Below are 43,298 nucleotides of genomic sequence, written 5' to 3'. Positions count from 1 at the left end.
ACGCCGGAGGGGCTGGAAATCAGCCCCTCCGGCGTTTGAGGAGCAGGGGTCCGGGGACAGCGTCCCCGGGACGGGTAAGGGCGGCGGGGGCGGAAAAAACCGTCGTCCCGGGTCAGCGGCGGTAGAAGATGCGGTCGGCGTACTCGTCGAAGATGCGGGCGTTCCACTCGTGGCCGCCGTCCACGTTGCCGGAGCGCAGGAGCGGGGGCTCGATGCCGCGGTCGGCGAGAACCGCCGCCGCCGTGGCCATGACGGACTGCAGAAGCGCCGTGGTGACCACCGTGGACGCGGGAGCGAAGGGCGCGGGCACGTTGTCGAGGGTGAGCTCCGCGTCACCGACCGCGATCCGGGAGTCCAGTACGAGATCGCAGTGGTCCTTCAGGAACGTCCCGGAGGAGTGCCGGGACGTCGTCTGCGCCGCGTACGCCACCGACGTCACGCCGATCACCCGCACGCCCCGTTCCCGGGCCTTCATGGCCATCTCCACGGGCAGCGCGTTGCGCCCGGACAGCGAGACGATGATCAGCGCGTCGTCCGCGCGGAGCGGCGAGGAGTCGAGCACGACGCCCGCGAGCCCGTCGACCCGCTCCAGGGCGGAGCCCAGCGTGGCCGGCATCACGTCGACGCCGACGGCCCCCGGCACGGCGAGCAGGTTCATCAGGGCGAGTCCGCCGGCCCGGTAGACGAGGTCCTGCGCGACCAGCGAGGAGTGCCCGGCGCCGAAGGCGAAGAGCCGACCGCCGCCCGCGACCGTGTCGGCGAGCAGCGTGCCCGCCGCCGTGACGGACTCGGCCTCCTCGTCGCGGATCCGCTGCAGCAGGTCGATCGCGGAGTCGAGGAACCGATCGGCCGGCGTGCGGTCGCTCATGCGGCATCCCTTCGGGCACTTCGGGCAGGAGTGTCGCGGATCACCGTGCGGTCTGGACCAGTGCCGTGTCAATACGGCGCCCGACGGCGGGGTTTCCCCTCCGCGCGGTCCTTCGTTTCCACTGCGCGGCCCGGTTGTCGGTCCTATGCGTCAGAATTGGTTCCTGGGCCAGCGCACGCGCCGGTGAGCCGTCCAGCCTCCGGCAGAGCCATCCGCAGATCTCATCGAGGGGCATATATGTCCGGACTGATCGACACCACGGAGATGTATCTCCGCACCATCCTCGAGCTGGAGGAGGAAGGTGTGGTCCCCATGCGCGCCCGGATCGCCGAGCGGCTCGACCAGAGCGGGCCGACGGTCAGCCAGACGGTGGCGCGGATGGAGCGCGACGGCCTGGTGTCCGTCGCCCCCGACCGGCACCTGGAGCTCACCGACGAGGGCCGCCGGCTGGCCACGCGAGTGATGCGCAAGCACCGCCTCGCCGAGTGTCTCCTGGTCGACGTGATCGGCCTGGAGTGGGAGCAGGTCCACGCCGAGGCCTGTCGCTGGGAGCACGTGATGAGCGAGGCCGTCGAGCGCCGTGTGCTGGAACTGCTGAGGCACCCCACCGAGTCGCCGTACGGCAACCCGATCCCGGGCCTGGAGGAGCTGGGCGAGAAGGACGGGGCCGACCCGTTCCTGGACGAGGGCATGGTGTCCCTGGCCGACCTCGACCCGGGCGCCGGGGGCAAGACGGTCGTGGTGCGCCGGATCGGCGAGCCGATCCAGACGGACGCGCAGCTCATGTACACGCTGCGCCGGGCGGGCGTGCAGCCCGGTTCGGTGGTCAGCGTGACGGAGTCGGCGGGCGGGGTGCTGGTGGGCAGCAGCGGAGAGGCGGCCGAGCTGGAGTCGGAGGTGGCCTCGCACGTGTTCGTCGCCAAGCCCTGACCGGTCGGCCGACGGGACGGGGCGGGACATCGGGCGGGCGGTTCGCGCCCGCCCGGTGTGAGGTGTGAACGCGCCGAATCCGAGATCCACTGCGGCGAATCGCAGCGCTCACCGGATTCGCGTGCGAGGCTGTCGCGTGAGGCATATGACCTGAGTGGCTCTGGCCGGGCCGGCAGCGGTGTCACCCCGGCAGGGGAGGGGCGGGACGATGTGCCGTGACCACGTGAGGAGCCCCGGCGCCGCACGGCGCCGGGGCCTGTCCTCCCCTGTGCTGACCCGGAGCCCCGAGCTCTCAGGGTCATTCCCCTCGGACCGTTTTCCCCGAGCGGTCCGCCTCCCGATGAAGATCTCCCCCGGGCCACGGCGATCAATCCCCGCGGGGTGTCACTCGAACGAGGGGTGTTGCCGGGCAAGAAGCCATTTTCGAATGCTCATTCGATAGCCTGCGGGCAAGTAGCAACGGGCAGGGCCAGTACACAGGCAGCGGGCAGGCAGCGAGCTTGGGGGGTGCCAGGACCATGGCGCGACGCATCGACGTGACCGGGGCGGACGGCGTACGGCTCGCCGCCTGGGAGTTCGGCGACCCGCCCAAGAACGGGGCCGACCCGGCGGAGAGCGCCGCGCAGAACGCCCCCGGTGTGCTGTTACTGCACGGCCTGATGGGCCGTGCCTCGCACTGGGCGTCCACCGCCCGCAGGCTCTCCGGGCGGTACCGCGCGGTCGCCCTCGACCAGCGCGGCCACGGCCGCAGTGACAAGCCCCCGGAGGCGTCCTTCACCCGTGACGCCTACGTCGACGACGCCGAGGCCGCCCTGGAACAGCTCGGCCTCGGCCCCACCGTCCTCATCGGCCACGCGATGGGTGCGCTCACCGCCTGGCAGCTCGCCGCCAAACGCCCCGACCTGGTGCGCGGGCTGGTCATCTGTGACATGCGGGCCTCCGCCCTCGGGGCCGCCTCGCAGCGCGAGTGGGCGGAGTGGTTCAAGGCCTGGCCGGTCCCGTTCGCCACACTCGCCGACGTACGCAAGTGGTTCGGCGAGGACGACCCCTGGGTGGAGCGGCCCAACCCGGCCCGCGGCGCGTTCTACGCCGAGGTGATGGCCGAGTCCCCGGACGGCTGGCGTCCGGTGTTCGACCCGGACCAGATGCTCCGCTCCCGCGAGACCTGGGTCTTCGACGCGCACTGGGAGGAACTGGCCCAGGTGCGCTGCCCCGCCCTGGTGGTCCGCGGCCTCGACGGTGAACTCGGCCGCGCGGAGGCCCAGGAAATGGTCCGCGTCATGCCCCACGGCCGGTACGCGGAGGTCGCCGACGCCGGCCACCTGGTCCACTACGACCAGCCGGAGACCTGGCTCACGGCGATCGGACCCTTCCTGGACTCACTGGACGACCGCTGACCCCACTCCGTGACGGGAACCCGGCGGCACCGCCCCCGCTCACCGGCGAGGAGGTCCGCCCAGGCGTCCCGCCGGGCGGTGCTGGGGACCGACGCACCGGGACCCGCGGGCCAGGAGTGGTGGCCACGCCGGGACAGAGGGCCTCCTCGCCTCAGCGGTGAGCCCTGCGGGCTGCCTCCCTCACGGCGACCACCGTGGGCCGCGCACCGGAATGCCACGTGCCCGATCCCCTCCACCACGTCGCGGGGCCCGACCTCCCGCTCCTCACCCCTTGCTCACCGCCGTCAGGATCTCCGGCAGCCGACGGGCCGTCTGCGGGGCCGCCAGTCGCAGGCCGAGGAACGTCAGGGCCGCGCCGTACGCCGTGCCCACCGGCAGCAGCAGCCACAGCCAGTCGTCGCCGCCCTCGGCGATGTTCAGCCAGATGGTGAGGGCGATGACCGGGACGCACAGCACCGCCGCCGCGACCATGCCGCCGAAGACGGATATCCAGGCCAGCCCGACCTGCCCCGGGGCGACGTTCTTGTGACCCTCCTGAGGGATGGAGTACGGGAAGCGGGCCGAGGTCCACGCGCCCGTCGAGAGCATCGCGCCGAGCAGCGCGAAGGACAGGCCCAGCGCCTCCGGCAGCCGCGCCCAGTCGCCCAGCACCGCCGTCGTCAGCACGGTGACGAGCGCGGCGTACGGCAGGGTGACCAGCAGCAGCGCCAGCGCGCGGGCGCGCAGCTCGACGTACGCCTCCCGGGTCGACGAGATCGTCATCGCGACCATCCAGAACGCCGAGGTGTCCTGCCCGAACTGGTTGTACATCTGGATACCGAGCATCCCGGCGGCGAAACAGGCGAAGTAGACCGAGCCGGTGCCCTGCCAGGCGTTGAACACCGGCACGATCAGCCCGATCGCCAGCGAGGTCACCCACGCGGCCTTCGTCTTCGGGTCGCGCCGGATGTAGCGCAGGCTGCGCTCCATGGCCGTACCCGTGCGGCCCGGCGGCAGCAGCCGGGACAGGCCCGTCGACGCGCGGTCGCGGACCGCCGTGTCCCCGGCCGCCTGGAGGGTGGAACCGTCCGGCGAGGTCATCAGCCGCGTCAGGGACCGCGACCACAGCGCGAGCAGCCCCGCCAACGCCGCCGCGCTCAGAGCCAGTTGCGCCAGCGCGATCCCGTACGCCCCCTCGCCCGCCGTATGCACCGCGGCGACCGCCGACGCCGGCGGGAACCACCGCAGCACGTCCGCCGCCGGGTCGAGCTGCTCCAGACCGGAGGAACCCAGCCGCTGAGCCCCGAAGTTGACCACCTGCGCCCCGACGGCGATCACCAGCCCGCTGAGCACCGCGAGGTCCCGGCCCTTGCGGCTGGTGAGCAGCCGTACGTTGGCGGCGGCCACCGCCCGCGCGAGCGCCACGCACACCAGCAGCGCCAGCGGCACGGCGAGGACACCCACGGCGAACGCCGCCCCGCCGTGCGCGACGGCGATCACGGAACCGGCGAGCAGGCACAGCGTGAACAGCGGCCCGACACCGACCAGCGAGGACACGAGCAGGGCCCGCACCAGCGGCCGCGGCCGCAGCGGCAGCATCACCAGCCGGGTCGGGTCGAGGGTCTCGTCGCCCCCGGGGAAGAACAGCGGCATCACCGCCCAGCCGAGGCCCAGCACCGCCACGAGCAGCACCACCAGCGACTCGACGTGGCCGGAGCCGCGCAGCGCGATCAGCCCGAGCAGTTGCAGCGCGGCGAACAGCAGGGTGACGACGGCGGAGGCGATGTACGCCGCCTTCCGCCCGCCGGACTGCCGCAGCCCGTTGCGCAGCAGGGACAGTTTCAGTCGGACGAAGACGGAGGTGAGGGCGGCGGGAGTGCTCACGGCGCTCACCGGGAACCCCCGCCCAGCCAGTCCAGGTCCGAACCGGCGTCGCGGCTGTCCGCCCCGACCAGCTCCAGGAACGCCCGCTGCAGCGAGGGCGCGTCACCGCGCACCTCGGCGAGCGGGCCGTGGGCGCGGATCCGGCCGGCGGCCATCACGGCCACCCAGTCGCACAGTGACTCGACGAGCTCCATGACGTGGGAAGAGAACACGACCGTGGCGCCGGACGCCGTGTACCGCTCCAGAACACCCCGGATGGTCTGTGCGGAGACCGGGTCGACACCCTCGAACGGCTCGTCCAGGAAGAGGACTTCGGGATTGTGCAGCAGGGCGGCGGCGAGCCCGGTCTTCTTGCGCATGCCGGTCGAGTAGTCGACGACGAGCTTGTGCTGGGCACCGGCCAGATCGAGGACGTCGAGCAGCTGCGTGGCCCGCTTGTCGACCTCGTCACCGGGCAGCCCCCGCAACCGCCCCGTGTACGCCAGCAGTTCACGCCCCGACAGTCGCTCGAACAGCCGCAGCCCCTCCGGCAGCACCCCGATCCGGGCCTTGACCTCCACCGGATCCCGCCACACGTCGTGCCCGACGATCTCGACGGTTCCCTGATCGGGCCGCAGCAGCCCGGTCACCATGGACAGGGTGGTGGTCTTCCCGGCCCCGTTGGGCCCGACCAGCCCGATGAACCGCCCCGCGGGCAGCTCCAGATCGATCCCCCCGACCGCGACCTGCTCCCCGAACCGCTTCCAGAGCCCTCGCACACGTACGGCCACAGTCCCCACCAGGTCTCCCTCCGTCGGCAAAGAAGCCTAGGGGAGTGAGCGCCCCAAAGGGGCGCGGGGAACTGCGCGACGAGCCACAACGGCCCCGCAGCCGCGACACAGCACAAGCCCCACAGGACAAGAGGCGCGCCTAGCGATCCCGACCGCACGCGTACGCCAACGGCGAGACCAGCTCCTCCACATCCGGCAACCACCGATTCGCAGCCGTGGGCCGGCAGGCCCACTGCACGGCCCCCCTGCACCCGACCCGCGTAGGCGGCGCAGCCACGTACGCCCCCTCCCCGAGGACCGTCAGGTCGAGCGACGACAACGACCACCCCAGCCTGCGCAGCGACTCCGGCACCTTCGCCGAAGCCCCCGGCAGCACGAAGAACTCCGTCCGCCGGTCCGGCGTCACCGTGACCGGCCCCAGCGTCAGCCCCATCCGCTCCATCCGCGCGAGTGCCAGGAACCCCGCCGTCTCCGGCACGGAGACCGCGTCGAACGTCCGCCCGGTGGGCAGCAGGATCGACGCGTCCGGCTGCTTCTGCCACATCCGGCGGGCGACGGTCGCGCTGCCGGTCGCCTGGGCCGCCCAGTCCGGGCGGGCCGGGTGCGCGCCGGGCGAGGGGCACGCGGCGTCACCGCACGAGCAGCGCTGCACCCCCTCGACGGCCTCCAGCCAGGTGCCCGGGAACACGTCCCAGTGCCGTTCCTCGGCGTAGCGAACTGCGGTGTCCAGCAGCGATTCCCCGCGCTGCGTCGGGATCTGTACGGCGTCGGTGCCCGCGATCGTCTCTTCCACGATGAACACAACTACGGCCGTCACCAGGGGTTACGCCCGCGCGGATGCGCGGGGGAGGAGCACCGGTTCCGGGTTCGGGGCGCATGGGTGCATCCATGGGGGCGCGCGGGAGGATCCGCGTCCCCGGTGGGTAACCAGGAGTGGGGCCGGCATCCGCCGTTACCCCGGCAATCCTCACATGTCCCGCATTGTCGTTACTTCGGTGGGGCATTGATCTTCCCGGCCGCTTTTCTCGCCGGGACGCGAGACGTACGGCCGCGGAAGACACGTCAACTCGGTGCGTGGGCAGGGCACCGCAGCCTCAGGGGGTACGCCATGGCCGCAAGGCCTCTCGTCGCGCGGCAGCCGAACGAACGGCTGCAGGCGCTCATCCAGGAAGCCGGATGCTCCAACGCCGGGCTGGCCCGCAGGGTCAACATGTGCGGCGCCGAGCACGGCCTCGACCTGCGCTACGACAAGACGTCGGTGGCGCGCTGGCTGCGCGGACAGCAGCCGCGGGGCCGGGCACCGGCGATCATCGCGGAGGCACTGGGCCGCAAACTGGGCCGTACGGTCACGATCGACGAGATCGGCATGGCCAACGGCAAGAACCTCGCCTCGGGTGTCGGCCTCCAGTTCTCGCCGACGGTACTGGGAGCCATCGAGCAGGTATGCGAGCTGTGGCGCAGCGACGTGGGGCGGCGGGACTTCCTGTCCGGTTCCTCCGTCGCCGCCTCCGCGCTGGTGGAGCCCAGCCGCGACTGGCTGATCTCCGCGCCCGACGGGCAGGTGGCGCGCTCCGCCGGGCCCCGCGTGGGACAGTCCGACGTGGCGGCCGTACGGTCCATGACGCAGGCGCTGGTGGACCTGGACCACCAGTACGGCAGCGGGCACGTGCGCCCGGTCGTGGTCCACTACCTCAACAGCGTCGTCTCGGGGCTGCTGGCGGGGTCGTACCGCGAGGCCGTGGGACGCGACCTGTTCGCGGCGGTCGCGCGGCTGACCGAACTCGCCGGGTACATGGCCGTCGACACCGGGCAGCCGGGCCTCGCCCAGCGCTACTACATCCAGGCGCTGCGGCTGGCGCAGGCGGCCGGGGACCGCGGATACGGCGGATACGTGCTCGCCGCCTCCATGAGCCACCTGGCCGCGCAGCTCGGAAACCCACGTGAGATCGCGCAGTTGGCGCGCGCGGCGCAGGAGGGCGCGCGGGGGCGCGTGACACCCCGCGCGGAGGCGATGTTCCACGCGGCGGAGGCGCGCGGGCACGCGCTGATGGGCGACGTGCACGCCGCGCAGACGGCGGCGGGGCGCGCGGTGAGCGCCATGGAGGCCGTCGATCCGGCCTCGGGCGACGACCCGGTGTGGATCGCGCACTTCGACGAGGCCTACCTGGCCGACGAGTTGGCGCACTGCCACCGGGACCTCGGTCAGGCGGAGGCCGCCGCGCGGTGCGCCCGCCAGGCGCTGGACGGGCATCCCGCGTCGCGGGCGCGGCGGCGGGCGATCGGCCTCGTGCTGCTGGCCACCGCGCAGGTGCAGCAGCGCGAGATCGAACAGGCATGCAGTACGGGCCTGAAGGCGGTGGAGCTGCTGGGCGGGCTCCGCTCCAACCGGGGCGCCGAGTACCTGGAGGACCTCCAGCAGCGCCTCGAGCCGTACCGGGAGGAGTCCGTGGTACGGGAGTTCGGGGCGCGGATGGAGCTCCAGACGGCGGCGTGACGTCCATGACGTGACGGGCAGGGGTGAAGGGAAGGGGGTGACGCAAGCGGCGTACGGTGTCCCGGTTTTGTTACCGCGCTCACAGGGCAGGAGGTCAGGTCCTGTGCTGCGTGGCACCGGGCTCAGGGGACCCGGTAGCGTGAGCCGACGATTCACAAGGTCCCCCATTGGTAGGAGTCCCGGTGACGCAGAGTGGACAGGGCGAGGAGCCCTCGGCGCGCCCCGCGCGCGAAGGCATCGTGCTGCCCTCCGACGGTGGTGAACCCCTGCTGCCGGGCATGACGGCCGGACCGGTCGCCCCCGGCGGCAGCGCGGACGGCCGGACCTCCGGCGGAGAGTTCCCCGCCTCGGCCCCGCCCGGCGGCCAGACCTGGGGCACGCCGTGGGGCCCCGGGCAGCAGAACCCGGCTTCACCGCCCGGCCAGGACTGGCAGTCCCCGTCCGACGGCCGGTGGGGCACCCCGGAGCCGTCCCCGTGGGGCGCGCAGAACCCGTCCGCCCCGGCCCACGGCGGCGGCCCCGGCCCGCTCCCGCCCGAGGGCGCGCAGACCCACGGCGGCCATTCCCCGTACGGCGCGAACGGCCCGCAGCCGGGCGCCGGATACGACGGGAACACCCCGTCCGGCCCGCACGGGAACGTTCCGCACGGCGGTGCCGGTCCGTACGCCGCCGGAGCCCCGCTGCCGCCCGCGAGCGCGGACCCCTACGGCGCCCCCGCCCAGAACGGCTACGGCGCCCCCCAGTACCCGCCGGCCGCCGCGCCGGACGGGGTGGAAGGGGTCACCCAGTACATGCCGCCGGTGCCCGCCGCCGACGAGGGGGCGACGCAGTTCATACCCCCGGTGAGCCCGGGCGCGCTGCCCCCCGAGATGCCCGCCCACGGCTCCGAGGCGGGCGGATACCCGGGGATGCCCCCGCAGCACGTACCCGGCGCGGGACACCTGCCGCCCGCCGGCGGCCCCGACGCCGAGGCCACCCAGTACATCGCCCCCGTCACCGACCAGCCCCCCGGGCAGTCCTACGGCACCCCGCCGCCCGGTGACGGCAACCGGCAGCCGCCCGCCGAGTTCGACAACCTCTTCCGCGACGACGCCGGCGGCCCGGCCGGAACCCAGCAGCTCCCGCGCGTCGAGTACGGGCAGCCCGCCCGGGCCGCCCACACCCCGCCCGGCGGCCCGGCCGGCCCCACCGCTCCGACCGGCGGCCGGGGCGGACGCGGCGGACGCGGCGGTGGCCGTACCGGCTCACGCGTGCCGCTCATCGCGGCGGTCGGCGTCGGTATCGCCGTCCTCGGCGTCGGCGCGGGCGCGCTGCTCGGCAGCCCGGGCGGCGACGACGACGGCGACAACCAGAACGTGTCCGCGACCGCGCCCGCGAGCGTGGAGGCCTCCGCCTCGCCGGCCGCCGACCCGGCCCGTGAGCAGGCCGTCGAGCTGGACAAGCTGCTGGCCGACAGCGGCAACAGCCGCACCACCGTGATCAACGCGGTCGCCGATGTGAAGGCCTGCCGCGACCTCGGCCAGGCGGCCGAGGACCTGCGGGAAGCGGCCGGGCAGCGCAACCAGCTGGTGACCGACCTCTCCGGCCTGTCGGTGGACAAGCTGCCGGACCACCAGGCGCTGACCACCGCGCTCACCAAGGCGTGGCAGGCGTCGGCGTCGGCCGACAACCACTACGCCGCCTGGGCCGACCAGACCGCCGGCAAGAAGGGCTGCAAGAAGGGCCAGGCCCGTTCCACCGGCCAGACCCAGGCGGGCAACCAGGCCAGCGGCACGGCGACCACCGAGAAGAAGAAGGCCGCCGATCTGTGGAACGCGATCGCCAAGCAGTACGGCCTGACCGAGCGCCAGCCGACCCAGTTGTGACCGGACGCCGCTGACCCGCGTCCCGCCCGGCCGGGCGGAACCGCGGGTCAGCCCAGATCCGCGTCCCGCAGTGTCTTCGTCACATCGGTGAAGCCCTTGCGGGCCGCGACCAGCCGGCCGTCCTCGACCACCTGCAGCGTCACGTTCGCGTTGACCAGCCGGGGGAAGCCGACGGCGGCGAGCTCGTCCTGGAAGTTCCACCGCAGGGTGGGGGTGAGCCCGCCCGTGGTGACCTTCAGCCCGCCGTCCAGCGCCCCGCTCACCGTGTCGGCGCTCACCTCGCCGTCGCCCAGGGACTCGACGACCTGCTTGAACACGGTGTAGGCGATCCAGGTGGTCTGCACCCCGGCGTCCGCGGCGTCGATCCGGTTGTCGCCGAACGCCTCCTCCTTGATCACCTTCTTCATCGGGTCCCAGCTCGCGTCGCTCGCCGCCGGGTACCAGCCGGTGACGTACGACCCCTCGTACGGCCCCGACGCCCCGCCGGACGCGTCGATCGTCGTCTGGTCGACGCTGCCCAGCACGGTCGCGGTGCGCACCTCGGGATAGTCGGCGCGGGCCCGCCGGAAGGAGTCCATGAAGGTGCCCGTGCGGTCGCCGAGGGCGGGCACCACACAGCCCCGCTCGGCCACGTCCGCGGTGGAGCGCTCCAGGGCCTGCCGCGCCTGGCTCTCGTACGAGGTGGCGTCCTCCGCGGCCCGCTGGTCACCGGAGCGCGCGTGCCCGCCCGCCGCCAGGCCCGAGTCGAGCAGCGGGGGCAGCTGGTCGCCCACGATGGTGTCGGGCCGGATCAGGGTGACCGGCCCGCAACTGCCGGCCAGGGTGCGGCCGAGACCGGCCAGCAGCGCCGGCTGGCCGCCGTTGACGGGATAGGACAGCGGGCTGGTGAACTCGTTGTTGGTGATGCCGTAGCCGCCGATGTACGGGATTCCGGCGCCCTCCAGGGTGGGCATGAAGGAGTCGGCGTACTGGCTGTAGGAGCCGACGACCGCGACGGCGTTCTCCTGCACCGCGCGCCGGGCGCACCGTGCGGCGGCCACGGTGTCGTTCTTGTCGTTGCAGGTCAGTACGGTGAGCCGGCGGCCGTTGATACCGCCCTGGGAGTTGATCCAGCGGGCGTACGCTTCGGCGAGCGCGGGCATCCCGGGCTTGTTGGTGGCCTCGGTGTCCTGGGGCGCCCACGTCATCACGGTGATGGGGCCGTCGTCCCCGGAGCCCCCCGTGGCACCGGGGACGACTCCGCACCCGGCGGCGAGCGACGCGCACGCCACCAGCGCGCCCGTGGTCAGGACGCGGGCCCTGACGGGCCGGTGGAGGAGGCGGGGGAGGAGAATGCTGCGGATGCGTCGCCTGCCGGTCATGCTCCCGCACGATTCCGTCACACGGCCAACCCCGGAGTGACCCTTGGTCAACGGACGGTGACACCGGGGTGAATTACGGGGTCCCGTATGACTCGTGTGGCGCGGAAACGTACGATCGACGATCGTGCAAGGTTCGGAGAACTCTTCCCGTCGCGGCCGTCGCTCCTTCACCATGGGCGGCATGCCACTCAACGACATGCCGTGGTGGCGCTGGCGCAGCAATGTGCGCTCCGCGCTGCACATGCTCTCCGACCCCGCCTTCCAGCGGGGCGTCTGGCTGGCCGGGGCCGACGGCTACGGCGACGTCACCGACGCCGTCTACCGGCTGGTCGAGGACACCTGGCTGGACAACTGGTCCGCCGAGAAGTACGTCGGCACGATCTTCCGCGACTCCCAGGAGGCGGCGCTCGTCGACACCGCGGTGCTGCGCGTGCTGCGGATCATGCACCAGGTCGGCCCGGACGCGCCGGTGGCCGCCTATCTCGAGCACGAGGGGTGGCCGGAGGCGGTACGGGCCGCGCGGGACGCGCACGTGCGGATGGCGGCGAGCGACGGTGACGACCCCGACGCCCCGCCGAGCACCCTCGAGGTGCTGCGGATCGTGACGCGGTCCGCGTAGCGGAACGGTCGGCCGGCCGTGACCGCGCGTGTGGGACCCTTTTCTGCATGAGCGAGCAGTCCACCCGAGCCGCGGCCCCCGCCGACCAGTACGTCCTCACCCTGTCCTGCCCCGACAAGCAGGGCATCGTGCACGCCGTGTCGAGCTACCTCTTCATGACCGGCTGCAACATCGAGGACAGTCAGCAGTTCGGCGACCACGACACGGGACTGTTCTTCATGCGCGTCCACTTCTCGGCGGACGCCCCGGTGACCGTGGAGAAGCTGCGGGCGAGCTTCGCGGCGATCGGTGACTCCTTCCACATGGACTGGCAGATCAACCGGGCCGACGAGAAGATGCGCATCCTGCTCATGGTCAGCCGGTTCGGGCACTGCCTGAACGACCTGCTGTTCCGCGCGCAGACCGGCGCGCTGCCGGTGGAGATCGCCGGGGTGGTGTCCAATCACACCGACTTCGCCGAACTGGTGGCTTCGTACAACATCCCCTTCCACCACATCCCGGTGCCGAAGGACGGCAAGGCGGAGGCCGAGGCCCGGCTGCTGGAGATCGTGCGCGAGGACGACGTCGAGCTCGTCGTCCTCGCCCGTTACATGCAGGTCCTCTCGGACGACCTGTGCAAGCAGCTCTCCGGGCGGATCATCAACATCCACCACTCCTTCCTGCCGAGCTTCAAGGGCGCGAAGCCCTACCACCAGGCGCACGCGCGGGGTGTGAAGCTGATCGGTGCGACCGCGCACTATGTCACCGCCGATCTCGACGAGGGGCCGATCATCGAGCAGGAGGTCGAGCGGGTGGGGCACGACGTCACGCCCGAGGGGCTCGTCGCGATCGGGCGGGACGTGGAGTGCCAGGCGCTGGCGCGGGCGGTGAAGTGGCATGCGGAGCGTCGCATTCTGCCCAATGGGCGGCGGACGGTGGTTTTCGCCTAGGAGCGCTCGGGTTCATCCGTTTCGTCGGTGGGTGCGGGTGAGTGGGGCCGTTTGCGCAGTTCCCCGCGCCCCTGGGGGCGTCCTGCCGTGGTCCCGTGCGGGTGCGTTGTGGCTTGTCGCGCAGTTCCCCGCGCCCCTAGGGGGTGTTTCGCCGTGGTTCGGTACGGGCCCGCGCCCCCAGAGGTGGGTCCACTGGACCGGCCTGAAAGGGGCGCGGGGAACTGCGCGACCAGCCACAGATCACCCGCACCTGCCGACGAGACAGGACCCGCCCCCTACATCCGGCTCATGCTCGCCGCCGCGAACAGCACGTCCTTGATGGCGTCGCGGTCGCCGACCTGCCCCACCGCGGCCTCTCGCGGCGGCACATGTCCCGCCGCGAGCCTGCAGAACTCCGCCCCGTCCAGCGCGACATGCGCCACCTCGTGCTCGGCCGACCCCTTCGCCGCCGGCGAGTCCAGCGGGATCAGCCACTCGCCTCCGCCGGACCCCTCGATCTCCAGCCGCAGGCTGCGTCCCGGCTCCCCGGCGGCGACCAGGTGCCGCTCCACGGGGGAGGCCAGCCCGTGCAGCCGGCGGTGTTCGAGGACGGCCGGCAGCATCCGTGCGGCCAGGTCGACGATGCGGTGCAGATGCCGCCCGGAGGGCGGGTCGTACGGGTAGTCCACCGCCTCGGCGATGTCCTCGGCGTGCACCCAGCACTCGAAGGCCCGGTCCAGCATCGCGTCGTGCAGCGGCAGTTCGTAGTCGCCGTACGACACGGGCAGCCGTCCGGTGCCGCCGCCCGTGAAGGACACCGTCCGTACGAGGTCGTGGCTCTGCTCCCGCCAGGGCGCCCGCACCGAGCGGGTGGGCGGGAAGCGGGCGGCCCGCCAGTACGCCTCGGTGCGGTCCGACGGGGTGGGCCGGGCGGCCGTGGTGTCGCCGAGCGGGTCGTCGAGGCCGAGGGCGACCGCGACCAGCCCGTCGACCGTCAGCAGGTGCGCGATGACCCCGGCGACGGTGGTACGGCGGCTGCTCGCCTCGTCGGACTCGTACCAGCGCAGCCGCACCGGCGCGTGCCACTCGGAGTCGCCGAAGTCCTGGAGCAGCGCGTCCAGCCGCGCGGTCTCGGCGTCGTACGCGGCGGCCCACTCCGGCACGGGGACGCGGGGCGGGCGCCGCTCCAGGCAGGCTTCCAGGACGCGGGTGCGCAGGCCGGGGTCCAGGTCCAGGCTCTCGGGCCGCTGGAGCAGGCCGACCGCCTCGCGCAGCCGCAGCGCCTCGTCCGCGCAGGGCCCGCAGGCGCCGAGGTGCTCCTCGACGGCGTCCGCCTCCGCCGGCGCGCAGGCGGCCAGCGCCCAGGCACCCAGCAGCGACTTCAGCACGTGGTGCTCCAGCACGAGCGGCTCGGCGTGGTGCTCATTCACGCGGCGCCCCCGATCCCGGGCGGGTCGCCCGGGGTCCCGGTGTCGTGCGCGGTGGCCAGCAGCTGCAGGCCGAGGCGGAGCCGGCGGCGGGCCTCGTCGTCGGTGACGCCCAGGTCGGCGGCGGTCTGGCGGTAGTCCCGGCGCTGGAAGTACGCCAGCTCCAGGGCGGCCCGCAGGGGTGCCGGCATGGACTGGACGATGTAGTCGGCGCGGGCCGCCACCGAGGCGTGCCGCACCGTGCGCTCCAGGTCCTCCGCGGTGCCGGGGCCGCCGCGGGCGAGTGCCGCGGTCTCCGTGGTGCGCAGCCGTCGTACGGCCAGCAGGCTGGTCAGCGTGGCGAGCCAGGTGCGCAGGGGTTCCTGCGCGGGGTCGTAGGAGTCCGGGTGTTCCCAGACGTGGGCGAAGACGTCACGGGTGACGGCGTCGGCGGCGTGTTCGTCGCCGACGACGCGGTGGGCGAGGCCGTGCACGAGCGAGGCGAACCGGTCGTAGAGCTCGCCGAGGGCCGCCGCCTCCCCGTGCGCGAGCCGTTGCTGCATCCTGCGGTCCCAGCGGGGCGGTACGTCCGTTTTCGGCATGCGGCCCCTCACCCCCTGTTCCTTCCCGGTCCCGGGTCGGTCGGTACCCGGGTCCGGTGTGGCCTGCGACCCCAGGAATGTAGTCGGCGCGCAGGAGGGCGCACGCCCCTTTATGGCAATGTGCGCCCCTGGAGGAGCCGCAGGTGGTAAGGGGCCGCCCGCCCACGTCGGACGCCGCTCGGGTCGCATCTGCCCACCTCCGCACCGATCGGAACCGATCGAATCAGATCGAAGACGATTAAAATAAGCCCTTTCTGTTCGGTATCCGTTTCTTGGCTCGCGTTTCAGGGAACGGCCGGTGGGCAGCCGCGCTGCAAGGAAGCGTAGGGACTGCTTCCGTTTCGGTGAGCGAGGGGCGTGGTGGTGACCTTCAAAGTGACCGACAAGGAGCACGGCGAGTGGGCCGTGCTCCGGGTCTCGGGCGAGCTGGACCTGGTGACGTCCCCGGTGCTGCGCCAGCGGGTGCACGACGTGGTGGCCGAGGGCAGGCACAGCCTCGTCCTCGACCTCTCCGAGGTGTGGTTCTGCGACTCCAGCGGGGTCGGCGTGCTCATAGCCTCCCGCCGGCTGCTCCGCTCCTGCCAGGGCAGCCTGCGGCTGATCCTTCCCGCGCGGGGGGCCGCCGACGGCAGTCACGTCAACAAGGTGCTCGGCGCCCTCGGGGTCCGCCGGCTCTTCGAGATCCACCCCGACGTCCCCTCCGCGGTCGACGAGGACTCCCGCCCGCTGTCGGCGTGACGCCGTGTGCGGGTGCTCACACGTGTCACACGCTTGTCCCGTTATTCCCCCGGTCTTGGTCCAGGCGTCGTTTTCCGGCTCCCCGGCGACCCTCCACCACGTACGCTCCCAGCGAGACGACCCACTGACCTAAGGCGGCCTGAGAGACATGGTCACCAGCGAGTACGAGCGCAGGATCGCGGCCCGCTTCGCGGGCTTCGACCAGGACGGCAACGGCTACATCGACCGCGAGGACTTCAGCGGAGCGGCCAAGGCGCTGCTCGCCGAGTTCGGCACCGCGGCCCGCTCCGACCGGGGCCAGGCCCTGTACATCGGTGCGGAGGCGTTCTGGCAGGGCATGGCGGGGATCGCGGACCGCGACGGCGACCAGCGCATCACGCGCGAGGAGTTCGTGAACGGCGCGGTCAAGCGGCTGCGGGACAACCCGGACCGGTTCGCCGAGATCGCCCGCCCCTTCCTGCACGCGGCGCTCGCCGTCGCCGACACCGACGGGGACGGCACGGCCGGCGTCGAGGACGCCGCGCGGGTCCTCAAGGTGCTCGGCGTCCCCGAGGACCTCGCCCGTACGGCCGCCGCCGCGCTGGACCCGGACGGCGACGGCAGGATCGGCGAGGAGGAGATCGTCCGCTCCTTCGCCCGCTACTTCACCGTCCCCGAGTAGCTCCGGCGACCCTGGTGGTCTTGGCGGCCCGGGTGGAACTCCTCCGCGCGGATGTCACGGATCGTGGCATTTTCATGATCACGGAGGGTTGATACCGGCTTGTGCCCTGTGCGGCACTCGTCACGGCCCGGAGTCGGACGTCCGCTCCGGTACCTTGTGTGGGATGCGAGTGGTCCCGCGTACGCACCGCGCCGGAGCCGCCCCCGAGGCGACTCCGTACCGGCCGGTGCCTGCGACTTCCCGCCGGGTGGCCAGGCGAAACGCCGGCGCCCGTTCGACTTCCCGCAGCGGGCGTCGCACAGTATGCCGTACGTGTACTCCTTCGCGCTGGAATATGCCCGAAGCGCTTGTTGGGGTGACTGTACGTCAACCATGCTGTCTCACAGGGGATTCACGTTCCGTGACCCCTGTCCCGGCCGTTGTTCCGGCCATGCAGAAAATGGCTACGATCGTGGCCCTCGTGAGGCGCGAGTCCAAGTTTCCGCCGGTTCGGATGGTGTGAGCGGTGCAGGTGCTTCAAGTGCAGCTGGAGATCCGGCCCGACCCCGCTGAGGTGGGACGGGCCCGGCGGTGGGCCCGTTCGCGGCTGGCCGGTTCGGGCATAGGGGCCGACGAACCGCTCGCCGAGACCCTGATCCTGCTCGTCTCGGAGCTCGTCACCAACGCCGTGGTGCACACAGGCCGTCCGGCCGTGCTGCGGCTCTCCCTGCCGGAGGAGGACGCCGAGGGGGCCACCGTCCGCCTGGAGGTGACCGACCGCAGCGAACGGGCGCCGGTGCCGCGCTGTGTGGACGGCGAGGCGACGGGCGGGCGCGGGCTCGCGCTCGTGGACGGGCTGGCGGATCGGTGGGGATGGAGCGCGGAGGGCGCCGGCAAGCGGATCTGGTGCGAGCTGGATCGCTGCGGGCGGGTCTCCGACGGGGCTTCGGCGTGTGGCGGGTTGGCTTACGAAGCGGTGTGAGTGTGTCGCGGCAGGGCTCGGGGCGCCGGGTTGTGCGGCGGGTGCGGGCCGGTCGTGGTTGATCGCGCAGTTCCCCGCGCCCCTTTTTCGCGCAGTTCCCCGCGCCCCTTCAGGGAGTTGTCCGCGCCCTCGTTCGCAGGTGCATGGGTGCACGGGAGGCCGGGGCGGAGGGCGGGGATGTGAGGTGGTGCGCCGGGTGTGCTTCCGTGCGCGGTGCCGGCGAACAGGTCATATGCCCCAAGCGGGTCATTGTCACCCGAATCGGTATTGACGTGCCGTGACCGTTTGATCACGCTGTTCGTCAGCGATTCGCCGCGAGGGGACGGCGAGGGCTCGACGACGGAGTCCTCGACGAGTGTGGGTCGTGATTCGGCGTCGGTTCCCTCAGGGCCGAGGGGAACCCGGGCGGGAGCGCCGAAGCCGAAGAGCGGTGCGGCGCTGCCGTGCTCGGGGCGGACAGCGCCGCACCGCCACCGCCGGCAGGGACCCGGGTTCTCCACAGCCTGTGGGCGATCTCCCGCTCGCCCTCAGGCCGACGCGGCCGTCCCCGCCCGGAAGGTCCGCCGGTACGCCGTCGGCGTCACCCCCAGCGCCGCCTGGAGGTGACGCCGCATCGACTGGGCCGTGCCGAAACCGGCGTCGCGGGCCACCTGGTCCACGGACAGACCGGTGGACTCCAGCAGATGCCGGGCCCGTTCCACCCGCTGCCGGGTCAGCCACTGCCCCGGACTGACACCGGACTCCTCCCGGAAACGGCGCGTGAAGGTGCGTACCGACATCGCCTCCCGCGCGGCCATGTCGCGCAACTGGATCGGCTCGTGCAGCCGGCCCAGCGCCCACGCGCGGGCGGCGCTCGTGGAGGACTGCTGCGGATCGGGCACCGGCCGCTCGATGTACTGCGCCTGCCCGCCGTCCCGGTGCGGCGGTACGACCGTACGGCGGGCCACCTCGTTGGCGACGACGGCGCCGTGGTCGCGTCGCACGATGTGCAGGCACAGGTCGATCCCGGCCGCGACGCCCGCCGAGGTGAGGATGTCCCCGTCGTCGACGAACAGCACGTCCGGATCGACCTCGATCCGCGGGAACAACCGCTGGAGGCGCTCGGAGTCGGCCCAGTGGGTGGTGGCGGGCCGGCCGTTGAGATATCCGGCGGCGGCGAGGACGTACACACCGGTGCAGATGGAGGCGAGCCGGGTGCCGGGGCGGATGCGGGCGAGGGCGGCGGCCAGTTCACCGGTCAGCTCGCCCCGCTCGAACACCGGGCCGAGCTCGTAGGACGCCGGGACGACCACCGTGTCGGCGGTGGCGAGGGCCTCGGGGCCGTGGGCGACGTGGACGGCGAAGTCGGCGTCGGTCTCCACCGGCCCGGGCGGCCGGACGGAGCAGGTGATCACCTCGTACAGGTGCCGCCCCCGCCCGTCCCTCGGGCGGCCGAAGATGCGGTGCGGGATGCCCAGCTCGAAGGGGAGCAGCCCGTCGAGGGCGAGGACGACGACGCGGTGGGGCCGGAAGTCGGCGGACGCTCGGGAGGGCTCGACCGGATCCATGGCCCGATCCTAGCGAATGCTGTCCTCCGGGCCACTCGTTGTGGCGGGCCCGTTCCCGGAAGCTCTATGGCGTGACCTGGACAAGCGAGACAGCCGCCGTCGTGGAGCCGCCCGCGAGCGGCCCGAAGCCGACCCGCACCCGTGTGCACCGCGCGTGGTTCGTCGCCGCCGTCACCTTCGTGACGATCATCGGTGCCGCCGCCTTCCGCTCCGTACCGGGCCTGTTCATCGACCCGCTGCACGACGAGTTCGGCTGGTCGCGCGGGACCATCGGCGCGGCGGTCTCCGTGAACCTCGCGCTGTACGGCCTCACCGCGCCGTTCGCGGCGGCGCTGATGGACCGCTACGGCATCCGGAAGGTGGTCGCGGTCGCCCTCGGCGTGATCGCGCTCGGCTCGGGCCTGACGGTGTGGATGACGGCGGCCTGGCAGCTGCTGCTGTGCTGGGGCCTGCTGGTGGGGCTCGGCTCCGGTTCCATGGCGCTGGCCTTCGCCGCGACCGTCACCAACCGCTGGTTCACCGAGCGCCGGGGGCTGGTCACCGGCATCCTCACCGCGGCGTCCGCCTCCGGGCAGCTGATCTTCCTGCCGCTGCTGTCCTGGATCGTCTCGCGGTACGAATGGCGGCCGGCGGCCGCCACCGTGGCGCTTGCCGCGCTGGCCGTCGTCCCGTTCGTCTGGCTGCTGCTGCACGACCACCCGGCCGACGTGGGTGCGAAGCCTTACGGGGCCAAGGAGTTCGTGCCGAAGCCGGAACCTGTTCCGGGGGCTGCCCGGCGTGCGCTGACCGTGCTGTTCTCCGCGGTGCGGACGGGGCCGTTCTGGCTGCTCGCCGGGACCTTCGCGATCTGCGGCGCCTCGACCAACGGGCTGATCCAGACCCACTTCGTGCCCGCGTCCCACGACCACGGCATGCCGATCACGACCGCGGCGTCCCTGCTGGCCGTCATCGGCGTCTTCGACGTCGTCGGGACGGTGGCGTCCGGATGGTTCACGGACCGCTTCGACGCGCGCCGGCTGCTCGCGGTGTACTACGCGCTGCGGGGGATCTCGCTGCTGTTCCTGCCGATCCTGCTGGCGCCGAGCGTGCATCCGCCGATGCTGTTCTTCATCGTCTTCTACGGGCTGGACTGGGTCGCCACCGTGCCGCCGACGCTCGCGCTGTGCCGTGAGCACTACGGGGAGGACAGCCCGATCGTGTTCGGGTGGGTGCTGGCCTCGCACCAGGTGGGCGCGGCCGTCGTCGCCTTCCTCGGGGGTGTCGCGCGGGACAGGTTCGGGTCGTACGACGTGGTCTGGATCGCGTCGGGGGCGTTGTGCGCGGCGGCGGCGCTGATGGCGCTGGTGATCCGGCGGCGGGCGGCTCCCCTCGCGACGGCGGTCGCCTAGCGTCCGCGTCACTGCGGGCAGTCGTGCCGCTGGGGCGGCACGGGTGGGCGCAGCGGCACCCCGCAAACGCCGGGCCGCGCAACACCCCCCGCCCAGCCCCGGCCCCAGTCACTCGGGGAGCCGGGAGGCTCCCCCCGCGCGGGCCACCGCCCTCGCTATCCGCTGCGCGTCCAGCGCCAGTTCACGGAGATTGCCGCTGATCGGATTGGTGAACCCCGTGAAGTAGAGGCCGGGCGCGCCGGCCGGGGTGCGGGCGCCGTGGACGACCGGCCTGCCACGGCCGTCGAGGACACCGAGCCCGCCGACCAGCCCCTCCAGACCGCGTACGTACCCCGTGGCCGCCACGACCGCGTCCGGACCGACGCGATCGCCGTCCGCCAGGACGACCTCGCCCTCCTCGAAGCCCTCCACCGCGGCCACGACCTCAACCGCCCCCTTGCGCACGGCGTCGACCAGACCGACGTCCTGCACGGGGACGGCCCCCTCCCGCACCCGGCTGTAGAGCCCGGATTCGGGACGTGGAAGCCCCCGGTCCGACAGGTCCGGCAGCGCCACCCTCGCCTGGACCCGGCACAGCCGGTCGACGAGGCCGACCGGCAGCCGGCGTACCAGGACCCCCGAGTACTGCGCCGGCCAGCCCGCGGTCGAGCGGCGCACGATGTGCGGAGGGGTGCGCACCGCGAGGCGCACCCGGGAGGCGCCCCCCTCCACCAGGTCCACGGCGATCTCGGCCCCCGTGTTGCCGACGCCCACGACCAGCACGTCCCGGCCGGCGAAGGGCTTCGCGTCGCGGTACTCGGACGCGTGCAGGAACTCGCCGGTGTACGTGTCCCGGCCGGGCCAGTCGGGGACGCGGGGCGTGTGGTTGAAGCCCGTGGCGACGACGACCGCCGCGCCGGTCAGTTCGCGGCCCCCGGTGGCGTGCAGCAGCCAGCCGGTGCCGTCGGGGGTGCGCTCGACCCGGGAGACCTCGACACCGGTGACGATCTCCAGGCGGTGGTGCTCGGCGTACTTCTCCAGGTACCGGACCACGTCGTCGCGGGCCGGCCACCGTCCGAACCGGCGCGGCATCGGCAGCCCGGGCAGCGCGGACAGGCGCCGGGTGGTGTGCAGGTGCAGCCGGTCGTAGTGGCGCCGCCAGGAGTCCCCCACGCGGCCGGAGCGCTCCAGGACGACGGCCCGCACCCCCCGGGCGCGCAGGGCGTACGCGACGGCGAGTCCGCCCGGGCCGCCGCCGATGACGTAGACGGGGCGGTCCGCCCGGTTCGGCGCGGTGGGCTGCGCGGACGTGGAGGAGTCGGAGGAGTCGGCCATGAGCGCGAGCGTAATCACGCCCCTGGTTGATGGGTATCGGTCAAGACCGGAATTGGTTGCGGATTGATCACGCGTGCGAGGATCGCGGGTTTGAATGTCCTCATGTCCTCCTCACCCGGGCCCACCCGGCCCCTCCCCGAGCTCCACGGCCACGGCCTGCGCCTCCGCCCCTGGGATCCCGAGTCCCGGGCGGACGTGGACACCTGGCTGCGCGGCCTCACGGACCCGGAGTTCCGGCGCTGGAACACCCCGCTCCGGCCGATCACGGACGCGGACAGCGCCCGGGAGTCACTGCGCCGGGGCGCGCAGCACGACGCGGACGGCACGGGGGCGTCCTTCCGGATAGCCGACGCCCGCAGCGGTACGGCACTGGGGCACATCGGCGTCAACGAGATCCACCCCGTCATACGGCGCGGCATGATCGGCTACTGGGTGCTCCCCGAGGCCCGCGGCCGGGGCGTCGCCACCCGGGCGCTGCTGCTCACCGCCCGCTGGGCGCTCACCGAACTCGCCCTGCACCGGCTGGAGCTGAACCACGCCGTCGGACACGAGACGTCCTGCCGGGTCGCCGAGCGCTGCGGGTTCCGCCACGAGGGGACGATGCGCGGCGCGATCTTCGAGGCGGGCCGCCACGACACCTTCCGCGACGCCCACCTGCACGCCCGCCTCGCCGCCGACCCGGAGCCCGTTCTCACGGCGGCAGGGACCGTCTGACCCGGCTCCGGGCTCACTGTCGGTGCGGAGCCGTGGCGCGTTCCGTGACGCCCGCCTCGCCGCCGGCCCGGAGCCCGTTCTCACGGCCACAAGGTCTCCCTGACCCAGCCGTCCGCTCCGCGCCGGTAACGGAGCCGTACGTGCCGTCGTCGGGGCTCGCCCTGGAAGAACTCCACCTCGTCGGCCCGTAGCCGGTACAGGGTCCAGGACGGGGCCGGGGTGTCCGGTGCGTGCTGTGCCTGTCGCCATGCCGCCTCCGAGGCCCGTGCCAGCTCCTCCGGCGATCCGAGGAGCTCGCTCTGTCTGCCGGTCAGCGCTGCCGCCAGCGCCCCGGCGGAGCGGGCGTGCAGGTCCGCCTGTGCCTCCTCGGCCGGGGCCGCCTCGACGGGGCCGCGCACCCGCACCTGGCGGCCCAGGACCGGCCAGTAGAAGGCCAGCGCGGCGTACGGGCGTGCGGCGAGGTGGCCGCCCTTGCGGCTGTGCGCGTGGGTGGCGAAGGACCAGCCGTCGTCGTCCGCGCCGTGCAGCATCACGATCCGTACGTCCGGCAGCCCGTGCGCGTCCGCCGTGGCCAGGGACATGGTGTGCGGCTCGGTCTGGCCGGCCGCCACGGCCTCGGCGAACCACCGCGTGAACAGCGGCAGCGGTTCGGCGGGCGCGGCGGCCGGGTCGAACGCCGGCAGGTCGGTGACCTGCGGGTCCCACACCCGCAACGTCCTCAGCAGCTCGTGGAGATCGGGTTCCATGCACCGATTGTCGGGCGTCCGGCGGGTTCACACCGACCCGAGGTCCGACGACACCCACCGCTCGGGCCGCATCCGCACGATGACCTGCTCGCCGTGGTTCTTCCAGGAGAAGTCGACGTACCCCTCGACCTTGTCGGCCGGCAGATAGCGCGCGGAGATCTCCCGCAGTCGCTCGATCGTGGCCGGGGTGGTGTCGAGCACCGGTCCCTCGACCGAGACGTAACGGATGGTGGGTTCGAGGCGGTCGACCATGAGCGAGAACCGCCCCGCCGCGCCGATCAGCAGGTTCTTGCGCGAGTCCAGGCCGGTGATGATCCATACGTCGCCGCCGGGCGCGTACTGGTACCAGATCGGTACGGTGAGCGGGGCGCGGCCGTCCCCCGCGTCGACCGCCAGCGCCGCGATGTGCGGCTCGGCCAGGAACTGTTCGCGCTCTTCGCGGGTCAGGGCCATTCCGGGTTCCTCCTGCGGCGTGTGCGTCGGACGTCCACTCGGTCGTTCGGGCCTGCGTTCGGCTCGCTGGGACACAACGCCGGTCGGGCGGTCCCGTGTTCCCCCTTCCCCGGTCCTCTCCCCCATCGCGTGAAAAGCGGCAGGCGGCGGCCCACCGGAGTGAACCACCGCCCGCCTGACAGGACTTGCGGAACCGTGCACCGGCAGGGACCGCCGGGCGCCTACTTCACCTGTTCCACCTACTTCGCCGGCTTCTTGCCGGTGACCCCCAGGTGCACCAACAGGGCCAGGTTCGGCTTGAGTTCCGCCTGCTTCACGCCCCAGGAGGAGAAACCTTTCTGGTGGGAGGCGACGGCCGCGAGCATGGCCACCAGCGAGCCGGCGACCGCCGCGGGGTTCACGTCCTTGTCGATCCGCCCCTTGGCCTGCAGCTCGGCGACGGAGTCCGCCAGCGAGTTGTTCACGGAGTTCAGGATCTTCATACGGATCTTGTAGAAACGTTTATCCCCCTCGGCCGCACCGAGGTCCACGACCCGCAGGATCGCCTCGTTGCTCCGCCAGAACTCCAGGAAACCGTCGACGAGTTCCTGCGCCGTCTGCCAGCCGGCCTTCCCCGCCCAGGAGCGGCCCTCCAGCAGCTCGCTCAGCCCGGCGCTCTCGGCGGCCATGCGCTCGGCGATCTCCAGGACGGCGCCCTCGACGTCCGGGAAGTACTGGTAGAAGGTCGCGGGCGAGGTGCCCGCCTTCCGTGCGACATCGATGACTTTGACGTCCCGGTAGGGGGAGGAGCTGAGCATCTCGCTGAGGCAGTCGAGCAGTTTCTGCCGGGTCGCCTGCCCACGCCGGCCGGCCACACGGCCGTCGACGGTACGCACTTGTCCTGTCATGCCGTCAGCTTACCGACGGGTGATCCCGGCGCGATTCGGCCGACTGCAAATGGGGTGTGCGGGTCCCTGGAGGCCGGTGTGCCTGGTCTGCGGCCTGCGGGCGACGCGGTTACTTTGGCGGCATGGCCGAAAACAGGGCATCGGGGCACAGGGCGTCGGAGTACCCGGAAGGCACCCCCTGCTGGGTGGACGCGCAGCTGCCCGACGTGGAGGCGGGCAAGCGGTTCTACGGCGGGCTCTTCGGCTGGACCTTCGAGGAGCAGCCCCGGGGAACCGTCCGGGCGTTGAAGGACGGCGCCCCCGTCGCCTCCCTCGCGCACAAGACGGACGGCCGGCTGCCCACCGTATGGACGGTGTCCTTCGCCACCCCGGACGCCGGGACGCTGTGCCGGCGGATCCGCGCGGCCGGCGGGCAGGTCGTCTCCCCGCCGGGGCACTTCGGCGACCTGGGCGTCACCGCGCTCGTCACCGACTCCGAGGGGGCGGTGTTCTCCCTCTGGCAGGGCGCGGAGACCCCCGGCTTCGGGCGCCGTCACGAGCCGGGCACCTTCGCCTGGGTGCAGCTGTACACGCGGGACACCCAGGCGGCCAACACCTTCTACGGCGGTCTCTTCCACGACGCCCTGTTCGGCCCGGACGCCGATCCCGACTTCGGCCGCGCGCCGGTCTCCGACGTCTTCCCGGCCGAGATGCCGCCGCACTTCCTCGTCCACTTCGCCGTCGAGGACCCCGGGGCCGGTCTGGAGGAGGTGGTCCGGCTCGGCGGCCGGGTCCAGGTTCCGCCCTTCGAGACGTCCTACGGCACGGCGGCCGTGGTCACCGACAATCAGGGGGCGTCCTTCGCGCTGCTGCACCGCTGAGTCGCCGGACCGATGAACCGCTGAGCCGTTTCCACCCTCTGTGTCGTATGAAAACCTGGACACCCTATTTGTCGGCCGGTTCGCAACCGGGGGCGCGGACAGGAAGAATCGGGGTGCGTGCCGCCACGGCGGTGCGGTGGTGAGACGCTGCACTTCGATCGCGGGCACAGGTGGTGGCGCGACTCGTACGGGGAGGTGGCAGGCAAGTGGTGGATCAGCTGAGGCAGGACGATCCGCGGCGTATCGGGCCGTTCGAGGTGCTGGGACGGCTGGGAGCCGGCGGCATGGGGCTGGTCTATCTCGCGCGCTCGGCGTCCGGGCGCCGGGTGGCGATCAAGACGGTCCGGACCGAACTGGCCGAGGACCAGCTGTTCCGGGTCCGCTTCACGCGCGAGGTCGAGGCGGCCCGCGCGGTCTCCGGTTTCTACACGGCGGCCGTCGTGGACGCCGATCCGCGCGCCGCCGTGCCGTGGCTGGCCACCGCGTACGTGCCCGCGCCCTCCCTCGAAGAGATAGTGAACGAGTGCGGGCCGCTCCCGGCGCAGGCGGTGCGCTGGCTCGCGGCGGGCGTCGCGGAGGCGCTCCAGTCGATCCACGGAGCCGGACTGGTCCACCGCGACCTGAAACCCTCCAACGTCCTCGTCGTCGAGGACGGCCCCCGGGTGATCGACTTCGGTATCGCGTCCGGCGTCTCCAACACCCGGCTGACGATGACGAACGTCGCCGTCGGCACCCCCGCCTACATGTCCCCGGAGCAGGCCAAGGACTCCCGCAGCGTCACCGGCGCGAGCGACGTCTTCTCGCTCGGCTCGATGCTGGTCTTCGCCGCCACGGGACACCCGCCGTTCCACGGCGCCAACCCCGTCGAGACCGTCTTCATGCTGCTGCGCGAGGGCCCGGACCTCGAAGGCCTCCCGGACGAACTGCGCCCGCTCATCGAAGCCTGCATGCAGATGGAGGCGACGGGCCGGCCCAACCCCGCCGACCTCCAGGCCCAGCTCGCCCCGCACCTGTTCGGCTCCGGCTCCGACGACAGCGGTACGGCGTCGGCGTGGCTGCCCGAGCGGGCGGTGAGCCTGATCGAGACGCGGCGGGGCGGCCGGACGGTGGTCCGGCCCGCGCACGGAACCGGCCGCAGCGCCGGCGGCGGGGCCCGCCCCCACGTCCCTCCGCCGCCCCGGCACGACCCGGTCGTCCCGCCGCCGCTCCCGTCGATGCCCGCGCCGGTCGGTGCGCCGGTGGGCGCCCCCGTGGGCGCCCCCGGCACCGGCCCCGTACGGCTGGCGGGCGCGATGGTGCCCATCGGACCCGGCCCGCGCGTCGCCGACACGCGCGCGGCCGCCGTCAAGGCACCCCCGCCGGCCGCCGCCCTGGCCGCCACCTGGTCCAAGCCCCGCCCCGGCGTCAACGGCGCCGACCCCGCCGTACCGGCACCCGCCGCGCCCACCGCGCCGCCGGACCAGCCCGGCGGCGGCTGGCGCCCGTGGCGCTTCCGCATGTCCAACGACGTCTGGGGCACCCCCGCCGTCGACGGCGACCTCGTCTACGTCACCTCCTTCGAGGTGCACGCCCTCGACGTCGCCACCGGCCGGCGCCGCTTCAAGACCCGCGACGTCGCCTGGTCGATGGCGGTCGCCGACGGTCGTATCCACGCCTCCGACGGGCCCACCCTGTTCGCCCTCGACGCCCGCGAGGGCGGCGACCTGTGGCGGCTGTCCACGGACGCCTGGGTGTACTCCCTCAAGGCCGACCGCGGCACCGTCGTCACCGGCACGCGCGGCGGCGGCGTCCAGGCCTGGGAGGCGTCCACCGGCCAGAAGCTGTGGGAGATCAGCGGCTGCCAGACCGACTTCGAGTCCCCCGAGGCCGGCCCCGCCGTCCACGAGGGCACGGTCTACGTCTGGCAGGACGCCCGGCTGCGCGCCCTCGACGCCCGCACCGGCGACGAGCGCTGGTCGTACCCCATCGGCGACGCGGCCTCCTGCGGCGGCGTCCCGGTCCGTGTGACGCAGGCCCCCGACGGCTACGTCTACGTCTGCGCCGGCACCCGCGTCCTCGCCCTGGAGGTCACCTCCGGCCACGTCCGCTGGCACTTCGAGGCCCCGGCGGTCTTCCTCGCCCCGCCCGCCTTCGTCCCCGGCCCGGCGGTCACCGGCGGCGGCCTCTACCTCGCCGACTACCTCGGCACGGTCTACGCCCTCGACGCCACCGACGGCCGCGACCGCTGGCGCATCGCCACCGAGTCCCGCGCCTCCGTCGACCCGGTCCTGGTCGCCGCCGGCCACGTCCACGTGGGCAGCGGCAAGGGCCTGTACACGCTGGACGCGGTCACCGGCACGCCCAAGTGGCGCTTCCAGTCCGGCGGCGAGATCGTGGGCGCGCCCGCGGTCGCGGAGGGCCGTATCCACTTCGGCTCCAGCGACCACCTGCTCTACACCCTGAAGGCCGACGACGGCCGCCTGAGATGGAAGCTGGCGACCGGCGGCGAGATCACCGGCTCCCCGGTGGTCCGGGACGGCGTGGTGTACGCGTGCAGCAAGGACCGCTGCGTGTACGCGCTGGACGCGGAGAAGGGGACGGGGACGGCGCGGACGGCGTGAACCCCGGTTCTGCGGACGGCCGTCGTACCGGGTGCACGGAAGGGTTGTCGGACGGCGGCCGCCGCTGCGGGGAGCGGCGGCCCGCCGCTCCCACCGCAGACGCTACGCCGGGTACGCGACGGTCGCCAGGCGGTGACATGCCCGTGACACGAAGATCGATAGCCTGAGGGTCATGAATTCTCGGGGGAACACACTCAGGCTCACAGCGGTCTCGGCACTCGTCGTCCTCACCCTCACCGGTTTCTCGACCGGCCGCGGCCACGGCGGCGGCAGCGGCGACGGGGGCGGCGGCGGTTGCAGCAGCTCCGGCCAGGACCACGACTCGTCGTCGAGCTCGGGGGGCGGCTCGCACCGCGACTACGACGATGACGACGACTACGGCTCCGGCTCCGGCGACGACTACGGTTCCGACTCCGGCGGCGACGCGGGGGACGGCGGCGGAAGCGCTTCCTCGTCCGAGCTGGGCGCCCTGGTGTCCCTGGTGGACTGCGCCTCGGAGGAGACCCCGTACGCCACGGTCGAGGTCGCCAACCAGAACACCGCGGACGGCGTCTTCACCGTCACCGTGAGGTTCGAGGACGAGACCGGCGCGGAGGTCCTCACCCGCTCTCAGGACGTCGCCGTACCCGGGACCGGGACGGTGCCGATCCGGGTGGAGATCGGCGACGAGGACGTGACCCGGATCGCCGCATGCGAACCCGACATGATCGCCGAGCCGGCCGTGCGCTGATCCGACCGGGGATCACAGGTGGCCGTCGGGCCACTCGCTTCTTCGCCGGTGTCGTGCTTCCGCGACCCGCGTCAAGGGCGCTGCGTTCCGCTGCGCTCCACTCCGCGTCGCCTTCGGCGATGGGCCTACGGCCCACCCTTGACCCGGCCCGCTCCAGCACGGGGGAGAAGCGAGTGGCTGGGCGAGCCGTGCGCCGATGTCCAGCTCTGCGTCACGGAACTGGTGGGCAATGTGATCCGTCACGTGGGGGAGGGGAATCCGGTACGCGTCCGCGTGGCCCGCACGGGTACGCACATCCGCGTCGAGGTCACCGACCCCGACCCGCACACGCTGCCCGTACTCCGCCGGGCCGACGCGGAGGACGAACAGGGACGCGGGCTGTCGCTGCTCGACGCGGTGGTGTGCAGGTGGGGAGTGGACCACGGAGGCGAGGGCGAGACGGTGTGGTGCGAGCTGGACGGTACGTAGAGCAGGGCCGTACGACGATGGGGCCGAGGTTTCCCTCGGCCCCATCGGTGGTCGGGCGGTGCGTCAGGGCGCGTACTGGTCGAGCGGCACCACGACGCTGTCCTGAGGGCTCACCGGTGCGTGGTTGTCGGCCAGCGCCGGGCTCGCGACGGCGCCGGTGATGCCGAGGACCAGGGCGATGGTGGCGAGGACCTTCTTGGTGCGGGTCACTGGGACTCCTGTTGTGGGAGAGCAGATCCGTACGGGAAGTGACATTAGGGCGAGCGCCGCCCGTTGTTCGAGTGATTCGAACGGTTCGCGTCAAAGGTTGACCAGAAACCCGTGCGGACACACGTCGGCCGCGACGGCTCCCCCTCCGCGCCGCCGCGGCCGATTCCCCGTGCGGGAAGGACGGCTACTTGCCGTCGAGGTCCAAGGCGGGCGGAGCCGGTGCGTGCTGGTCGAGCGTGGTGACCTCGCCGATGCTCGGCGGCGCGGGGGCGTGCTGGTCGAGCGTCGTGATCTCGGAGTCCTTGCTCGGCGGAGCAGGCGCGTGCTGGTCGAGAGTGGTGATCTCCGGGTCCTTCTTGGCTTCGCTCATGACATGTACCCCCAAAAGGTAGACAGGGTTTTGCGGTCCGGACCGCCCGTTCGGCAACTCCCCCGAGGATCACCGAACGGGCGGTCCGGCGGGTCTCAGCCTAGAGGTGAGACCCTGTGGATCCGTCTGCCCCCCGACGCGACGGATCCGTTCCATGAGAGTCGCAGTCAGGCATAAACGTTCGATGAACGCGGTTCCCAGTGTCAGGCCGCGGAGAGCGGAGTGAGCAGGCGGCGTACCTGGGCCGCTTCGGCGGAGCCCGCCTCGTCGTAGATGGTCAGGGCTTCGCGCCAGCACGCACGGGATCGGTCCGCCTGGCCGAGTGCGTCCAACGCCCTGCCGAGCACGGTCAGGGCGTTGGCCCGCATCCAGTCGCCCCCGATGCAGCCGATTGCCAGGGCCTGTTCGGCGTGCTGGGCGGCCCGCGCCGGGCGGCCGGCCCTCAGGTGGACCTCTGCGATGCGGTAGTGGGTCGTGCCCTCCCAGAGGGACTGCCGGTTCTCCGCGAAGATGCGCAGCGCCTCGTCGAGTTGGGCGAGCGCCTCGGCCGGCCGCCCCGCCTGGGTGAGCACGATGCCGGAGGCGTACCTGGCGTTCGCCAGGCGTACGGACAGCCCCAGCTCGTCGTAGATCTCGATGCCTCGCTGCGCCAGTTCAACGGCTTCAGGGCTGCGGTCCATCGAAGCCAGGGTGCGGGAGAGGTTGCAGACCGCGCTTGCTTCACCCGGCGTGTTGTCGTCGGCGCGGAAGGCGTCGATCGCCCTGAGGAAGTACCCCTCGGCGTCCGCGTAACGGGCCGTGCACAAGGCGATGATGCCCAACTGGTTGGGGGCGGTGCTTCTCGCCCATGGGTCGTCCGCGCCGCGCAGCAGCGCGTCAGCGCGCTGGGCCTCTTTCTCGGCGGCTTCGAACCGGCCTGCCTGGCTGAGTACTTGGGCCAGGGTGACGCGCGCCCGCATTTCGGCCCGCGCCTCCCCCAGAGCGGCAGCGGCGTCACACGCGGCGATCGCGGTCTTCTGGTACTGACGTGAGTCGGCCCCGGATTCCGCCAGATCTATGGTGACCACGAGCAGGTCGACGGCACGCCGCAGCATGGGGGCCTCGAGAGACTGCTGCACGCAGGCCAGGAGTGGTCCGGCTTCCGCGTGCAACCAGTCCAGCGCCTTCGAGGCGTCGGCGAACTGCTCGCCCGTGAACCGGCCTTGCTCCAGGTGCGCGACGGTCCGGTCACCCGGCCGTTCGACGGCGTACACCTGTGCCGCCGTCGCCAGGTAGAAGTCCAGCAACCGCGACATCGCCGCCTTCCGCTCCCCGGGTGGCTGCTCGTCCCTCTCCGCACAAGCACGCGCGTAGAGCCGCACCAGATCGTGGAACCGGTACCGTCCCGGTGCCGCCGACTCCAGCAGGGACGTGTCGACCAGGGACTCCAGCAGGTCCTCCGTGTCGTCCACCGGGAGGTCGAGCACGGCTGCCGCGGCGGCCAGGGAGATGTCGGGACCGTCCGCCAGACCCAGCAGGCGGAACGCGCGGGCCTGGACCGTGTCCAGGGCGCCGTAGCCCAGCTCGAACGTCGCCTTCACCGCCAGGTCGCCCGCCTGGAGTTCGTCGAGCCTGCGGCGTTCGTCGGCGAGCTTCGCCGCCAGGACCGAGACCGTCCAGGTGCGCCTCGCCGCCAGGCGGGACGCCGCGATGCGGATCGCCAGCGGCAGGAAGCCGCACGCCGCCACCACGTCCAGGGCCGCTTCCCGCTCCGACCTCACCCGTTCCTCACCCACGATCCTCGTGAAGAGGGACAGCGCCTCGTCCGGTGACATCACGTCCAGGTCGATCAGGTGCGCCCCGGCCAGGCCCACCATCCGCACCCGCGACGTGACCAGTGCCGCGCAGCCCGCCGTCCCGGGGAGCAGGGGCCTGACCTGCGCCGCGTCACGCGCGTTGTCCAGCAGCACCAGCACCTTGCGGCCGTCCAGGACCGAGCGGTACAGCGCCGCCCGTTCCTCCAGCGAGTCCGGGATCGCCGAGTCCGCCGTGCCGAGGGCGCGCAGGAAGGAGCCCAGGACCGTCTCCGGCTCCGCCGACCGCGCGCCGGCGCCCTGGAGGTCGACGTACAGCTGGCCGTCGGGGAAGGCGGACCGCGCGCCGTGTGCCACGTGCACCGCCAGTGTCGTCTTGCCGACGCCGCCGATGCCGGCCAGCGCCGACACCGCCATCACCTGGCCCTCCGCGCCGGACGCCGAGACCAGTACGTCGCTCAGCTCCCGTACGAAGGACGCGCGGCCCGTGAAGTCCGGCACCGTCGCCGGGAGCTGGGCCGGGCGGACGGGGACCGCCACCGGTTCCGTCATGGGGGCGGAGGGTTCCGCGAGGCCCGGGTCGGCCCGGAGGATGCGTTGCTGGAGGTCCTGCAGGTCCGGGCGAGGGTCGACGCCGAGTTCGTCGGCGAGGAGGCGGCGGGTGTCCGCGTACACCGCGAGGGCCTCCGCCTGGCGGCCGCTGCGGTAGAGCGCCAGCATCAGCAGCCCCCGCAGCCGCTCCCGCAGCGGGTGCGCCGCCGTCAGGGCCGTCAGCTCCGAGACCGCCTCCGCGTGGCAGCCCTGCTCCAGGTCCATGTCCAGGCGGGACTCCAGGAGCTGGAGCCGCCACTCCTCCAGGCGGACCCGCTGGGTCTCCGCGTACGGGCCCGGCACCCCGGCCAGCGTCTCGCCGTCCCACAGGGACAGGGCCCGGCTCAGTACGTCCCGTGCGTGGCACAGGTCCCCGGTGTTCCGTGCCTTCTCCGCCTCCGCCGCCAGCTCCTGTGCCGCCGCGAGATCCAGCGCCCCCTCGCCGAGCCCGCGCACCGCGTAGCCGCCGGACTCGCTGACCAGCACTCCGGGGTCCAGCACCTTCCGCAGCCGGGAGGCGTACGTACGCACCGCCGCCAGCGCCTGGGACGGGGGTTCCTCGCCCCACAGGGCGTCGATCAGTTCGGCCGCCGTGGCCGTACGGCCCTCGCGCAGCAACAGGGCGGCGAGCAGGGCGCGTTGCTGGGGGCTGCCGGTGGCGACGGGTTCGTCGTCGCGCCAGGCGCGCACCGGGCCGAGCACGCCGAAGCGCAGCGAATCGGGCTCCGTCGAGGAGCCGGGACGCCGCTGCTCCGGTCCTCGCGGCACACTGTCCATGCAGTCCCCCTATGCATCCTGAGCAACTACGCCAGTTTGCCTTGTTCATGGCAGATGCGTCAGCCGTGCGAGACGGCGATCACACGGGGAGCGGCGGGCCGTCACAAGGCCCGCACACTCCGTCCTCAGTCGTCCAGGTCCACCCGCACCGTCAGCAGCCCCGCCCCGAAGGCCCGCACGGCGGCGCTGTTGAAGCGGGGCAGGGTGCGCAGCCGGTTCACGGGGTCGTCGTCGGGCAGGAGGCGGGCGGTGCCGGTGTGCCAGCGGCCCCGGACGCGCACCCGCACCCGGGGGTCCGCCTGGATGTTGCGGACGTACTGCGACCGTTCGCCGAACTCCGACACCAGCCAGAACGAGCCGCCGACCCGGCGCCCGCCCACCGGGGTCCGGCGGGGCAGGCCGGAGACGCGGCCCGTGGTTTCCAGCAGGGTCTGGAGCGGCAGCCGGCGCAGCAGGGGGTTGATCCGGCGTTGGAAGGCGGTGGCGGTCCGGTACTTGCGTTCGGCGTGCGAGGTCCCAGAAGTCATCGTGCGGCGAGCCTACCGGCGGCCGGGGGAGACGGGACCGGTGCTGTACCGCCTTTGAAGTGAGCGGTGTTCGTGCCGCACCGCCATCGGCCGGCCTTTCACCGGGCGGGGGTCCGAGGGAGGATCACCAAGAAATCCCGACCGGTCGGTATGGACAGGCGGAACGTGCACGGGTATTGATGGGGTCGTCGTCCGCGTACGAAAGGCCGCTCATGCGCATCGCCGTCACGATCTTCCTCACCGACGAGACGATCACCCCGGTCCGGCTCGCCCGTGAGCTGGAGCAGCGCGGGTTCGCCGGGCTGTACCTGCCGGAGCACACGCACATCCCCGTCGAGCGGACCAGCCCGTACCCGGCGGGCGGTGAGCTGCCCCGCGAGTACGGACGCACCCTCGACCCCTTCGTCGCGCTCGGTCAGGCCGCCGCCGTCACCGAGCGGCTGGGGCTCGGCACCGGCATCACGCTCGCCGCGCAGCACGACCCGATCGACCTGGCCAAGCAGGTCGCGACCCTCGACCACCTCTCCGGGGGCCGGTTCACGCTCGGGCTCGGCTTCGGCTGGAACGTGGAGGAGGCCGCCGACCACGGCGTGGAGTGGCGTACCCGGCGTGAGCTGGTCCGGGACCGGATGGGGCTGATGCGGGCGCTGTGGGCGGAGGAACCGACGGCGTACGAGGGGGAGTTCGGGAGCGTGCGGGCGAGCTTCGCGTACCCCAAGCCGGTGCGGAAGCCGCGCGGTCCGGTGGTCGGGCCGCGCACGCTGGTCGGCGGGGCGGCGGGGCCGAAGCTGTTCGGGAACATCTGTGAGTACGCCGACGGCTGGCTGCCGATCGGCGGGCGGGGCCTGACGGAGGCGCTGCCCGCACTCCGTGCCGCCTGGGCCGGCGCGGGCCGCGATCCCGGCGCCCTCCAGGTCGTGCCGTACGCCGTGCGTCCCAGCGCGGGCAAGCTGGCCCACTTCGCGGAGCTGGGCATCGAGGAGGTCGTGGTGCAGCTGCCGCCGGAGGGGGAGGCGGGGGTGCTGCGGGCGCTGGACGCGTTCCAGCCGTTCGTGGACGGGGGAGGGGAAGGGGTCTGATGCGGACGGGCAGGGGTCCTGATCACGCCGAACGTATGCTCAAAGGATGACGACTTCCGCGACCACCGGAACCGGCGGCCCCACCGAGAGCTCCCTGCGGCGCGCCCTCAGACGCGCCCGGGACGGCGTCTCCCTGGACGTCTCGGAGGCGGCGGTCCTGCTCCAGGCGCGCGGTGAGCACCTCCAGGACCTCTCCGCGTCGGCCGCCCGGGTGCGGGACGCGGGGCTCGAGGCGGCGGGGCGGCCCGGTGTCATCACCTACTCGAAGAGCGTCTTCGTCCCGCTGACCCGGCTGTGCCGGGACAAGTGCCACTACTGCACGTTCGTCACCGTGCCCGGCAAGCTGCGCCGGGCCGGGCACGGGATGTTCATGTCGCCGGACGAGGTGCTGGACATCGCCCGCAAGGGCGCCGCCGCCGGCTGCAAGGAAGCCCTCATCACCCTCGGCGACAAGCCCGAGGACCGCTGGCCGGAGGCGCGCGAGTGGCTCGACGCGCACGGCTACGACGACACGATCGCGTACGTGCGGGCGATCTCCATCCGGATCCTGGAGGAGACGGGACTCCTCCCGCACCTCAACCCGGGCGTCATGACCTGGACGGACTTCCAGCGGCTGAAGCCCGTCGCGCCCTCCATGGGCATGATGCTGGAGACCACCGCCACCCGTCTGTGGTCCGAGCCCGGCGGTCCCCACCACGGCTCCCCGGACAAGGAGCCGGCCGTACGGCTGCGGGTGCTGGAGGACGCGGGCCGCTCCTCGGTCCCCTTCACGTCCGGGATCCTCGTCGGCATCGGCGAGACGTACGAGGAGCGCGCGGAGTCGCTGTTCGCGCTGCGGAAGGTCTCCCGCGCCCACCACGGCATCCAGGAACTGATCATCCAGAACTTCCGCGCCAAGCCGGACACCGCGATGCGCGGCATGCCGGACGCGGAACTCGACGAGCTGGTCGCCACGGTCGCCGTCGCCCGGCTCGTCCTCGGTCCGTCCGCCTGCCTCCAGGCGCCGCCGAATCTGGTCGACTCCGAGTACGGGCGGCTGATCGCGGCCGGGATCGACGACTGGGGCGGGGTCTCCCCGCTGACCATCGACCACGTCAACCCCGAGCGGCCGTGGCCGCGGATCGAGGAGCTGGCCGCGCACTCCGCGGCCGCCGGCTTCGAGCTGCGCGAACGCCTCTGCGTCTACCCGGAGTTCGTGCGGCGCGGTGAGCCGTGGCTGGACCCGCGGCTGCGTCCGCACGTGGCCGCGCTCGCCGACCCGGCCACGGGCCTGGCGCGCCCCGACGCCCTCCCGCGGGGGCTGCCCTGGCAGGAGCCGGACGAGGCGTTCACCGCGACCGGCCGCACCGATCTGCACCGCACCATCGACACCGAGGGCCGTACGGGCGACCGCCGCGACGACTTCGACGAGGTGTACGGCGACTGGGACGCCCTGCGCGAGGCCGCCGCCCCCGGCATGGTCCCCGAGCGCATCGACACCGACGTACGCGAGGCCCTGCGCACGGCGGCCGACGACCCGACGAAGCTGACCGACGCGGAGGCGCTGGCGCTGCTGCACGCCGACGGTGCCGCGCTGGACGCGCTGTGCCGGGTCGCGGACGACGTCCGCAGGTCGGCGGTGGGCGACGACGTGACGTACATCGTCACCCGCAACATCAACTTCACCAACGTCTGTTACACCGGCTGCCGTTTCTGCGCCTTCGCGCAGCGCCGCACCGACGCCGACGCCTACACGCTCTCGCTCGACCAGGTCGCCGACCGCGCCCAGCAGGCGTGGGACGTGGGCGCGGTGGAGGTCTGCATGCAGGGCGGCATCCACCCCGACCTGCCCGGCACGGCGTACTTCGACATCGCGAAGGCGGTGAAGGAGCGCGTCCCCGGCATGCACGTGCACGCCTTCTCCCCGATGGAGGTCGTCAACGGCGCGACCCGCACCGGCATGTCGATCCGCGAGTGGCTGTCGGCGGCGAAGGAAGCCGGCCTGGACACCATCCCCGGTACGGCGGCGGAGATCCTCGACGACGAGGTCCGCTGGATCCTGACCAAGGGCAAGCTCCCGGCGGCGACCTGGACCGAGGTGGTCACCACCGCCCACGAGCTGGGCATCCGCTCCTCCTCGACGATGATGTACGGCCATGTCGACCAGCCCCGCCACTGGCTGGGCCACCTGCGCACCCTCGCCGGCATCCAGCAGCGCACGGGCGGTTTCACGGAGTTCGTGACACTCCCCTTCATCCACACCAACGCGCCGGTCTACCTCGCCGGTATCGCCCGCCCCGGCCCGACGACGCGCGACAACCGCGCGGTCACGGCGATGGCCCGCCTGCTGCTCCACCCGTACATCCCCAACATCCAGACGAGCTGGGTGAAACTGGGCACGGAGGGGGCGGCGGAGATGCTCCGCTCCGGCGCGAACGACCTCGGCGGCACGCTGATGGAGGAGACGATCTCGCGCATGGCGGGTTCGTCGTACGGTTCCTACAAGTCGGTCAAGGACCTGATCGCGGTCGCGGAGGCCGTCGGCCGCCCGGCGAAGCCCCGTACGACCCTGTACGGCGAGGTGCCGGAGGAGCGCCGTCGTGCGGCGGAGGCCTCCGACGGGCACCTTCCGGAGCTGCTGCCGGTACTGGACTGAGACGGGCCGGGGAAGCGCGGGCGCTGGCAGTAGGATGATCCGACCCGCGTTCGATCGGGACCCGCGGCCTTCGGACCGGAACCCGCGGCCTTCGATCGGGACCCGTAGCTGAGGAGATGCGTACCGGTGCCTGCCCGTCTTCCCTCGTGGGCCTGGGTGACCGGGCTGACCACGGGGGCGATCGCCGCGGTGGTGGTCCTGGCCGTCCAGGCGGACCAGGGGACGAAGCCCGTCGCCGCCACGACCCGGCCCAGCGCGTCGGCGACGGCGGACGCGAAACCGTCCGCCGAGCCGGAGGAGAAGAAACCGGCGGCGGTACCGGCCGACTCGGGCACGGGCCGCAGGATCGTCTACTCCCTCGGCGACAAGCGGGTCTGGCTGGTCGACGCCGGCGACACCCCCCGCCGCTCCTTCGCGGTCTGGCCGGGCACGGTCGCCCCGGACCCCGGCACGTACACGATCGGCAAGCGCACCGAGGCCACCACCGGCAGCGACGGCGTCCCGGTCGAGCACATCATGTACTTCGCCCAGAAGTCCGGCGTCTTCGTCGCCTTCTCCAACGCGGTCGACGGCTCCTCACCCCCGCCCGCCGACCCGGGCGCGCAGACGGGCGGCATCCGCGTCGCCAAGCCCGACGGCAAGGCCCTGTGGACCTTCGGCTCGGCGGGCACGACGGTCCGGGTCGTCGAGTAGCCGGGGCGGCCACGAAACGCGGGTCGCGACGACGTGCGTGGCTACTCGGTGTCCTTCGGGTGGCGAGTGGACGCGTACACGAAATGGACCGTGTGGCGCGCCTCGTCGACGAGGTAGCGGACTCGGCCGCCCGCCGTCACCTCGTACTCCCACTGGGGATGGTCCCGACCACCGAGGCCACCGGTGGCCAGTCGGCCGCGGAGCCTGTGCTGACGGTCGGGGTCGGCTCGGGACAGTGGATCGCGGCGCAGGGCCTCGAAGCACCGACGTGCGTTCCCCGGAGCCTCCGCGCCCAGCTCGCCCCACCCCTTGGCTGCCTCGTTGGTCGCGAACCGCAGGTGCCACTCACCGTCCACCGGCGGCGGAGCGACGTCGTCACCGCGCTTCGGACTCACGGCACCGTCACTTCGCCGTGGTCCTCGTCCGGCCGTCGACGGGTGAGCTGTGCGGTGAGTTCGGGATCGGCGAGGATGCGGGCCGTCGCGCGCCATTCGACGACGAGGCGATGAAGATTGCCATGGACGTCCAGCTGGGCCGCGTCGTGCGTGGCGTCGATGAGTTCGGCCACGAACTCCTGCGACTCCTCGGCATTCAAGTGGCGGACCCAGGGGAAGACCGACGGCAGCGCGCGCAGTATGGCCCGCTCGCCGGCGTCACTGCGCACGAGGGCGGCCAGGAGACGGGCGGTGATGTCCGCCGTCTCCTCGCGCTGCTGGTCATGGCGGGCGGTGGTCAGGTAGAGATCCTCGCCGTCCCGGCGCGTGACGTGCACGCGCTGCGTCCGGTCGAGTGTCTCGGCGACCCGCTTCGAATTCTTCGAGAGCTCGGAAAAGGCAACCGTGGGAGTGGACACGAATCGACGGTACTTCGGAATGTGTTCCGAAGTCAATCGGGGTGGCGGCCGGATCGCCCGCCCTGCTGGACCGGCAGGTGGTTGACCAGCAGGACCACGCCGCTGAGGACGAACACCCGCAGCGCCGCGTCCAGGCCGTTCCAGTCCTCCGACTGCCACATCGCGAACCACTCGCCGCCGATCGCCATGAAGCCCGCGCCGAACAGGAGCATGACCATCAGCAGGCCGTAGGTGGAGACGCGGCGGGCATGCGCGTGGTCGGGGCGGGCCCAGAGCCAGGTGCCGTACGCCAGGACCAGCGCGGCGGCCGTCTCCCAGACGATGATCGCGACGTACGCGGCGTCCTGCACGCCCTCGTTCGTGATCGCGCGCCACATCAGGTCGTCGTCCTTGAACGTGGTGTCCATCGCGAGGACGTGCCGCACGAAGTCCTGGTTCGTCCCGAAGTCCGTGATGTTCCCGAGGGCGACCAGCGCCATGTAGAGGGCGACGGAGGCGGTGAGCAGCATCGCGGTGAGGGGCAGCGCGCCGCGTGATGTTGTGGTGGGCATGGCGGTTCCTTTCCCCGTACGGCGGCCCGTACCCGGGGGAGTTGAGCCAGAATGAGGTCGGTCGGGACACGGGCGAGGGGACGTACGCGTGGCGCGGGCACGGCTGTCGATGCAGCAGATCGTCCAAGGGCGGCGGCGTGCCGGAATCGTGGGCCGCGGCGCCGAACGCGAGCTGTTCCGGGCGAACTTCGACATCCCGCCCGAGGACGAACGGCACCGCTTCCTGTTCCATGTGCACGGCACGCCGGGCGTCGGAAAGACCAGGCTGCTCAAGGAGTTCGAGCACATCGCCCGGGAGCGCGGCGCGTTGACGGTGTACGTCGACGAGAGCGCGCGGGGCGTCCCGGAGGCGCTGGAGGTGATGTGCCGCCAGTCGGCCGCGCAGGGAAGCCGGTTCAAGGAGCTGGAGCGGCTGCTGACGGACCACCGCGAGCGGCGCCACGAGGCCGAGTCGGCCGCCCTCGCCGCGCTGGACCCCGATCCGGCGAGCGGTCCGTCCGCCGGCGGCATGGCGGTCGCGCGGGCCGGGCTGGCCGGGCTGGGACTCGTTCCGGGCCTCAGCGCCTTCACCGGTGTCCTCGACCCCACCCAGCTCGCCCAGGGCGCCGACCGTCTGCGCGCCGGCCTCAGCGCCCGCTTCCGCAGCCACGAGGACGTGCAGTTGGTCCTCTCGCCGGAGAGCGTCCTCACCCCCGTGCTGGCGAACGAGCTCCACGGAGCCGCCTCCGGCGCACCCTGGATCGTCCTGTTCTTCGACACGTACGAGCGCACGGGCCCCTTCCTCGACGCCTGGCTGCACGACCTCCTGACCACCGACCGGTACGGCACACTCCCCGCCACGGTCGTCGTCGTCACCGCCGGTCAGCTTCCGCTCGACACCGCCCGCTGGAGCGGCTTCGCGGACTTCACGACCGTGCTGCCGCTGTGGCCGTTCACCGAGGCGGAGGCGCGCGGGCTGCTCGCGGACCGGGGGATCACGGCGGAACCGGTCGTGACGGAGGTGCTCCGGCTCACCGGCGGGCTTCCCGTCCTCGTCTCCACGCTGGCGGCCTCCCGCCCCACCCGTCCCCAGGACGTGCACGACCCCAGCGCCACCGCCGTGGAGCGGTTCCTCGGGTGGGAGCGGGACCCGGTGCGCAGGGCCGCCGCGCTCGCGGGCGCGCTGCCCCGCCTGCTGGACGCCGACGTGTTCCACGTGGCCGCCGCCGCCCGCGGTGAGCTGCCCGACGGCCTGTACGAGTGGGTGAGCACCCTGCCGTTCACCGTCGAGAGCGCGGGACGGCTCCGCTACCACGACGTCGTACGCGCGCCGATGCTGCGCCTGCAGCGCGGGCGCTCTCCGCGGGGGTGGGCGGAGAACCAGCAGCGGCTGGCCGAGGCGTTCCGGCGGTGGCGCGAGGAGAGCGAGGCCGGCCGGGGCGCCGTCGAGCTGTGGGCGGACCCCGACTGGCGCGAGCTGCGGCTGGCGGAGTCGTACCACCTGCTGTGCGGGGGCGGGCGGCAGTCCCTGTCCGAGGTGTTGCGGGACCTCGTCGAGGCCTGCGACCAGGGGGAGTCCGTCGCCGGACAGTGGGTGGGGCTGCTGACGGAGGCGGGGCGGGACGCCGGGCTGACCGTGGTGGGCAGGTGGGGGAACGACCTCTCGGGAGCGCTCGGACGGGGCGGTACGGGGGCCGTGCTGGACCTGCTGGTGGAGAGCGTGCAGCGCCGCAGGCTGCGGTGGAACGACGAGGTGCGGATGCCCGTGACCCCGGGACGGTCACGTCCGGCGCGGGACGTGCCGGACGGTACGGCACCCGGTGAGACCGGGGCCGGAGCCGGTCCGCTCGAAGAGGAGCCGTTCGACGAGGAGTTCATTCGTTCGGTACCCCTCGACGGGGAGCCGGTCCACGGGGAGCGGACGGAGCCGGTGCCGGTCGCCGCGGCCGGGGCGGAACCGGGGGACTGGCCGGACGAGCTCCCTCCCGAGACGCGGTTGCGGGTGCACCGCCTCCGGGCCGAAGCACTGGCCGTCCGGGGCGACTACGCCGCCGCCGCGTTCCACATGTGGCTCGCCGGGAACCTGGCACCGGACGACCCCGGAATCATCGCCTCGAGGGGCGAGTACATGCGCGCCTTCGGCCGGTTCGAACCGGCTCTGGCCGAACTGCTCCGGGCGATCCGGCTCGACCCGGACCACGCCTACGCCTGGGCCTCCCTCGGCGCCACCCACCTCGCCCTCGGCGACCCCGAGGCCGCGCTCAGCGCCCTCGACCACGCCTTGGAACTGAAGCCCGACTACCCCTGGGCGCTGGTCCGCCGGGCCCGCGTGTGGCGGGAGCTCGACGAACCGGAACGCCGGCTGGCCGACCTCGGCCGGGCCGTCGCCGTGCAGCCCGACTCCCCCTGGGCCCACTGCGAACGCGGGGACGCGCTGCGGAGCGCCGGCCGCGACGAGGAGGCCCTCGCCGCCTACGACCACGCACTCACCCTCGACCCCGGGTACGCGTCGGCGTACGCGAGCCGGGGCGTGAGCCGCTTCAACCTCGGCCGCCACACGGAGGCCCTGGCCGATCTGGACCGCGCCCTGGAACTCGACCCCTCCTACGAGTGGGCGCGCACCCGGCGCGACGCGGTCGTACGACACCGCGACGGCTGAGATCCCCCTGTCCGACCACTTCCGATCACTCACTTCACACGCCTCACACCCCGCGTACCGATCCGCCCCCTGAACCGACCGTCCCCGTTCGATTACAGTGCTGGCACCGCACATACGGACGAGGTCCCGGGAGGTCGGGGTGGGCGGTACTGCCGGGCCCGTGTGGGGGCGGCGCGAGCAGCAGGACTTCCGCAGCCGGGTGCGCGGGACACTGCTCGGGGTCGCCCTGGGGGACGCGCTGGGCGCGCCCGTGGACGGAACGACGGCCGACGGGATACGACAGGCGCACGGTGCGGAGGGTCTCACCGAGCTCGCCCCCGCCCACGGCCGGCGCGGTGCCGTCACCCACCACACCCAGCTCACCCTCTTCTCCGTGGACGGCCTGATCCGCGCCCAGGTACGGCGCGACACCGGCGCCTGGCACCCGCCGACCGATCTGCACCGGGCGTATCTGCGCTGGGCCGCCACCCAGCGGGACTGGGGCCCGGACGAGCGGCGCAAGGACGACGGCTGGCTGGCGCGCGAGGAGTGGCTGTACGCCCGCCGGGAGCCCGTCCGCACGCTGCTGCTCGGGCTCGGGGACGAGACCATGGGGACGCCGGCGGCGCCCAAGAACCCCGGCGAGGCGGGGCCCGAGGCGGCGGCCCGGTCCGCGCCGTTCGGGCTGCTCGTCGGCTGGGAGCCGCAGCTCGTCGCGCAGCTCGCCGTGGAGTGCGCGGCGCAGACCCACGGCCACCCGGTCGCCTGCCTCGCGGCGGGCGCGTACGCCGTGATCGTGCACGCGCTGGCCCGGGGCGAGAGTCTGGACACGGCGGTGCAGCGGGCGCTCGCGCTGCTGGCCGCACGGCCGGGCCATCAGCCGGTGTCGGACGCGCTCCAGCACGCGCTGGGCGCCGTACGGCAGGGGATGCCCACCCCGCAGCGGGTCACGGAGCTGGTCGGGAACGCCACCGCCGAGGGGCTGCTGGCCGCCGCCGTGTACTGCGCGCTGGTGGGGGAGGACGTACGGCAGGGGTTGTGCCTGGCCGTGAACCACGACGGGCCCAGCGCCGCCGCCGGGGCGCTGACCGGCGGGCTGCTCGGGGCGCTGCATGGCGAGACGGCCCTCCCGCCGGCCTGGCTGGCCGAGCTGGAGGGCCGTCCCACGATCCTGGAACTCGCCGACGACTTCGCGATGGAGATGACGCAGGGCGCTGCGCTGCACGGGCCGGCGGGGTCGTCGGCGGCGTGGCTGGCGCGGTATCCGCGGGGGGCCTGAGATCGGGGGATTTCGCCCCCGCCGCCCCTTCCCGTCCCTGGGGCTTCGCCCCCAGACCCCCTCACGCAGTTCCCCGCGCCCCTGAAGGGGCGCGGGGAACGGGAAGGGGCGGCGGGGGCGGAGGACAACGCCTGATCCCTCCCCGGTGCGGGGGACGGCACCGCCCCCCCGGC

The 43,298-nt window shown here is 73.0% G+C and carries 39 protein-coding genes; 20 read left to right on the top strand and 19 right to left on the bottom strand.

All coding sequences use genetic code 11. From position 1 onward, the window contains the following. Positions 1-112: 112 nt before the first annotated feature. Positions 113-868, bottom strand: a complete 756-nt coding sequence (locus tag ACFV5H_RS33005) for an SIS domain-containing protein (RefSeq protein WP_385058595.1) — start codon at positions 866-868, stop codon at positions 113-115. 237 nt (positions 869-1,105) lie between these two features. On the opposite strand from ACFV5H_RS33005, the gene ACFV5H_RS33000 reads away from it, so the two are divergent. After that, positions 1,106-1,798: a metal-dependent transcriptional regulator gene (locus ACFV5H_RS33000; RefSeq protein ID WP_073934467.1), complete on the top strand. Its 693-nt coding sequence runs from the start codon at positions 1,106-1,108 to the stop codon at positions 1,796-1,798. A 518-nt stretch (positions 1,799-2,316) separates the two neighbouring features. Further along, entirely contained in the window at positions 2,317-3,195 is an 879-nt protein-coding gene (locus ACFV5H_RS32995) for an alpha/beta fold hydrolase (RefSeq protein WP_385058597.1), read from the top strand. A gap of 264 nt (positions 3,196-3,459) precedes the next feature. On the opposite strand, the gene ACFV5H_RS32990 is transcribed toward ACFV5H_RS32995, so the two are convergent. The 3 genes from ACFV5H_RS32990 to ACFV5H_RS32980 all read right to left on the bottom strand — a co-directional run bounded on the left by ACFV5H_RS32990 (position 3,460) and on the right by ACFV5H_RS32980 (position 6,621). Continuing rightward, positions 3,460-5,058 carry a transporter gene (locus ACFV5H_RS32990; protein WP_385198513.1) on the bottom strand — a complete coding sequence of 533 codons (1,599 nt, stop codon included), beginning with the start codon at positions 5,056-5,058 and terminating at the stop codon, positions 3,460-3,462. A gap of 5 nt (positions 5,059-5,063) precedes the next feature. After that, positions 5,064-5,840 (bottom strand): ABC transporter ATP-binding protein, encoded by a 777-nt coding sequence (locus tag ACFV5H_RS32985; protein WP_385198517.1) that lies wholly within the window; start codon positions 5,838-5,840, stop codon positions 5,064-5,066. Between the two features lie 127 nt (positions 5,841-5,967). Further along, on the bottom strand, positions 5,968-6,621 hold the full coding sequence (locus tag ACFV5H_RS32980; protein WP_385058601.1) for a bifunctional DNA primase/polymerase: 654 nt from the start codon (positions 6,619-6,621) through the stop codon (positions 5,968-5,970). Positions 6,622-6,936: 315 nt separating this feature from the next. Between ACFV5H_RS32980 and ACFV5H_RS32975 the strand changes: the two genes are divergently transcribed. Together ACFV5H_RS32975 and ACFV5H_RS32970 are read left to right on the top strand one after the other, a co-directional pair. Further along, positions 6,937-8,322, top strand: coding sequence for a transcriptional regulator (locus ACFV5H_RS32975; RefSeq protein ID WP_073934469.1), 1,386 nt, complete (start codon positions 6,937-6,939; stop codon positions 8,320-8,322). A gap of 182 nt (positions 8,323-8,504) precedes the next feature. Further along, positions 8,505-10,187: a hypothetical protein gene (locus ACFV5H_RS32970; RefSeq protein ID WP_385198511.1), complete on the top strand. Its 1,683-nt coding sequence runs from the start codon at positions 8,505-8,507 to the stop codon at positions 10,185-10,187. A gap of 47 nt (positions 10,188-10,234) precedes the next feature. Here ACFV5H_RS32970 and ACFV5H_RS32965 read toward each other — a convergent pair whose 3' ends face one another. Then, on the bottom strand, positions 10,235-11,548 hold the full coding sequence (locus tag ACFV5H_RS32965) for an ABC transporter substrate-binding protein (protein WP_385198509.1): 1,314 nt from the start codon (positions 11,546-11,548) through the stop codon (positions 10,235-10,237). A 172-nt stretch (positions 11,549-11,720) separates the two neighbouring features. Here ACFV5H_RS32965 and ACFV5H_RS32960 point away from each other — a divergent pair, with 172 nt between their 5' ends. After that, positions 11,721-12,167 (top strand): hypothetical protein, encoded by a 447-nt coding sequence (locus ACFV5H_RS32960; RefSeq protein ID WP_385198515.1) that lies wholly within the window; start codon positions 11,721-11,723, stop codon positions 12,165-12,167. Between the two features lie 47 nt (positions 12,168-12,214). After that, the gene (gene purU / locus ACFV5H_RS32955) at positions 12,215-13,096 is read left to right on the top strand and encodes a formyltetrahydrofolate deformylase (protein WP_385058608.1); all 882 of its coding nucleotides are present in this window, start codon (positions 12,215-12,217) and stop codon (positions 13,094-13,096) included. 275 nt (positions 13,097-13,371) lie between these two features. Here the strand turns inward: purU and ACFV5H_RS32950 are convergent, their stop codons facing one another. After that, positions 13,372-14,505, bottom strand: a complete 1,134-nt coding sequence (locus tag ACFV5H_RS32950) for a maleylpyruvate isomerase N-terminal domain-containing protein (RefSeq protein WP_385059337.1) — start codon at positions 14,503-14,505, stop codon at positions 13,372-13,374. Beyond that, positions 14,502-15,083: an RNA polymerase sigma factor gene (locus tag ACFV5H_RS32945; RefSeq protein ID WP_385198508.1), complete on the bottom strand. Its 582-nt coding sequence runs from the start codon at positions 15,081-15,083 to the stop codon at positions 14,502-14,504. The genes ACFV5H_RS32950 and ACFV5H_RS32945 overlap by 4 nt, the downstream gene beginning before the upstream one ends. A gap of 357 nt (positions 15,084-15,440) precedes the next feature. Here ACFV5H_RS32945 and ACFV5H_RS32940 point away from each other — a divergent pair, with 357 nt between their 5' ends. The 3 genes from ACFV5H_RS32940 to ACFV5H_RS32930 all read left to right on the top strand — a co-directional run bounded on the left by ACFV5H_RS32940 (position 15,441) and on the right by ACFV5H_RS32930 (position 17,443). Further along, entirely contained in the window at positions 15,441-15,821 is a 381-nt protein-coding gene (locus ACFV5H_RS32940; protein ID WP_073934476.1) for an STAS domain-containing protein, read from the top strand. A 148-nt stretch (positions 15,822-15,969) separates the two neighbouring features. Continuing rightward, the gene (locus ACFV5H_RS32935; RefSeq protein WP_385198506.1) at positions 15,970-16,482 is read left to right on the top strand and encodes an EF-hand domain-containing protein; all 513 of its coding nucleotides are present in this window, start codon (positions 15,970-15,972) and stop codon (positions 16,480-16,482) included. A gap of 520 nt (positions 16,483-17,002) precedes the next feature. After that, entirely contained in the window at positions 17,003-17,443 is a 441-nt protein-coding gene (locus ACFV5H_RS32930; protein WP_385059329.1) for an ATP-binding protein, read from the top strand. A gap of 527 nt (positions 17,444-17,970) precedes the next feature. Here the strand turns inward: ACFV5H_RS32930 and ACFV5H_RS32925 are convergent. Beyond that, positions 17,971-18,990: a GlxA family transcriptional regulator gene (locus ACFV5H_RS32925; protein ID WP_385198504.1), complete on the bottom strand. Its 1,020-nt coding sequence runs from the start codon at positions 18,988-18,990 to the stop codon at positions 17,971-17,973. Positions 18,991-19,061: 71 nt separating this feature from the next. On the opposite strand from ACFV5H_RS32925, the gene ACFV5H_RS32920 reads away from it, so the two are divergent. Then, positions 19,062-20,378: an MFS transporter gene (locus ACFV5H_RS32920; protein ID WP_385198503.1), complete on the top strand. Its 1,317-nt coding sequence runs from the start codon at positions 19,062-19,064 to the stop codon at positions 20,376-20,378. A gap of 108 nt (positions 20,379-20,486) precedes the next feature. Here ACFV5H_RS32920 and ACFV5H_RS32915 read toward each other — a convergent pair whose 3' ends face one another. Next, positions 20,487-21,692, bottom strand: a complete 1,206-nt coding sequence (locus tag ACFV5H_RS32915; RefSeq protein ID WP_385056755.1) for a flavin-containing monooxygenase — start codon at positions 21,690-21,692, stop codon at positions 20,487-20,489. 102 nt (positions 21,693-21,794) lie between these two features. On the opposite strand from ACFV5H_RS32915, the gene ACFV5H_RS32910 reads away from it, so the two are divergent. Further along, positions 21,795-22,406, top strand: coding sequence for a GNAT family N-acetyltransferase (locus ACFV5H_RS32910; RefSeq protein WP_385198502.1), 612 nt, complete (start codon positions 21,795-21,797; stop codon positions 22,404-22,406). Positions 22,407-22,486: 80 nt separating this feature from the next. Here the strand turns inward: ACFV5H_RS32910 and ACFV5H_RS32905 are convergent, their stop codons facing one another. The 3 genes from ACFV5H_RS32905 to ACFV5H_RS32895 all read right to left on the bottom strand — a co-directional run bounded on the left by ACFV5H_RS32905 (position 22,487) and on the right by ACFV5H_RS32895 (position 24,480). Continuing rightward, positions 22,487-23,152 (bottom strand): pyridoxal 5'-phosphate synthase, encoded by a 666-nt coding sequence (locus ACFV5H_RS32905; protein WP_385198500.1) that lies wholly within the window; start codon positions 23,150-23,152, stop codon positions 22,487-22,489. Positions 23,153-23,179: 27 nt separating this feature from the next. Beyond that, the gene (locus ACFV5H_RS32900) at positions 23,180-23,605 is read right to left on the bottom strand and encodes a pyridoxamine 5'-phosphate oxidase family protein (RefSeq protein WP_385056747.1); all 426 of its coding nucleotides are present in this window, start codon (positions 23,603-23,605) and stop codon (positions 23,180-23,182) included. Positions 23,606-23,844: 239 nt separating this feature from the next. Then, complete coding sequence (locus ACFV5H_RS32895; protein WP_385056764.1) at positions 23,845-24,480, bottom strand: TetR family transcriptional regulator; 636 nt, start codon at positions 24,478-24,480, stop codon at positions 23,845-23,847. A 134-nt stretch (positions 24,481-24,614) separates the two neighbouring features. Here ACFV5H_RS32895 and ACFV5H_RS32890 point away from each other — a divergent pair, with 134 nt between their 5' ends. The 4 genes from ACFV5H_RS32890 (at position 24,615) to ACFV5H_RS32875 (ending at position 29,150) form a co-directional block, all read left to right on the top strand. Further along, a complete protein-coding gene (locus ACFV5H_RS32890; protein ID WP_385056745.1) occupies positions 24,615-25,352 on the top strand; it encodes a VOC family protein in 738 nt (245 codons plus the stop codon). Positions 25,353-25,558: 206 nt separating this feature from the next. Further along, entirely contained in the window at positions 25,559-27,952 is a 2,394-nt protein-coding gene (locus tag ACFV5H_RS32885; protein ID WP_385198498.1) for a PQQ-binding-like beta-propeller repeat protein, read from the top strand. A 172-nt stretch (positions 27,953-28,124) separates the two neighbouring features. Then, positions 28,125-28,682, top strand: a complete 558-nt coding sequence (locus ACFV5H_RS32880; protein WP_385056739.1) for a hypothetical protein — start codon at positions 28,125-28,127, stop codon at positions 28,680-28,682. Between the two features lie 138 nt (positions 28,683-28,820). Continuing rightward, positions 28,821-29,150, top strand: a complete 330-nt coding sequence (locus ACFV5H_RS32875; protein ID WP_385198497.1) for an ATP-binding protein — start codon at positions 28,821-28,823, stop codon at positions 29,148-29,150. A gap of 63 nt (positions 29,151-29,213) precedes the next feature. On the opposite strand, the gene ACFV5H_RS32870 is transcribed toward ACFV5H_RS32875, so the two are convergent. From ACFV5H_RS32870 to ACFV5H_RS32855, 4 genes are all read right to left on the bottom strand, one after another. Next, positions 29,214-29,360: a hypothetical protein gene (locus tag ACFV5H_RS32870; RefSeq protein ID WP_385056733.1), complete on the bottom strand. Its 147-nt coding sequence runs from the start codon at positions 29,358-29,360 to the stop codon at positions 29,214-29,216. 184 nt (positions 29,361-29,544) lie between these two features. Then, the gene (locus ACFV5H_RS32865; RefSeq protein ID WP_385056731.1) at positions 29,545-29,730 is read right to left on the bottom strand and encodes a sigma-like protein; all 186 of its coding nucleotides are present in this window, start codon (positions 29,728-29,730) and stop codon (positions 29,545-29,547) included. A 203-nt stretch (positions 29,731-29,933) separates the two neighbouring features. Next, on the bottom strand, positions 29,934-32,891 hold the full coding sequence (locus tag ACFV5H_RS32860) for a BTAD domain-containing putative transcriptional regulator (RefSeq protein WP_385198496.1): 2,958 nt from the start codon (positions 32,889-32,891) through the stop codon (positions 29,934-29,936). Between the two features lie 125 nt (positions 32,892-33,016). Beyond that, positions 33,017-33,418 carry a nitroreductase/quinone reductase family protein gene (locus ACFV5H_RS32855; protein ID WP_385198495.1) on the bottom strand — a complete coding sequence of 134 codons (402 nt, stop codon included), beginning with the start codon at positions 33,416-33,418 and terminating at the stop codon, positions 33,017-33,019. A 212-nt stretch (positions 33,419-33,630) separates the two neighbouring features. Here ACFV5H_RS32855 and ACFV5H_RS32850 point away from each other — a divergent pair, with 212 nt between their 5' ends. The 3 genes from ACFV5H_RS32850 to ACFV5H_RS32840 all read left to right on the top strand — a co-directional run bounded on the left by ACFV5H_RS32850 (position 33,631) and on the right by ACFV5H_RS32840 (position 37,825). Continuing rightward, entirely contained in the window at positions 33,631-34,497 is an 867-nt protein-coding gene (locus tag ACFV5H_RS32850; RefSeq protein WP_385056722.1) for an LLM class F420-dependent oxidoreductase, read from the top strand. 46 nt (positions 34,498-34,543) lie between these two features. Next, positions 34,544-37,132, top strand: coding sequence for a bifunctional FO biosynthesis protein CofGH (locus ACFV5H_RS32845; protein WP_385198493.1), 2,589 nt, complete (start codon positions 34,544-34,546; stop codon positions 37,130-37,132). A 126-nt stretch (positions 37,133-37,258) separates the two neighbouring features. Then, positions 37,259-37,825 (top strand): hypothetical protein, encoded by a 567-nt coding sequence (locus tag ACFV5H_RS32840; RefSeq protein ID WP_385056717.1) that lies wholly within the window; start codon positions 37,259-37,261, stop codon positions 37,823-37,825. Between the two features lie 41 nt (positions 37,826-37,866). On the opposite strand, the gene ACFV5H_RS32835 is transcribed toward ACFV5H_RS32840, so the two are convergent. From ACFV5H_RS32835 to ACFV5H_RS32825, 3 genes are read right to left on the bottom strand one after another with little or no spacing between them, the layout of a single operon-like run. Beyond that, the gene (locus ACFV5H_RS32835; RefSeq protein ID WP_385198492.1) at positions 37,867-38,220 is read right to left on the bottom strand and encodes a hypothetical protein; all 354 of its coding nucleotides are present in this window, start codon (positions 38,218-38,220) and stop codon (positions 37,867-37,869) included. Next, entirely contained in the window at positions 38,217-38,678 is a 462-nt protein-coding gene (locus ACFV5H_RS32830) for a prevent-host-death family protein (RefSeq protein ID WP_385056712.1), read from the bottom strand. Before ACFV5H_RS32830 ends, ACFV5H_RS32835 begins: the two co-directional genes overlap by 4 nt. Before the next feature lie 32 nt (positions 38,679-38,710). Continuing rightward, positions 38,711-39,229 (bottom strand): DUF2165 domain-containing protein, encoded by a 519-nt coding sequence (locus tag ACFV5H_RS32825; RefSeq protein ID WP_385056710.1) that lies wholly within the window; start codon positions 39,227-39,229, stop codon positions 38,711-38,713. Between the two features lie 88 nt (positions 39,230-39,317). On the opposite strand from ACFV5H_RS32825, the gene ACFV5H_RS32820 reads away from it, so the two are divergent. Together ACFV5H_RS32820 and ACFV5H_RS32815 are read left to right on the top strand one after the other, a co-directional pair. Continuing rightward, on the top strand, positions 39,318-41,867 hold the full coding sequence (locus tag ACFV5H_RS32820) for a tetratricopeptide repeat protein (protein WP_385198490.1): 2,550 nt from the start codon (positions 39,318-39,320) through the stop codon (positions 41,865-41,867). Positions 41,868-42,006: 139 nt separating this feature from the next. Continuing rightward, positions 42,007-43,125, top strand: coding sequence for an ADP-ribosylglycohydrolase family protein (locus tag ACFV5H_RS32815; protein ID WP_385056706.1), 1,119 nt, complete (start codon positions 42,007-42,009; stop codon positions 43,123-43,125). Positions 43,126-43,298: the final 173 nt, after the last annotated feature.

Source organism: Streptomyces sp. NPDC059787 (assembly GCF_042732315.1).
Lineage (GTDB): Bacteria > Actinomycetota > Actinomycetes > Streptomycetales > Streptomycetaceae > Streptomyces > Streptomyces atrovirens.
The sequence above is the reverse complement of the archived record's forward strand: the minus strand, read 5'-3'. Positions and strand labels throughout refer to the sequence as shown.

Bases quoted from the DNA above. Each gene is read 5' to 3' on its own strand.
- ACFV5H_RS33000 (WP_073934467.1), top strand. From the start codon at position 1,106: ATGTCCGGACTGATCGACACCACGGAGATGTATCTCCGCACCATCCTC.
- ACFV5H_RS32965 (WP_385198509.1), bottom strand. From the start codon at position 11,548: ATGACCGGCAGGCGACGCATCCGCAGCATTCTCCTCCCCCGCCTCCTC.
- ACFV5H_RS32855 (WP_385198495.1), bottom strand. From the start codon at position 33,418: ATGACTTCTGGGACCTCGCACGCCGAACGCAAGTACCGGACCGCCACC.
- ACFV5H_RS32860 (WP_385198496.1), bottom strand. From the start codon at position 32,891: ATGGACAGTGTGCCGCGAGGACCGGAGCAGCGGCGTCCCGGCTCCTCG.
- ACFV5H_RS33005 (WP_385058595.1), bottom strand. From the start codon at position 868: ATGAGCGACCGCACGCCGGCCGATCGGTTCCTCGACTCCGCGATCGAC.
- ACFV5H_RS32905 (WP_385198500.1), bottom strand. From the start codon at position 23,152: ATGGAACCCGATCTCCACGAGCTGCTGAGGACGTTGCGGGTGTGGGAC.
- ACFV5H_RS32910 (WP_385198502.1), top strand. From the start codon at position 21,795: ATGTCCTCCTCACCCGGGCCCACCCGGCCCCTCCCCGAGCTCCACGGC.
- ACFV5H_RS32865 (WP_385056731.1), bottom strand. From the start codon at position 29,730: ATGAGCGAAGCCAAGAAGGACCCGGAGATCACCACTCTCGACCAGCAC.
- ACFV5H_RS32925 (WP_385198504.1), bottom strand. From the start codon at position 18,990: ATGGATCCGGTCGAGCCCTCCCGAGCGTCCGCCGACTTCCGGCCCCAC.
- ACFV5H_RS32880 (WP_385056739.1), top strand. From the start codon at position 28,125: ATGAATTCTCGGGGGAACACACTCAGGCTCACAGCGGTCTCGGCACTC.
- ACFV5H_RS32995 (WP_385058597.1), top strand. From the start codon at position 2,317: ATGGCGCGACGCATCGACGTGACCGGGGCGGACGGCGTACGGCTCGCC.
- ACFV5H_RS32915 (WP_385056755.1), bottom strand. From the start codon at position 21,692: ATGGCCGACTCCTCCGACTCCTCCACGTCCGCGCAGCCCACCGCGCCG.
- ACFV5H_RS32825 (WP_385056710.1), bottom strand. From the start codon at position 39,229: ATGCCCACCACAACATCACGCGGCGCGCTGCCCCTCACCGCGATGCTG.
- ACFV5H_RS32845 (WP_385198493.1), top strand. From the start codon at position 34,544: ATGACGACTTCCGCGACCACCGGAACCGGCGGCCCCACCGAGAGCTCC.
- ACFV5H_RS32935 (WP_385198506.1), top strand. From the start codon at position 15,970: ATGGTCACCAGCGAGTACGAGCGCAGGATCGCGGCCCGCTTCGCGGGC.
- ACFV5H_RS32890 (WP_385056745.1), top strand. From the start codon at position 24,615: ATGGCCGAAAACAGGGCATCGGGGCACAGGGCGTCGGAGTACCCGGAA.
- ACFV5H_RS32900 (WP_385056747.1), bottom strand. From the start codon at position 23,605: ATGGCCCTGACCCGCGAAGAGCGCGAACAGTTCCTGGCCGAGCCGCAC.
- ACFV5H_RS32960 (WP_385198515.1), top strand. From the start codon at position 11,721: ATGGGCGGCATGCCACTCAACGACATGCCGTGGTGGCGCTGGCGCAGC.
- ACFV5H_RS32850 (WP_385056722.1), top strand. From the start codon at position 33,631: ATGCGCATCGCCGTCACGATCTTCCTCACCGACGAGACGATCACCCCG.
- ACFV5H_RS32945 (WP_385198508.1), bottom strand. From the start codon at position 15,083: ATGCCGAAAACGGACGTACCGCCCCGCTGGGACCGCAGGATGCAGCAA.
- ACFV5H_RS32975 (WP_073934469.1), top strand. From the start codon at position 6,937: ATGGCCGCAAGGCCTCTCGTCGCGCGGCAGCCGAACGAACGGCTGCAG.
- purU (WP_385058608.1), top strand. From the start codon at position 12,215: ATGAGCGAGCAGTCCACCCGAGCCGCGGCCCCCGCCGACCAGTACGTC.